A 57,671-nucleotide genomic window follows, 5' to 3' on the forward strand; every position below is an offset into this window, starting at 1 on the left:
TCACCTCATGCGCTTCATGCAGCAGCGCCTCGCTCCCAACGCCCCAGACACCGGCTGACTTACCCCTTCCAACAGTCCGTACCTTCACCACCCGCCACCATGGAATTTGAAATGAGAACTGCTGTTGAATTTCGTCTTTCGTATGGCTATTCTGTGACTTCGCTAACCGACCGACTCCGGGAGAAAACATGGCCGCCCAACGCATCTCCGAAGCCCTTGACATCGCCAATCAGGAGGCAGACCGCGCCGCGGAGTCGGCGCGAAAGACTGACGACGCCGCGCATCAGGCCGAAGCGCATCGACAGGCCGCCGAGCATGACGCGCAAGCGGCGACGCAAGCGGCGCAGCAGAGCGACCAGCACGCCCAGCACGCCGTCGCGGGCCAGGAACGCGCCGAGTCGGAAGCCGCCGCGTCGAGCCAGTCCGCGTCGGAGTCGCACGACCATGCCAGGTCAACTCAGGATTCGGCTGGTCAGGCGCAGGAGCATTCGTCGCACGCCGGCTCCTCGGCCCAGGAGGCGCAGAGCGAGGCGTCGGTTGCCGGCCAATCCGCCGGCGAGGCGCAGCAACACGCAACATCCTCCGGGCAATCGGCAGCGCAGGCTCAGGATGCCTCTGGGCAGGCTGCACAGTCGGCCGCGCATGCTCAGGATGAATCACAGCACGCCACACAGGCCGCTGGCCAGGCCCAGGCGGCCGCGCAGACCGCGGATCAGGCCGGGCACGCGGCGCAGGATCAGGCGCACGCCGCATCCGCGTCGGCCGAGCAGGCGCATCAACAGGCCGAGCAGGCCGCCCACTCGGCGCAGGAATCGCAAAGCCAGGCATCGGCCGCCGCCCAGTCCGCGCAACAGGCCGGCGAGCAGGCCGCGCACGCCGAGCAGGCGGGCCAGGAGGCGCAGACTTCGGCGACCCAGGCGGGGCAATCGGCGCAGACCTCGGACCAGCACGCGCAGGAGGCGCAGCAGGCATCGGCCGAGGCCGGCAACCGCGCCTCACAAGCCGAGGCCTCGGCCGGCGAAGCTTCGGCGCAGGCCAGCGAAGCACAGGCCGCCGCCCAGCACGCTGCGGCAGAGGCGCAAAGCGCCGAGGGCGCCGCCGCGCAGGCCAGCGAGCAGTCCGGGCAGGCGGCGGCGGCCGCTTCCCAGTCTCAGGAAGCGGCGCAGCAGGCCGAAGCGCAGGCCGCGCAGGCCGGCGAATCGGCGAGCAAGGGACAGACCGTCCTCAGCTCGATCGAACAGCTTTCGACGCAGGCCGGCGCGGCGGTCGAAGAGGCGACCCGGCACTCGCAGGAGGCTGGCGAGCACGCCACGCAAGCGCAGCAACACAGCGAACGCGCCGGGCAGACCGCGCAGGAAGTCGAGCAGCGCCTCGGCGAAGCGCAGAACGTCTTCGAGCAGACCCAGGATCTGCACCGTCAGGCCGAGGAAACGCTCGCGCAACTGAAACAGGTGCTCAGCGAGGGCCAGCAAGCCAAGGAAGAAGCCGACCAGGCCAGGGACGAAGCCGGCCGCTTGCGCGACGAGGCTCAGCGCGCGCTCGACCGCGCCGAAGCGGCGAGTCGCCAGGCCGAACAGCATGAGTCATCGGCATCCCGGTCCGCCAGCGACGCCGAATCTTCGGCATCACAAGCGCAAGCGGCGTGGTCACGTGCCATGTCGATGATCTAAGGAGATCTCAATGGCTTCCGGAGCAGCGATTCTGGCGTACCTGAGCGGCAAGAGTTACAAGGAATGGGGCAGCCAGGATGTTCCAGGCTGGAAAGTGCTGGATTATGCCGCCCACTCGTCGGGTTTTCAGGCGGTGGCGTACCAGAACGGCAAGACCGGCGAAATCGTTGTCGCCTACCGAGGGACCGAACCCGGTGAGACTTGGGGTAGAGACCTCAGGGCGGATGGCGGTATCGGGCTCAATCAGATTCCGTTCGTCGGAAAGTATTTTTCCAACGTCGGGGCAACCGACTCGCTCGACACACAAGTACGTCTGGCCAATGACTTCGCCAAACAAATCGCGCTCAACAACCCCGGCCAGCCCATTGCGTACACCGGGCACTCGCTTGGCGGATTCATTGCCGAAGTGCAAGCGTCGCGGGACGGTAGTGAAGCGGTCGTGTTCAATGCCCCTGGTGCAAAGACCTATATTGAAAACCACATCACTGGGGCCGACACCTCGCACCTGGTCAATCATGTGCGTGAGTCCGATGTTGTCAAGGGCCTGGGCGGAGAACACCCCGGACAGGTTGAACACTACCCCGCCAGTGCCTGGGACGCACCGGGTTACGACCCAACGGGAAAGTTGGAGCAGCACAATATTGATTTCTTCTCTTCCGATCTCTTGGGCGGGATGAAATCAAAGGAGCAGTTGTTGCGAGAAGCTGCCCCGTCGCTGCCAGGGATTGATTCCAGCGACGGGGGCGGACCCTCCAGCGGCTCCGTCAGCGAAGCGGCGCGCCGTGCCGAGGCGGCGTCCGGGGACGCGCATGCGGCGGAGGAACGCGCCAGAACTGGCTCGGGAGCGGCGGAAACGTCGCACCGGGAAGCCACCGGCCGTGAACAGGCCGCCGCGCAGTCCGGCCAGCAGTCCACGGCCCACGCCGAGGCGGCGGCTGTCGCTGGCGTCAAGTCAACGGAGTCGGCGCAGGCCGCGTCCAGCGAAGCGGCCACCGCGCAGGCGGGAGACACGCAGGCCGGCAAAGCCGCGCAGACTGCCGAAGCGGCGCATGGTGAGGCTGCACAGCACGCGCAACAAGCCGGGGCGGCGAATCAGTCGTCCGAACATTCCGCTGCCGACGCGCAAGCGCAGTCCGAGCACGCCGAGGGCGCACTCACGCAGGCCGAAGCGGAGGCACAAGCAGCCCAGGCGCATGGTCAGGAGGCAGACAGTGCGCAACATGAGGCCCAGGAGTCGGCGCAGTTGGCCGAACAGGGCGCCGCCGAGGCGACGGCGCAGGCCGAGGCCGCGCACGCCGCCGACGAGCAGGCCGCCGCGCAGGAGCAGGCCGCCGAACAAGCCGGTGGCCAGTCGGCGGAAGCCGCCCAGCAAGCCGATGCGCACCTGGCCGAGGCCAGCCAGTCCGCCGCCCAGGCGGAAGCAGGGCAACAGCAGGCGCAGACCGCCATGGCCGAGTCCGATCAGGCCGCGCAGCAGTCCGGCACCGCCGCCGAGTCGGCTCGCGAACGGAGTGCTCAGGCAGGCGAGGCGGCCACCGCGGCGCAGGCCGGGCTCGAGACCGCCACCCATGCCGCACACGAGGCTTCAGCGCAGGCGCAAACGACGTCCGACGAAAAGGAACAGGCCCTCGCCGCAGCCACTGAGGCCGAGACCGCCGCCCGGGAAGCCCAGGCGCACGCCGACGAATCGGCGACCGGACGCTCGGAATCCGAACAGCAGGCGCAGGCCGCCGCACAAGACGTCGAAACACTGACCGGGATCGACTCGCAGTCGCAGACGCTTGCCGGCGAGATCGACGGCCACGCCAAGGCCTGCGGGCAGGCTTGCGAGCAGACGCAAGCGGCCGAGACGCAGGCCGGTGAGCGCGCCGGATCGGCCGGCGAGGCGCTGGCCAAAGCCGATGCCACCTTGCGCGAGCTTCAGAGCATCCAGGAACGCACCCAGCAAACCACGCAAAACGTGCAGGAACTGCTGCGCGAAGCGGAGCGGGTCAGACAGCAGATCGAGGACCTCAAGGCGCAGACGCTGCAGACCAGGGACGAGACCGAGCGCCTGCTGGACGACGCTTCGCAACTGGCGGAACAGACCGAGCAGGTGCAGGGTGATTCGGAGTCGCACGCGTCGTCGACCGGGAACGAGGCCAGCCGCGCCTATGCCGCCGCTCAGTCGGCCGAGTCATTGATCTGATTATTGCCGGGCACGCTTGCCGGGTATGGCCGCTGCATCTGGCGCGACAAGAGAGGAAGAAGAACGGTCATGACCCATCGAGTGCTATGGGGCGCGGTCTTGCTTGGCGTGCATTGCGCCGCATGGGGCTTCTTGCCGGACGAACCCAAGCCGGTGCCGAAAGCGGTCCCCAAGGCGGTACCTAAGCCGCTGCCGAAAGCCGCGCCGAAGCCGCAGGAGGCGGCGCCCGTCGTAGCGCCTCCGGCGAAAGCGGCTACCGAGCGCCGCCCCGGCGAAGTGTTCAGGGATTGTTCGGACTGCCCGGAGATGATGGTCGTTCCGGCCGGGAGTTTCGACATGGGCGGCAGCGGTAGCGATGAAAGCCCCGTGCATCGCGTCAACCTCCGCAGCTTCGCGATGGGCAAGACCGAAGTCACGCAAGGGCAATGGCGTGCGGTGATGGGCAGTAACCCGAGCAGTTTCAGCAACTGCGGCGCCGATTGCCCGGTGGAACAGGTGAGCTGGAACGATGCGCAAGATTATGTGCGCAAGTTGAGCGCCAACACCGGCAAGACTTACCGCTTGCCGAGTGAAGCGGAATGGGAATACGCCTGCCGAGCGGGGGGAAAGCATGAATACTGTGGTGGTGACAGCATCGAGAGCGTGGCTTGGTACGACAGTAATAGCGGGAACAAGACACATTCACATTCGGTGGCTGGAAAACAGGCCAACGCCTTTGGCCTCTACGACATGAGCGGCAATGTCTGGGAATGGACGGAGGATTGCTGGAATGGCAGTTACAACGGTGCGCCGAGCGATGGCAGCGCCTGGACAAGTGGCGATTGCGGGCGGCGCGTGCTGCGCGGCGGTTCCTGGGACCTCAAGCCGCAGGGCGCGCGCTCGGCCAAGCGCGGCAGGTACGGCACGGCGAACCGGGACGGCTACATCGGTTTTCGTCTGGCCAGGATGCTTCCGTAGCGTCAGCGCAGGAAGCTTGCTCCTTGTTTCTTTACCCCTTTACCGCTTGAAAGATGAGAACACTGGATCGTAGCGACGGGGTTGTAAGCTTTGGGGTGCAGGGGCGAAGCCCCTGCTCGCGAATTTTTTTGCCATGACCGGCACGCGAACGTCAGGTTTTGGAATCTTCCATCAGGCATCACGTTTCAGCGGTCTCCGTTTCGTGCCGTCGTATCGCCAGCCCACGTCAAGGAGGTTGGGGCGATCGTGGAAACCAGCGAACGGCTGGAAATGGAAACTCAGGAGGAACCATGAGTAGCGAAACCCTGATGACCGAAGAACGACTTATCCGTCAAGCGACCGGTGCCTTGATCGAGAGTCTGGGTATCATGGAGGCCACCCGCTTTCTCACCCTCAAGCGCCAAGGCCGTCTGGAGTCTGAGGAACGACACAGAGCATGGCAAGGAGAGCTGGACAAGGAAGCGTTCTTCGCCGAGGTTTTTGGAGCAGAACACGGGTCCAAAGCAGGGGAAGAATAATTGTGGAAAAGGCAGTGAAAAAGCGCCTGTTACCCTGAACCAAGCGTCGGGTCTGGCCATGTCCTTGGGCGCAATCAGCGGAATGGGTTTTTAATGACGAGGCTCCGATTTACCACCAATCCGTGCTGCATATCTTCGGACCAGAGAACCGAACAGCCGGCGAGCAAGGCTGCACTGGCGATCATCGCATCATAGATCGACAGCAGATACTGCTCCGCAATCCCTAATCCCAGTGCGTGCGACTCCTCCGTCAGCGGAGGAATCTCCAGGACTTCGCGGATCGTTTCGAGTATCTCGCGAATTTCGGCGATCGACATCTTCAATTTGCGCGAGGCGACCGAAGCAAATTCGTTGAGTACCTGCACACTGATGGTGCCGCCGGCCTGAATCAGCTGTTCGGCACGATCCGCTTTTCCAGCGTCACCTGAAAGCAGGTACAGGAGCACGTTCGTGTCGATGAAGTGTTCAGATGCGCTCACTGGCTTCAAGCCGGTCGAACTTGAAATCGGCGGGCAAGCGGCCGCGGAACTTCCGCAGCCGCGCCAGAAGTTCCGGAACGTCCGGCTTCCTGGCGATCTCAAAAGCCCGCGTGCCAACCACCTGGATCTCGATCTCGTCGCCCTCCTCCAGACGCATGGCCTGGACAACCGCCGCCGGAATCCGCACCGCAAGACTATTGCCCCATTTGGCCACTTGCATGACACACCCTCCATCCATTGATGATATACGCCGCCCATTGTATATCTACACGGACCACTACACTACCGAACGCTGCAGCTGAACGTTGACCATTTGTAATTGATCGACTACAGTTCGTTCATGTTCTCGATCAGGCTGCTGCCCGAATTCACCAAATGGTTCGACGGCCTGAAAGACGGCACGACCAGGCGTCGCCTGGTGGCTCGGTTGCGCAAGGCGCAGCTTGGCAATCTTGGCGACGTCAAAGCGGTGGGGCACGGCGTGTTCGAGATGCGGGAGCACTTCGGACCGGGCTGGCGAATGTACTACGTGCAGCGTGGCGCGGTGCTGATCGTCATGTTGGGCGGTGGCGACAAGTCCACGCAGCCCGCCGATATTTCCAGGGCCGTACATCTTGCGGCCCACATCGAGGAGTGATCATGGGCGAGAAAATCCGTGTTGCCGACCTTCCTGAGTTCGATGCGGCCGAACATCTCGACAGCGAGTGCGCGATTGCCGAGTACTTGACGGCGATGATCGAGGATGGCGATCCCGCTTTGCTGGCGGCTGCCCTGGGCGACATTGCCCGTGCTCGCGGCATGAGCGAGATTGCCAAGGCATCCGGGATTACCCGCGAGGCGCTGTACAAGGCGCTTCGTCCTGGTGCGCAACCGCGCTTCGACACCATCGCCAGGGTGTGCTCTGCTCTTGGCGTCCGCCTGGTTGCTCAGTCCATACACGAGCCGGCAGTTTGAGGCTGCAGTTCTCCCTGAAAACGGAAAACCAGGAGGTAGTCATTGATGACGCATCGAATTCGAATTCTATGGGGCGCGGTCTTGCTTGGTGTGGCTTGCGCGGCGTGGGGCTTTTTGCCGGATGAACCCAAGCCGGTGCCGAAGGCGGTTCCCAAGGCGGCGCCGAAAGCCGCGCCGAAGCCGCAGGAACCGGCGGCGGTCGCAGCACAGCGTGCGAAACCCGTTGCCGAGCGGCGCCCCGGCGAAGTGTTCAGGGACTGCGCGGATTGCCCGGAAATGGTCGTCATCCCCGCGGGTAGTTTCGACATGGGTTCTCCCGCCTCGGAATCCGACCGCGACAACGACGAAGGCCCGCAGCACCGCGTGAGTGTCAAGCCCTTCGCCGCCGGCAAGTACGAAGTCACGCGCGGCCAGTTTGCCGCGTTTGTCAATGCCACGGGCCACAACGCCGGCAATGAGTGCTCCACCTTTGAAGGTGGCAAGGCTGAGAAGCGTAGCGGGCGCAACTGGCAGAATTCCGGCTATTCGCAAGCCGACAACCACCCGGTGGTCTGTCTGAATTGGGACGACGCCAAGGCCTACGCCGCATGGCTTTCGAGCAAGACGAACAAGAGCTACCGCTTGCTGAGCGAAGCCGAATGGGAGTACGCGGCGCGAGCGGGTAGCAGCACGGCCCGATTCTGGGGCGAAAGCCCGGATCAAGCCTGTGCTTACGCCAACGTGATGGATGCCACGGGCAAGAGTCAGGTGCCGGGGGTCACCTGGGAGGCGCACAACTGCAACGACGGCAGTGCCTACACCGCGAGCGTTGGGAGTTACAAACCCAACGCCTTTGGCCTCTACGACATGAGCGGCAATGTCTGGGAATGGACGGAGGATTGCTGGAATGGCAGTTACAGCGGTGCGCCGAGCGATGGCAGTGCATGGACGAGCGGCGATTGCAGCGGGCGCGTGCTGCGCGGCGGTTCCTGGAACGGCATACCGCAGATCGCGCGTTCGGCCATACGCATCGGGGACGGCGCGTCGATCCGGTACGACATCTACGGTTTTCGTCTGGCCAGGATGCTTCCGTAGCGTCAGCGCAGGAAGCTTGCGCCTTGTTTCTTTACTCCTTTACCCCTTGAAAGATGAGAACATCGGATCGTAGCGACGGGGTTGTGAGCTTCGGGGTGCAGGGGCGAAGCCCCTGCTCGCGAAATTTTTTGCCATGACGGAGGCGGATCGCAGCCGCAAGAGCGGCGTCGCGCTGGAAAAGACCTACCGCTTCCTGCTGTGGCTGATCCCGGCCGTCGAGAAATTCCCCCGCAGCCAGAAGTTCCTGCTCGGCGACCGCATGCAGACGCTGGCGCTCGACGTGCAGGAAAGCCTGATCGAGGCGACGTATTCGAAGAGTCCGACGCCCCACCTGCTGGCCTGCAACCTGCGGCTCGAGAAACTGCGCTTCCTGTTTCGCCTGGCGATGGATCTGCGCTATCTGGACTTGAGCCGCTATGAATTCGCCGCGCGCGCGATCGACGAGATCGGCCGTCTGGTCGGCGGCTGGCTGAAAGCGAATCGTGCGCCGTCGGCATGACGATCTGTTCCCGGCCATCGCCAGCTTCCGCGCGCTGCACGAGGCCGCCGAGCGGGCGATTCGCGGCAAGCGGCAGAAACCCGGCGCGGCGGCGTTCATGGCCAATCGCGAAAAGGAGTTGCTGCAGATCGAGCGGCAGCTCAATGACGGCAGCTGGCGCGGCGGCGGCTATACGGTGATCGAGGTCCGCGAGCCGAAACCGCGCCGCGTCTCGGCGGCACCGTTTCGCGACCGCGTGGTGCACCACGCGCTGTGCGCGGTGGTGGCTCCAATCTTCGAGCGCAGCTTCATCGCCGACAGCTACGCCAATCGCACCGGCTACGGCACGCACCGCGCCGTGGCGCGCTACGAGCACTACCGCGACCGCTACCGGCACGTGCTGCGCGCCGATATCTACCGCTACTTCCCGGCCATCGACCACGACATCCTCAAGGCCGACTTTCGCCGCCGCATTGCCTGCCCGCCCACGCTGGCGCTGCTGGACACCATCGTCGACGGATCGAATCCGCAGGAACCGGTGAACCTCTATTTCCCCGGCGACGATCTGTTTTCACCGCTCGCGCGCCGGCGCGGCCTGCCGATCGGCAACCTGACCAGCCAGTGGTTCGCCAACCTCTATCTCGACGGCTTCGATCACTACGTCAAGGAAGTGCTGCGCGCGCCGTACCTGCGCTACGTCGACGACTTCGCGCTGTTCGCCGACGATCCGGAGGTGCTGGCGAAGTGGCGGCAGGCGATCGCCCGCTATCTGGAGGGCCGCCGCCTCGTTCTGCATCCGGCCAAGACCTTCGTCGCGGCGACCGCCGAAACCGCCACCTTCCTCGGCTATGTGCTCTGCGCCAACGGCGCGCGCCGCCTGCCCGAGGACGACCTGCGCCGGTTCCGCAACCGGCTGCGCGGCCTGCGCGACCGGTGGCGCGCGGGAACGGTGGACGAAGCAGAGATCAAGCAGCGTGTGTCGTCGTGGATCGCCCACGCCGAACACGCCGATACGTGGCGCTTGCGCCACGCCCTCTTTCGCGGCGGGTGGTTCGACCCGTTGCGGGAGCCTGACGGCCCGCCTGTCGGGCGCGTGCTGCGCGGCGGTTCCTGGAACAACAAACCGCAGAACGCGCGCTCGGCCAAACGCAACAGGAACGGCACGACGAACCGGAACAACAACAACGGTTTTCGTCTGGCCAGTACGCTTCGCATCGCCGGAGCCGGCGCCTCCACGGATGCGCCGGGTGTGCATGGAAGCATCCACGGGCCGTCATGATGAGGTGGGGTCCGCTGGCCGCGGACCTTGGGGCCGCGCCCGTCCTGGCCTGCGGGCGACGGGCGCGGCGTCCCGCGTGACATGGACCTCGTCGCCTTCGCAGCGGCAGTCCGCAGGCCGCCGGACGGCCCGGCTGCCGATTGGTGCACTGCAGCTTGCCATCACCGGGCTCACGCTGTAAGGTCGCCGCCTGGAACTTATATCGTATACGATTTCCGGAGCACCCAGCATCGCCCATGTCGACGGTTCTTGAACTGATCTCTGCCCAGAAGATGCCGCGCCTCAGCGCGTCTGATCATGTGGCCCAGACGCTCAAGAAAGCAATTGTCGACGGCCTGCTGCCGGCCGGCGAACTGCTCCGGCAGGACGAGATTGCCAGCCACTTCCACGTCAGCAAGATTCCCGTTCGCGAAGCGCTCAAGCACCTTGAAGCCAAGGGTCTGGTGACCTTCCTGCGCAACCGTGGCGCCGTCGTTGCCTCGCTGTCGGCCGCCGAGATCGACGAGTACATGGAAATCCGGGCGATGCTCGAAGCCAGGGCAGCACGCCTTGCTGCCGCACAGATTGACGACCAGACCATCGAACACGCGCGCCAGCACGTCGACGCCTTTGCGCTGGCCACCGACGCCAGTGGCTGGGGCGAACTGAACTGGCTCTTTCACTCGACCCTTTACAGCGCGGCGGGACGGCCGATCCTGCTCGCCGAGATCCGCACGCTGTACAACAAGGTCGAGCGTTACGTACGCGCGCTCTTGTCCGTCACCACCGAAATGCCCAAGACCCAGCACGAACACGCCGCGATTCTCGACGCGTTCGTCCGCCGGGACCCCGACGCGGCGGCAGAACTCACTCGGGCACATGTGCTCGAAGCGGGTGCGTCACTTGTCAATTACCTTAATGAGCACCGTAGCAAAGGAGGAAACAAATGAGAAAACAGATCCTGATGGCCGGCTTCAGCCTGCTGGCCCTGGCTGGCGGCAACGCCAGCGCCGACATTCTGGTGGCCATCGCCGGACCGATGACCGGTCAGTACGCGTCGGCGGGAGACCAGATCCGCAAAGGCGCCGAGATGGCGATCGCCGACATCAACGCCAAGGGTGGCGTGCTCGGCCAGAAGCTGCAGCTTGAAGTCGGCGACGACGCATGCGACCCGAAGCAGGCCGTTTCAGTTGCCAACACGATGGTCAACAAGAAGATCGTCTTCATGCACGGCCACTGGTGTTCGAGTTCGACGATCCCTGCCTCGGACGTCTACAACGAGGCGCAGATCCCGATGGCCACCGTGTCGACCAACCCGCAGGTGACCGAGCGTGGTCTCAAGAACGTCTTCCGGATCATGGGTCGCGACGACCAGCAGGGCCTGGTCGCCGGCGATTTCCTGGCCGAACATTTCAAGGGCAAGAAGATCGCCGTGGTCGACGACAAGAGCGCCTACGGCAAGGGCCTCGCCGACGAAATTGCCAAGGCGATGGAAGCCAAGGGCGTCAAGCCGACGCTGCGCGAGTCGATCACCGCCGGCGAAAAGGACTATTCCGGACTGGTCAGCAAGCTCAAGTCGGCCGGTGTTGAAGTGATGGCCTTCGGCGGCTACCACACCGAAGTGGCGCTGATCCTGCGGCAGGCGCAGCAGGCCGGCCTGAAACTGACGGTGATGGGCGGCGACACGATGACCAACTCCGAACTGGTCACCGCTGCCGGACCAGCCGCCGACAACGTGCTGTTCACGTTCTCCCCTGACCCGCGCAAGAACCCCGCGGCGGCCAGCATCGTCAAGAAGTTCCGTGACGCCAAGGTCGAGCCAGAGGGCTACGTGATGTACGCCTACGCCGCCATGCAGTTGTTCGCCGAAGCGGCCACCGCGGCCAAGAGCACCAAGTACAAGGACATGGAAAAGGCGCTGCGCGACGGCAGCTTCGAAACGGTGATCGGCAAGCTGACCTTCGACGCCAAGGGCGACAACAAACTGCCCGGCTTCAAGGTCTATCAGTGGAAAGGCGGCAAGTACGACTACGTGACCAAGTAACCTTAGGCACGCCCGGCGGCGACAGCCTGCCGGGAACATTAATCCCGGAGCCGGAACAGCGGCTCCGGCACGTACCGCGAGGCAGCTGGCCGGTTCTTGCCTCGACTGAGAACATCGCTCGGCGGCCGCCAGACGCCGGGCATTTCGGCCAGCCAGAGCGGCACCCGGCGGGCCGGATCGAATCGACTGGAAGGCAGGATGAGCGTGGCCACTACCCAAGCATTGCGCCAGCGTCTGCGTGACTATCACCGGATCGACGAAGACCGCATCGTCGAGGAGTTGATCGCGCAGGCGCGTTTCACCCATTCCGAACAGCAGGGCATCCGCGACCGGGCGACACCGCTGGTCCAGACCGTCCGCGACCGCCGCCTGAAAACCGGCGGCATCGATGCCTTCCTGACCACTTACGACCTCTCCTCGCGCGAGGGCGTGGTACTGATGTGCCTCGCCGAAGCGCTGCTGCGGATTCCCGACGCCGATACCGTCGATCGCCTGATCCGTGACAAGATCGGCAACACCGAGTGGCAGAAGCGCCTGGGCACCTCGCACAGCACCTTCGTGAACGCCGGCACCTGGGCGCTGATGCTCACCGGCCGCATCGTCAATCTCGATACCGCCGACCGCAACCTGAGCGGCACCCTCAAACGTCTGGTGGCGCGTACCGGCGAACCGGTCATCCGCCAGGCGGTAATCACCGCGATGCGCATCCTTGGCAAGCAGTTTGTCATGGGACGCAACATCAACGAGGCGCTGGAGCGCGCGCGCAGCGCCGAGAAGGCCGGCTACCGCCACTCCTACGACATGCTCGGCGAGTCGGCCCGGACCAGCGCCGACGCGCTGCGCTACTTCGACTCCTACAGCAAGGCGATCGCCGCCATCGGCGACGCGGCCGCCGGCCAGCCACCGTTCATCGCGCCGTCGATTTCGATCAAGCTCTCGGCGCTGCACCCGCGCTACGAGGTCGCCAACGAGGATCGCGTGCGCCGCGAACTGCTGCCGGCGATCAAGGCGCTGGCGGTGCGGGCCAAGGCGCGCAACGTCGGCCTGACGATCGACGCCGAGGAAGCCGACCGGCTGGAGATTTCGCTGGACCTGATCGAGGCGCTGGCCATCGACCACGAACTGGTCGGCTGGAACGGCCTCGGACTGGCCGTGCAGGCCTACCAGAAGCGCGCCCTGCCGGTCATCGACTGGCTCGCCGACGTCGCCCATCGCGGCAAGCGGCGGCTGCTGGTGCGCCTGTGCAAGGGCGCCTACTGGGACGCGGAGATCAAGATGGCGCAGGAGCGCGGCCTCGCCGATTACCCGGTATTCACCCGCAAGGTGAGCAGCGACGTCTCGTATCTGGCCTGCGCCAGACGCCTCTTCGCCGACCCGCAGGCCTTCTACCCGGCGTTCGCGACACACAACGCCCACACCCTGGCGGCAGTCGCCGAGCTGGCGATCAGCGCCGGCGGCAGCGACGAATGGGAATACCAGCGGCTGCACGGGATGGGCGAAGAGCTGTACGACCAGATCGTCGGCAAAGACAAGCTGGGGCGCGCCTGCCGGGTCTATGCGCCGGTCGGCAGCCACGAAGACCTGCTCGCCTACCTGGTCCGCCGCCTGCTCGAGAACGGCGCCAATTCGTCGTTCGTCAATCGCATCGCCGACGCCGACCTGCCGATCGACGCCCTGATCGCCGACCCCGTCGAGAGACTGGCCGCGCTGGCGGTCAAACGCCAAACACGCATCCCGCTGCCGCGCGACCTCTTCGGTGCCGAGCGCAGCAATAGTGAAGGACTGGACATGAACGACAAAGCCACGCTCGAAGACCTGCGCAGCGCGATCAAACAGAGCACCCACGTCAGCTACCTGGCGGCGCCGCTGATCGCCGGCAAACAGGGTTCAGGCGCCAGCAGCCGGCCGGTCTGCTCGCCGGCGGACCAGCGCGAGGTCGTCGGCCAGGTCATCGAGGCCAGCACCGCCGACGTCAATGCGGCGCTGGCGGTCGCCCAGGCGGCCTTCCCGGCCTGGGAAGCGACGCCCGCGAGCGTCCGCGCTGCCGCCCTCGACCGCGCCGCCGACGCGATGCAGGGGCGCCTTCCAGAACTGGTCGCGCTGATCGTTCGCGAAGGCGGGCGGACGCAGGCCGACGCCGTCTCGGAAGTTCGTGAAGCGATCGACTTCTGCCGCTACTACGCGGCGCAGGCGAAAGAGAAGTTCTCCGAAGTCATCGAACTGCCGGGTCCGACCGGCGAGCGCAACTGCCTGTCGCTGCACGGCCGCGGCGTTTTCGTCTGCATCAGCCCGTGGAACTTCCCGCTGGCCATTTTCGTCGGCCAGGTCGCCGCCGCGCTGGCGGCCGGCAACACCGTGCTGGCCAAACCGGCCGAACAAACGCCCCTGGTCGCGGCGCTGGCGGTCAGCCTGATGCACGGCGCCGGCATCCCGGTCGGGGCGCTCGCTTTCCTGCCTGGCGATGGCCGGGTCGGCGCGGCGATGGTCGCTGCCCGCGAATGCGCCGGCGTCGCCTTCACCGGTTCCACCGAGGTCGCCCGGATCATCGCCCGGACGCTGGCCGGCAAGGACGGCCCGCTGGTCCCGCTGATCGCCGAAACCGGCGGCCAGAACGCGCTGATCGCCGATTCATCGGCGCTGCCCGAGCAGATCGTCCGCGACGTCGTCGCCTCGGCCTTCAACTCCGCCGGGCAGCGCTGCTCGGCGCTGCGCGTGCTGTTTGTCCAGGCCGACATCGCCGACCGGGTCAGCAGCATGCTCGCCGGCGCGATGCAGGAACTGCGCATCGGCGACCCCGCCGACCTGCGCACCGACGTTGGACCGGTGATCGACGAAGCCGCCCGCAAGGTGCTGGTGGCCCACGCCAGCTGGCTGGACAGTTTCGCGACACCGATCCACGCCTGCCCGCTCGACGAGCAGGTGACCAGCCACGGCACTTTCTTCGCGCCGCGCGCCTACGAGATCGACAGCCTGTCGCGTCTCGAACGCGAAGTCTTCGGCCCGATCCTGCACGTCATCCGCTGGCGCGGCGAGGACCTCGACAAAGTCTGCGAGGCCATCGCCAACACCGGCTACGGCCTGACGCTGGGCATCCACAGCCGCATCGAGGAGACCATCCGTCGGATCACCTCGCGCCTGCACGTCGGCAACACCTACGTCAACCGCAACGTCATTGGCGCGGTCGTCGGCGTCCAGCCATTTGGTGGCGAAGGGCTGTCAGGCACCGGCCCGAAAGCCGGTGGCCCGCATTACCTCTACCGCTTCGCCAGCGAACGCACGCTGTCGGTCGACACCACCGCCGCCGGCGGCAATGCCAGCCTGATGGCGCTCGATGCGGGTGATGATTGACCTCGCCGCGTGGTATGCGGTGGAACCCGGAGCAGCGGAAAACAGGCTAGGGCTGGCGCAGGGTGACCGGACGTTGCTGGCAAACGGTGTTGACTTACCCTTGGCGGCCTGACCCGACCTCCATCGGGCTGGCCCAACGAGCAAGACGAGAAAAAGCTCCGGCAGCGGCGTTGCAAGCTGGCGCCACCAGAAAAATCAGCGCATTTTGCGCAAGCAGCGAAGGAGGAAGGCGATGGCACTTGCACTTCAGCAATTGATCAACGGCCTGACACTGGGCGCCGTCTACGGCCTGATCGCGATCGGCTACACGATGGTCTACGGGATCATCGGGATGATCAACTTCGCGCACGGCGATATCTACATGGTCAGCGCCTTCATCGCCGTCACGGTATTCACCATTCTGGCGACTTTCGCCATCAGTTCGGTGCCGCTGGCGCTGCTGCTGGTATTGATCGTCGCCGTCCTGTTTACCTCGGTCTATGGCTGGGCGGTCGAGCGCATCGCTTACCGGCCGCTGCGCGGGGCGACGCGTCTGGCACCGCTGATCTCGGCGATCGGCATGTCGATCTTCCTGCAGAACATGGTGCAACTGACGCAGGGCGCGCGCGTCAAGCCGATCCCGCCGGTGCTGGTCGGCGGCATCGACCTGATGACCGTCGACGGTTTCACCGTCCGGCTGGCCTACACGCAAATCCTCATCGTTTTCGTCACCGTGACGCTGATGGCCTGCTTCACTTACCTGATTACCAAGACCTCCTTCGGGCGACAGCAACGCTCGTGCGAGCAGGATCGGACGATGACCGCCCTGCTCGGGATCAATGTCGACCGGACGATTTCGCTGACCTTCATGCTTGGCGCGGCGCTCGCCGCGGTCGCCGGGGTGATGGTCACCGTCTATTACGGGGTGGTCGATTTCTTCATCGGCTTCGTGGCCGGTATCAAGGCGTTCACCGCTGCCGTCCTCGGCGGCATTGGCTCGCTGCCGGGGGCAATGCTCGGCGGCCTGTTGATCGGCCTGATCGAAGCGTTCTGGGCTGCCTACCTGTCGGCCGAATACAAGGACGTGGCGACATTCAGCATCCTGATCCTGGTGCTGATGTTCCGCCCTTCCGGCCTGCTCGGTCGCCCTGAAGTGGAGAAGGTCTGATGGCCGCCCTGGTTCTCGCCGCCCACACCATCTCGCCGGCGGCACGCTTCAAGGACGCCACGGCGGTCGCCTTCATCGCCCTGCTGCTGGGCATTCCGATGATCGGCCTGACGACCGTCGATCAGGGCGGCGCCCTGCGTGTCGCTACCCGCTGGCCAACGCTGTTCGCCTTCGTCGCCGTTGCCTTTGCCGGCCGGCTGATCCTGCGCTACGGCATCGACCAGTTCAAGGCGCGCCAGCTGACGCGCGAGCGGGCCGAAGCCGCCGTGGCACCGGTCGGCGGGCGGGCGGGCAGTCCGCTATTGACCTGGGTCGGCTGGGCGGCGCTGGGGATCGCCGTGGCCTTGCCGATCTTTTTCTCCGACAACCGCTACGTGGTCGACACCGCCACTACGGTGCTGATCTACGTGATGCTCGGCTGGGGGCTGAACGTGGTGGTCGGGCTGGCCGGCTTGCTCGATCTCGGTTACGTCGCCTTTTACGCGGTCGGCGCCTACACCTACGCCCTCCTGGCCACCCAGTTCGGCTGGGGATTCTGGCAGGCGCTACCGGTCGCCGGCGGCATGGCGGCGACCTTCGGGGTCATTCTCGGCTGGCCGACGCTGCGCCTGCGCGGCGACTACCTGGCGATCGTGACCCTCGGCTTCGGCGAGATCGTCCGGGTGATCCTGGTGAACTGGACCGAGCTGTCGGGCGGCCCGAACGGGATCGCGTCGATCCCCCGCCCGTCGTTCTTCGGCCTGGAACTGAAGCCGCCGGGGGACGATCCGACATTCGCCTCGTTCTTCGGCATCGAGTATTCGCCCAGCCATCGGATCATCTTTCTCTACTACCTGATTCTGGTGCTGGCGCTGATCACCAACGTCTTCGTGTCGCGGATGCGCAAGCTGCCGATCGGGCGCGCCTGGGAAGCGATGCGCGAAGACGAGATCGCCTGCAAGGCGATGGGCATCAATGCCCGGAATGTGAAGCTCTCGGCCTTCGCCATCGGGGCGATGCTCGGTGGCTTCGCCGGCGTCTTCTTCGCCGCCAGGATGGGTTTCATCTCGCCGGAGTCATTCACTTTCAGCGAGTCGGCGATCATCCTGGCGATCGTCGTACTCGGCGGCATGGGCAGCCAGCTGGGCGTTGTTCTGGCGGCGCTGGTGCTGGTCCTGCTGCCCGAGCTGGGGCGCGACTTTGCCGAATACCGGATGCTGCTCTTCGGCGCGGCGATGGTTCTGATCATGGTCTGGAAACCGGGCGGCATTCTCGCCCACCGCGAACCGACGATGCGCTATGTCGCCGAAGGAGAGGACCGATGAGCACCGCCACCGCTCCCCTGCTCAGTGTCGAGCGGCTGACGATGCGCTTCGGCGGTCTGCTGGCGATCGACGACATGTCGCTCGACGTCGCCGCGAGCCAGATCACCGGCGTGATCGGACCGAACGGCGCCGGCAAGACGACCTTCTTCAACTGTCTGACGGGGTTTTACAAACCTACCGAGGGCAGTGTTCGCCTGAACCACCCGCAACACGGCCTGATGCGCCTCGAAGCGCTGCCAAGCCATCAGGTGGCGCACCACGCGCAGGTCGTGCGCACCTTTCAGAACATCCGCCTGTTCCCCAAGATGACCGTCCTCGAAAACCTGATGGTTGCGCAGCACAACGCCCTGCAACACGCGTCGCGTTTCTCGCTTGCCGGCCTGCTCGGCCTGTCCGGCTATCGCCAGGCTGAACAGAAGGCGGTCGACAAGGCGATCGGCTGGCTCAAGCGCCTGGACCTGATCGACAAGGCCAATACCGCTGCCGGCGACCTCCCCTACGGCATGCAAAGGCGGATCGAGATCGCCCGCGCGCTGTGTGTCGACCCGCTGCTGCTGTGCCTCGACGAACCGGCTGCCGGCCTCAATCCGCGCGAATCGGCCGAACTCAACGAGCTGCTGAAGCATCTGTCGCGTGACGAAGGGATCGCCATCCTGCTGATCGAACACGACATGAGCGTGGTGATGAACGTCTCGGACCATATCTGCGTGCTCAACTACGGCCGCAAGATCGCCGAAGGCACCCCGGCGCACATCCAGCAGGACGCCAACGTCATCAAGGCCTACCTGGGCGAGGAAGACGCCGACGAACAACTGCACGCGGAGGCGACCCCATGATGCTGCAATTGTCGGGCGTCCATGCCCACTACGGAAGCATTCACGCGCTGCACGGCGTCGATGTGGCGGTGCAGGTCGGCGAGGTGGTCACCCTGATCGGCGCCAACGGTGCCGGCAAGTCGACGCTGATGATGTCGATCTTCGGCCAGCCGCGCGCCTCGGCCGGACGCATCGTCTTCGACGGCGAGGACATCACCGCCCTGCCAACGCACGAAATCGCCAGACGCGGGATCGCCCTGGTACCGGAAGGCCGACGCATCTTTCCGCGCATGACGGTAATCGAGAACCTGCAGATGGGCGCCGTTCTCGGCGAGGAAATGAACTTCGCCGTCGACCTGAAGCGGATGTATACGCTGTTCCCGATTCTCGAAGAGCGCTGCACGCAGAGTGCCGGAACGCTGTCGGGTGGCGAGCAGCAGATGCTGGCCATCGCCCGCGCGCTGATGAGCCGGCCGCAACTGCTGCTGCTCGACGAACCGTCGCTGGGGCTCGCGCCGCTGTACATCAAGAAGATCTTCCAGATCGTCCGCGAGTTGAACCGCGAACACGGGATGACCATCCTGCTGGTCGAGCAGAACGCGCACCACGCACTGCGCGTGGCGCATCGAGGCTACGTGCTGCAGCACGGCCAGATCATTCTCTCGGGTACCGGCAGCGAACTGCTGGCCAGTCCCGAGGTGCGCGCCGCCTATCTCGAAGGCGGCCAGAAAGCCGAGACCACCGTCTAGCCAAAGCGCACGGCGAGGCCCATGGAAACCGGCCCGCCGCCGCGCTGGCTGCCGTTCGCGGTGCTCGGCGTTGGACTGCTGGCGGTTTCCTTCGGCGCCATTCTGGCGCGCTTCGCACAGGGCTACGGCCTGCCGTCGCTGACCATCGCCACCTTGCGCCTGGGCCTGGCGGCGCTGGTGATCACCCCGCTCGCGCTCTGGCAGTCGGGTCAGGCGCTGCGCACCCTGAGCCCGCGGCAGCTGCTGCTGACCTGCGGTGCCGGCTTCTTTCTGGCGTTGCATTTCGCCACCTGGATCACTTCGCTCGAATTCACGTCGGTGGCCAGCAGCACCGCGCTGGTGACGACCAACCTGCTGTGGGTCGGAATCGCGTCGTTTTTCCTTTTCGGCGAAAAGCCGGGCCGCCTGATGGCCGTGGGGATCGTCATTTCGCTGTCCGGCAGTCTGCTGATTTTCTGGAGCGACAGCCGCAACAGCGTCCCTGGCAGCAATCCGCTGCTCGGCAACCTGCTGGCCGTCGCCGGCAGCTGGTGCTTCTCCGCCTATCTCTTGATCGGCCGCCGCCTGCGCGCCAGTCTGCCGCTGCCAGCCTACGTCTGGCTGGCCTACGGCAGCGCCTCGCTCTTCCTGCTTCTCGCCTGTCAAGCGAGCGGCACGCCGCTGGGCGGCTATGCCAGCGCTGCCTACCTGGTCGCCCTGGGGATGGCGCTGGGCCCGCAGTTGCTCGGCCACACCGCGTACAACTGGTCGCTCAGGCACGTGTCGACGACCTTCATCGCCGTCGTGACGCTCGGCGAACCAGTCGGCAGCGCAGCACTGGCGTGGCTCTTCTTTGACGAGTCGTTCGCGCTGCTACAGGGCGTCGGCTTTGTCCTGCTGCTGGTCGGCATCTATCTGGCGGCGCGTGGCGAGAGCCGCTGAAGACATCGCGGCCGCCGAGCCTGCCTGGATTGGCGCCGACGGGCAGTCGGACGAGTCAGACTTCCTCCGTTTCAACCAGCTCGCGGAAGAACCGGTAGCAGCCGCGCCCCGCCTTCTTGGCGTGGTACATCGCGGTATCGGCGTTCTTCAAGAGCCGGGTGACCTCTTCGCCGTGTTGGGGATAGACGGCGATGCCGATGCTGGTCGAAATCTCGATGCAGTGCGGACCGATGACGAACGGGCGACCGAGCGCGGCCAGGACCTTTCCGGCGACCACCACGGCATCCGCGGCCTTGTCGATCTGCGCCAGAAGAATCACGAACTCGTCACCACCGAGGCGAGCCGCGGTGTCCGACTCTCTGGGCGCGCACACCCGCAAGCGCAGGGCCACTTCCTTGAGCAGCAAATCGCCGATGTCATGACCGAGGGTATCGTTCACCGGTTTGAAGTTGTCCAGGTCGAGGAACAGCACAGCCAACGTTCCACGCTCCCGTCGCGCCTGCGCCAAGGCCTGGAACAGGCGGTCGGTAAGCAGCATCCGGTTCGGCAGGTCGGTCAGCTGGTCGTGATGGGCAAGGTGCTGGACGCGCTCATCGGTGGCCTTGCGTTCGGAGATGTCCTGCTTGATGGCCACGAAGTGCCGAATTCGCCCATCCGCGTCGGTCACCGGCGAGATGGTCAGCGCCGCATCGAAGAAGCTCCCGTCCCGGCGCCGATTGACCAGTTCGCCGCTCCATACGCGGCCGGCGAGAATGGTCTCCCACATCGCCTCGTAGAAGTGCGCGTCCTGCTTGCCCGAGCTGAGCAGTTCACCCGGACTGCGACCGACGATATCGGCCAGTTCGAAGCCGGTCATCTTGGTGAACGCCGGATTCGCCCATTCGATCGCCGAATTGACGTCGGTGATCACAACGCCGTTGGCCACCGAACTCAGCGCCGCTTCGAAGAGGCGCAGTCGCGATTCGAGCCGCTGACGAACCAGTGCGTGCCTTATTGCCCGCCCAAGCGCGTCGTGCTGAAACAATTGGCCCTTGAGCAGGTAATCCTGCGCACCGGCCTGCAGGGCCGCCTCGGCAAGCTGGTGGTCGTCCTGGCCGGTAAGAACGATGATCGGCACATCGGGCACCACGCCGCGCATTGCCTGTACCGTGCCGATCCCCGCCGAGTCGGGTAGCGACAGGTCGAGCAGCACCACGTCCGGGCGCTTGGCCGCTGCCGCAGCGCTGCCTTCGGCGAGTGTCCGCACCCAGAGCACCGGGTCGGGCTCGCCGACTCGCCTGAGGCCGGCGAGGCGGACGTTGGTCCGGATCAGCCCCGCGTCGCCGCGATCGTCCTCGATCACCAGAATCGAAAACCGTTGTCGGGCCGCCTTGTTCATACCCTATCCTCCGCCTCGCCCCTGGGGGCCGAGCATCGCCGGCGAACGCACCAGGGTTTGCCGCCCCGAGTGCCCGATTCACCTTGCCTGACCGCCGAAGTCATCGGCCATTGTCCAGCAATTTCACCAGTTTGCACCACTACGCGGGCAAAGGACGCAAAGTATCGGGCAAATGCCGTGCATCGCCAACCTGAGCAAGCACTGACGCCGCCTCGGCGCCGACGGCCACGGGCAATGCGCGCCGTTCCGGATGCCTTCCACGGGCCCGCGCTCATTGGCGTTCAGGGAGCTTCACCAGGGACATCCAGTAGTCGGTGAGCAGCCGAATGCCGCTGATGAACTCGTCGACATCGAGCGGCTTCGCAAGGTAGCCGCTGGCGCCTAGACGGTAGATGTCGCGCACGTCGCGGTCGACCTCCGAAGTGCTCACCACCACCACCGGGATGGCACACAGCGCGGGATCCTGTTTGATCGCCACCAGGAACTCCCGGCCGTCCATGCCAGGCATGTTGAGATCGAGCAGGATCAGATCCGGCCGTACCGCCGTGGCAAAACGTTCACCTTCCCGCCGCAGGTACGCCAGCGCCTCGCGGCCGTCGACCAGATGCCGCACGTCGGCTTCGACCCGGTTCTGGTCCAATGCGAAGATGACCAGACGTGCGTCAGCCGGCTCGTCCTCGGCCAGCAAGATCACAAAGGGCTGCAGACGCTTGCGCACGGTCAGCGTTTCGCTCGGACGATAACCATCAACAGCGCATCCTCCGCCCGGCCGAGCGGCGCGCATCCGCGACTGCTATGGGCAGCCAGGCCGCTGGCCCGCGCCGGGTGATTTGCGGTAGCGATCACTCGCCCTCCGGCGCCAGCGGCAAGGACACACAGAAACGGCTTCCCTGCCCCTCGCCAGGCGATTCGGCCCAGACGCGCCCGCCATGGTGTTCGGCAATCTTGCGGCAAAGCGCCAGGCCGATGCCGCTGCCCTCGTACGAGGCCCGGCTCTGCAGTCGCTGGAAGACCTGAAACAGCCGTCCGAGCTGTCCTGGGAGGATGCCGAGACCATTGTCGGCGACGGTCAGCAACCAGTTGCCGTCGGAAACCCTGCTCGACACGCGGATCTCCGGGCGCCGTCCGGCGACGCGGAACTTGGCCGCGTTGGCGATCAGGTTCTGGACCAGGCGCAGCATCTCGTCGGGACAGACCAGCGCCCGTGGCCAGCGGCCGCGCACGCTGATTCTGGCTTGCGCTTCGGCGATTGCCGGTTGCAGGAAGAGTAACGCTTCGTCGACGATGGCCCGGCTGTCGACCCACGCCGGTGGCTCGCCCAGGCGACCGACCCGCGAGTACTCGAGCAGCGCCACGAGCATCCGGTCCAGGCGCTTGGCGCCGTCGATGGCAAACTTGAAATGCTCCCGCTGCTCGTCGTCGAGCTGCTCGCCAAGGCTGATCCCGAGCAGCTGCAGGTAGCTGGAGATCATCCGCAGCGGCTGACGCAGATCGTGCGATATCGCATAGCTGAATTGTTCCAGCTCCGCGTTCGAGCGTTTGAGTTCCTCTTCCGCCTGCTTGCGCTCGGTGATGTCCTGGGTGGTGCCCAGGCTACGCAGAGGCCGGCCGTCGGCGGCATAGGTCAGATCGGCCTGCTGGCGAACGTGGCGAAGCTTCTGGCCGACGATGATCCGGTGCTCGTGTTCGAAGGGCCCGGCCTTGCCGAGCGCGGCATGCCAGGCCTCCTCCAGAGCGCTGCGGTCCTCCGGGCAGACACGGGCCAGATAGCTCTCGTAGCTGCCGATCGTCCCCTCTGGCAGGCCGAAGATCCGACAGGTTTCCGCCGACAGGCGCATCTGGTCGCTCACCAGATCATAGGTCCAGCTGCCGACGTGCGCGACCGACTGCGCCCGGATCAGGTTGGCCTCGCTGTCGCGCAGCACGCGCAGGGTGTCATCCAGTTCCCGCACCTTCTGCTGCAGATCGCGCTGCAGGAGTTCGTGCTCGCGAATCAGCCGGTGCGTGCGGATCGCCGAGCACACCGAGACGTAGATCCGATCGGCGTTCAGCTCGGACTTGAGCCAGTAGCCGTCGATCTGGTAAGCGCTGACTACCTCGCGCTGTGGCGCGTAACCCGGCTGGCCGGTGATCAGAACAATCTGCACGCTTCGATTGGCCAGATCGTCGCGAATGTGGCGCACGAGATCCAGTCCGGCCCGATCGGATTCCATCACCACGTCAAGCAGGATCAGCGCGATGTCGGGATGGGTGGCGAGCACGACACTCGCCTCCTTCGCCGACGACGCCTCGAACAGCTGCAGGCCGCTGCCTTCGATGACCACTCCCTGCAACGCCAGACGGAGGACCGCACGAACGTCCGCTTCGTCGTCAACCAGCAGCACCTTCCAGGCACTGGAACGCGACAACGTGGCCCCCGCCTGGTCTACGTCCGCGGCCGACCAACCGGGCAGCAGACCCGCCAGCAGGTCGGGATCGTCGATCTTGTCGCTCACCGCAAACGCCGGTGGCGACCCGGCTCCGATCGGTGCCGACAACCGTCGCCGCGACGAAACAGCACGCTGTCGTCCTTCGATCGGGCGTACGTCATCGCCACCGTCAGGGCGGCAGCCGGTCTCGTTCCCCACCTTGGTCGTTCGCATTGTCTGCCGCTCCGCATTCTGCCCGGCGCCGCATCACCCCGGGATCGCCCTCGGTGGCCGTCGATCGGACCGGGATCGGTGGTGCCGACGCCCGCCGCCGGGCGAATGGCTCGAAGACGCACCATTGCCACCAGTTGGCTAATACGGCACCAAAGCTCAGGACTTTAGGGGCGTGCAGTGCCTGTGTCGCGTTCGCGAGGCCTGACACGAGCCACCGCGGAAGTGCAAAGTCTACACACTACACATTACATATCAGTCTATTACAGACCTTTGTTCGCGCCAAATATCATTTGTGGTGTGGCCCCGAAAGAATCTGGCTGCGTGCCCATGAGAGCGCCAGCGATAGGCTCGCGGGGAGCAGCAAAGGCGCGGCGAGCCACGCCGCTGAACGATCACCGCCGGCCAGAACAAAAAAAAAAACGGGGACCGCGATGCGGCCCCCACGTTCCAGCCGTTCGCACGACTTACTTGCTGAGCGACTCGCCCGGCGTGATGATCCCCAGGAAGCTGTCGGCCTTGAGCGCCGCACCGCCGATCAGGCCACCGTCGATGTCCTTCTGGGCCAGCAGGCCGGCAGCGTTGTCCGGCTTCATCGAACCGCCGTACTGGATGCTGATCGACTGCGCGACGTCGTCGCCGAAGAGCTTGGCCAGCAGGCCACGGACGAAGGCGTGCGCTTCCTGCGCTTCGGCGTCGCTGGCGGTAACGCCGGTGCCGATCGCCCAGACCGGCTCGTAGGCGACCACGGTACGCAGCGCGTCATCGGCCGAGAGGCCCGCGTAGGCGCCGTTAACCTGCGTCGTCAGCACGCTTTCGAGCTGACCGCCCTGGCGCTCGGCGAGCGTTTCACCGATGCAGACGATCGGCCCCATGTCCAGCGACAGAACTTTCTTGACCTTCTTGTTGACCGTTTCGTCGGTCTCGCCGAAGTAGGTCCGCTGCTCCGAGTGGCCGATGATCACCAGATCAACGCCAATCTCCTTGAGCATGTCGGCGCTGACCTTGCCGGTGAATGCACCCTGGTTTTCCCAGTGCACGTCCTGCGCGGCGAGCTTGACGTTGCTGCCCTTGACCACTTCGGCGACCTTGGCCAGTGCGAGATAGGTCGGGGCGATGGCGACGACGACGTTCTTGATTTCCCTGGCGGCGGCGACCACGTCGGCGGCCAGCTTGACGGACTCGGCGACACTCTTGTTCATTTTCCAGTTGCCGGCGATAACGATTTTACGCATGGTATTCCTCATGGGTGTTTTGGATGGTTGGCCGAACGAGCAGGCCCTGGCACGGCGCCAGGGCCTGCTGTCGCTATTTGTCAGAGAGCGCGGCGACGCCGGGCAGGACCTTGCCTTCGAGATACTCGAGCGATGCACCACCGCCGGTCGAGGTATGCGTCACCTTCTTCTCGGCGCCGTATTTCTTGGCAGCGGTAGCGGTGTCACCGCCACCGATCACCGTGGTCGCACCCCTGGCGGTGGCCTCGACGATGGCGTCGGCCATTGCCCTGGTGCCGGCTTCGAACTTGGCGAATTCGAAGACGCCCGCCGGACCGTTCCAGATGACGGTCCTGGCGTTGACGATGGCGTCGACAAACACCTTCGTCGATTCGGGCCCGCAATCGAGTCCCAGCCAGCCTTCCGGGATACCATCGACATCGTTGGCCGTGCCGGTGCTGGCGTCGGCGGCAAACTTGTCGGCGATGATGAAATCGGTCGGCAGCAGGATCTGTTTGCCGTTCTCCCGGGCCTTGGTCATCAGCTCAGGTACCAGCTTGGCGCCTTCCTCATCGTACAGCGAGCTGCCGATCGGCATCCCGGTGAGGACTTTCTTGAAGGTGAAGGCCATCCCGCCACCGATGATGATCTGGTCTGCCTTGTCGAGCAGGTTGTTGATCAGCTGAATCTTGTCGGCAACCTTGGCGCCACCGAGGATCGCCAGCAGCGGCCTTTTTGGCGATTCGAGAACCGCCGAGAAAGCCGCCAGCTCCTTGTTCATCAGGTAGCCGGCGGCGCGTTCAGGCAACTGCACACCGGTCATCGACGAGTGATCGCGGTGCGCGGTGCCAAAGGCATCGTTGATGTAGACGTCGGCAAGCCTGGTGAGCGACGCGCGGAAGGCCTTGACGTCGTCGGGGTTCGCCTTGACCTTGCTGACGATTCCGTCGGGGCCCTTGACGGTGCCCTTGCCTTCTTCTTCGATGTGGAAACGGAGGTTCTCGAGCAGGATGATTTCGCCCGGCCTGATCTCGGCACAGGCGGCCTCGACATCCGGACCGACGCAGTCGGAAAGGAAGCTGACCGGGCGCCCGAGCAGGTCGGCAAGGGCGGTCGCCACCGGCTGCAGGCTGTATTGCGGCATCACCTTGCCGTCGGGACGGCCAAGATGCGACATGAGAATGACGGCAGCGCCCTTTTCCAGGGCGTATTTGATCGTCGGCAGCGCCGCTTCGATGCGCTTGGTATTGGTGATCGCTCCGGTAACCTTGTCCTGAGGAACGTTGAAATCAACGCGAATCAGGACGCGCTTTCCTTCCAGGGCGAGATCTTCGATGAACAGTTTGGACATGATTTCCTCGTAAGTGAGTTGCGGTTAATTAACGGGAGGGCTAAGGATGGAAAATCTCATGGTGTCTCCGTTTCGGCCACAAAACGACCCCTCAACAGGCCACTTCCAGCCGCTCTGTCGAGACAACCAAATATGGGGGACGGCGTTTCGAGCACGCAGACGAAGTATCCTTGGCGCCGCTGCCGGAGTCAAATGCGCGTTGGCCAGAACGCGATGGCCAGGATCGACTGCCGAGGCCGCTGCCCGCCTAGCGGCCTGACGGCACGGCCTCGGTGTCGCCCCCGGTCTTCACGACCAGCAGCTCCTCCATCACGAGATATTCGAGGTCCGACCCGAAGAACATGTTCAGCGCGTCGGTCGGTGAACAGATCATCGGTTCGCCGCGGCGGTTGAGAGAGGTGTTGAGCACGACGCCGTTGCCGGTCAGCTTCTCGAGTTCGACCATCAGGTCGTAGTAGCGCGGGTTGAATTGTCGTTGCAGCACCTGCGCGCGCGAGCTGCCGTCTTCGTGCACGACTTCCGGAACGCGCTCCTTCCAGCCATCGGCAACCTTGAAGGTAAAGGTCATGAACGGCGCCGGATGATCGCTGCCGAGCATCTGCGGACCGACGCTGTCGAGCATGCTCGGGCAAAATGGGCGCCAGCGCTCGCGGAACTTGATCTGCGCGTTGATCCGGTCGGCAACGCCGGCAACGCTCGGGCAACCGAGGATCGAACGGCCACCGAGCGCGCGCGGACCAAACTCCATCCGCCCCTGGAACCACGCGACAGGGTTCCCCGCCACCAGGATGGCGGCGATTTCCTGCGGCACCTGGCTCAGGCGTCGCCACTGAGGCTGCGCCGGATGGCGGGCACAGGCGGCGATGACGTCTTCATTGCTGTAGGCCGGCCCGAGAAAGACGTGCTCCATCTTCTCCACCGGCACGCCCCGCTGCACCGACACCCAGGCGGCCGCGCCAAGCGCCGTGCCGGCGTCACCCGACGCTGGCTGGACGTAGAGTTCCTGGACATCCGGGCGAGCGATGATCTTCTGGTTGAGCTTGACGTTCAACGCGCCGCCGCCCGAAAAAGCGAGTCGGCCGGTTTCGCGCAGAATGTCGCCAAGGTAGTGCTCGAGCATCTGCAGCGCGAGATCCTCGAAGAGCTTCTGGATGCTCGCAGCGTAGTGAATATAGGGGTCGTCGGCGACGTCTCCCGCGCGCTTCGGACCCAGCCACTCGACCAGTTTCGGCGAGAAGTAGTAGCCCTTGCCTTTTTCCTTGTAGCGGCGGAAGCCGATCACGTTGGCGTAGTCGGTATTGACCGTCAGTTCGCCGTTCTCGAAGTTAGCCAGACGCGAGAAATCGTAGCGCTGCGGATCGCCATAAGGCGCCATGCCCATTACCTTGTACTCGCCGTCGAGCATCTCGAAGCCGAGGTACTCGGTCAATGCGCCGTACAGCCCGCCGAGCGAATCCGGATCGTAGAACTCCTTGATCTTGTGAATCCTGCCGTTCTCACCGTAGCCGAAGAAGGTCGTCGCGTACTCGCCTTTACCGTCGATCCCGAGAATCGCTGTTTTTTCCGCAAATCCCGCACAGAAGTAGGCGCTGGCCGCGTGCGCCAGGTGGTGCTCCACCGGCACGATTTCGGTCTTCCTCAAATCGAAACCGAGCTGCAGCAGGCACCACTCGATGCGCCTGCGATAGCGATGGAAACGCCGGTTACCGGTCAGAATGGCGTCGAGCGCGCGCTCCGGCGCGTACCAGTAACGCTTGGCATAATGCCAGCGCGCCGGCTCCAGAAGGCTGATCGGGGCAAAGGGAATCGCTACTGCATCGACCTCGGACGGCTTGACACCGGCGAACTCCAGACAGAACTTCGCCGCCTCGTACGGCATGCGGTTCCTGGCGTGCTTGTCGCGGACGAAACGTTCTTCCTCCGCCGCGGCAACGAGTTTGCCATTGATGTACAGCGCTGCCGAAGGGTCGTGGGTCAGCGCGCCGGAAAGTCCAAGCAGGATCAGAGCCAAGGTGGGGGTCTCACAGGGTCACACCGACGACCGGGAAGCCGACAGGCGGCTGGCCGACGAAATGCCCGAGTATACCTGCACCGGCGTCGCTTCTGTGCGCTCTGCGCGGTCGCCAGCGAACCCCGGCCGCCTGCTCACCAACGCGCTGGCGGTCCACCTACACCGGTGCGGGAAGCCGTGCCAGATACTCCTGATGAACCGCCAGGCTCAGGGCCTTTGGCCGCAGCGCTTTGACAGCCTCCATCGCCTGCTCCCTGGAGTAGCCGCGTTCGACCAGGATCTGCGCCGCCATCAGGCCGGTGCGGCCGGAACCGCCCTTGCAGTGGACGGCAATCTTCCTGCCTGCGTCGAGGAACTGCTGCACGGCCGCTCGCTGCACCTGCCAGGCGACGGTAAAATCATTGGCTGGCGCGTGGTCGTCGTCGATTGGCAGGTGAAACCAGCGCAGACGGTGTTTGGCGCAAAGCGCGGGCAGGTCGGTCACCGAATTGCCCGCCATTTCGGCGTCCGGCATCAGGGTGATCAGAGCGTCGGCACCCGCTGCCTTGAGTTGCTCGACCGCGGTCTCGGTGTCCACGCCGCTGGTGCCCGGGCAAGGGGTGAGGATCAGGCCGGCGCCGTGTTCGGCCAGCGGCAGCAAGTCAGAGGGATGCGTGTTCATGGCCTAACCTGTGATCAATGGATTATCCTGCCGACTGCCCCGGCAGCGACCAGCCGCCAGGCGACAGCTGCGGATTCTACCTGAGTTGGATGAGCAGATGATGCGCGGGCGCCGGAGGCCGGCGCAGCCCACCTCGCATTCTGCAACCAAGGGATGGACATGCCAAAGTTTGCCGCCAACCTGAGCACGATGTTCAACGAGGTTCCCTTCCCGCAGCGCTTCGCCGCCGCGGCAAGGGCCGGCTTTCGTGCCGTCGAGTTCCTTTTCCCGTATGAGCACGGCGCCGCCGAAGTCGCCGGTTGGCTGCGCGAGAACAGGCTCGAAAACGTGCTCTTCAATTTGCCGCCGGGCGACTGGGCCGGCGGCGAACGCGGGCTGGCGGCGCTGCCAGGTCGCGAGGCAGATTTTCGTGCCAGTGTCGACCGGGCGCTGGACTACGCGCTGGCGCTGGGCACCCGACGCCTGCACGCGATGGCCGGGGTGCTGGTCGTCGAAGCGCAGCGGGACTACCGTGCAGCGTGCCGCGAGACCTACTTCGACAACCTGCGGTACGCCGCGCGAGAACTGGCGAAGCACGATCGAACGCTGCTGATCGAGCCGATCAACGGTCGCGACATGCCCGGCTATTTCCTCAACAGTCAGGCCGACGCGCACACTGTCCGTGACCTGGTGGGCGAGCCCAACCTCAAGGTTCAGATGGACTTCTACCACGCTCAGATCGTCGAAGGAGACCTGGCGACCACCTTCAGGAAGCACTTCGCCGGGATCGGCCACGTGCAGGTCGCCAGCGTCCCGTCCCGCCACGAACCGGACGACGGCGAGGTCAATTATCGCTATCTCTTCAGGCTGCTCGACGAGCTTGGCTACGACGGCTGGGTGGGTTGCGAGTACCGCCCGCGCGGCAGGACCGAGGATGGTCTGGGATGGTTGCAGGCGGCGACCCGGTGACGACCAGACGCACTGTCCAGAGGGTGGTGACGGGCGGCGATGACTGCGGCGCGCATGCAGCGTAGGAAAGGGAGGCGCTTGCCTGCCTCCCGCTCCGAACCCATCTGTCTGCGCGACTAAGCGCGCCGACGACCAAGCAGCCCGACCAGCCCAAGACCCAGAAGCAAGGCCGTACCCGGCTCCGGGACATCGAAGCTGATCGACGGGAAGTGGAGAAAGCCCGGATCGATGCTGTCCGGCCCGTTGCCGTGGATGATCGTGAAGCCGCTGGTATATGCTGCATACGTCACGTCCGCGCTTTCGGAATTGCTTACGCCGTTGGGCGGGAGAAGCTGGTTGCCGGATGCCGTGACCCCACCATTGAGATTTGAAAATGTCGCGCCGGGAGAGAAGGTCAGCAAATCCCAGTACTGGAAGTTGCCCTGCGGCCCGTGGTTGATGTTCAGGATGCTGAAATGGATGTTCTTCACGGCCTGGGAGAAGGTGAATTGGTACTCGTGAAACACATCGTCCGCCTGGCCCGCGTTCCGACCGATGTTCAGTCCGCTCCCCGACGGTCCGTCATTGACGTCATGACTGCCGGCGCCGAGGGTTCAGGTAAGGTCGACGCCGGAGCCGTCGATATTGCTCCAGGTGAACGAGCCGTTGTTTTCAAGGGTGTTAAAGCCGTACCCTTGCGAGTTGAAATTCAGCGTGAACGGAGTGGCATGCGCATTGACCGCCAGACAGCTTAGACTGCTGACGATGGCCACTGCCAAAAAGGACCTGCAGGATTTGCTTCGATGCTCGGACATGATCAGCTCCTCTCCCCGGCGGGGGAATGTGTGATGCGTGCACGGTATTGCACACGACGAGCGGGTGGCAAGCAGATTTCATGGCACTAAAACGAATCATCGAATTATCAGGATCTTGCAGTGACCTGCCGTGGTCTGCTCCTTGGCGAGTTGTAAATTTTCCCGACACTTCCCGCTCACCGAGAACAGTGTCGGGAAGTCCCCCGCGGTCGGGCGAACAGCAAACGGCTCGCCGTATCGCCACCGGAGCGAGGAATCATCCGGCACGGCGATCGCGCCGGGCATCGCCTTCATGCCGCCACGCCGAGCGCACTCAGCAACCAGCCGGCAACGGCGCTGCCGAGTACCACCAGCCATGGCGGCAGCTTCCAGAAGATCAACGCGATCAGGGCGACCAAGGCCAGGCCGAAGTCAGCCGGCTGGCGGATCGCGCTGGTCCATACCGGGTGATACAGCGCTGCCAGCAGCAAACCGACAACCGCGGCATTGACGCCAGCCAGCGCCGCTTGCGTGTGGCGACTGCGCCGCAACTGCTCCCAGAACGGCAAGGCGCCGCAGACCAGCAGGAACGAAGGTATGAAGACCGCGATCAGGCAGATCAGGCCGCCAAGCCAGCCGCTTGGCGGCTCGTTCATCGATGCCCCGAGAAAAGCGGCAAAGGTGAACAGCGGGCCCGGGACCGCTTGCGCCGCGCCGTAGCCGGCGAGGAAGGACTCGTTACTGACCCAGCCGCTGGGCACCACCTCGGCCTGCAGCAGGGGCAGGACCACGTGCCCGCCGCCGAAAACCAGTGATCCGGCCCGGTAGAAGGCGTCGATCATCGCCAGCGTGCGTTCTGGCCATGCCTGCGCCACGACCGGCAGTCCGACCAGCAGTAGCAGAAAAAGCGCCAGCCAGAAACAACCGCCGCGGCGACTGATCGTCATCGGCAGCGGCTCGTGCGCCGCGTCGGGCGCGCCCTTGAACAGCAGCAGCCCCAGGAAGCCAGCGACGACGATCACCCCGACCTGCCCCGACGCGCCTGGCCAGGCCAGCACGGCGCAGGTCGCGACCGCCATGATCGTGATCCGCGTGGTACCGACGCACAGGTTGCGCGCCATTCCCCACACCGCTTGCGCGACAACCGCCACGGCGACGACCTTGAGGCTGTCCAGCACCCCGGCCGGGACGGCATCGCCCCAGCTTGAAATGCCGAGCGCAAAGACGATCAGGGCGACCGCCGACGGCAAGGTAAATCCTGTCCAGGCGGCCAACGCGCCGGCATAGCCGGCCCGCGACAGTCCGATGGAGATTCCCACCTGACTGCTCGCCGGGCCGGGCAGGAACTGGCAAAGGGCGACCAGATCGGCGTAGGCCCGATCGCTGAGCCAGCGGCGGCGGTTGACGAACTCGTCCCGGAAGTAGCCCAGGTGCGCCACCGGGCCACCGAACGAGCTGAGTCCAAGCCGCAGAAAGATCAAGAAGACCGTCCATGGCCTGACCGGCTCGATTGCCGCGTTGTCCGTCGGTGGCGCTGTCATCGCTCGATACCTCCCGCTCGTGGATGGCTCCCCGGAATGTTAATCGAAGGGCGATGGCGGCGTCGAACGATCAGCAAGGGAATCAGCCGCCGGCTCGCTGGCAGACGCCAGCGCGTGCTGTCGCGTGTCGGGGGCGGGCGCCAGGTGGCGGCGCTACCGGTAATCAGCCTGCGGCCCCGTCTATGCCCCCGCCACGCAATGCTATAACATGCTTCGCCAGTGGCAAGATCAAGGCGACAGCTGTCGAGCACACCGCGACACGCGGATCTTCCCGGTGGCCGGTGCCCAATCAGTCAGTGATGGAGCAGGAAACATGAACAAGCTTGCCGATCAAGTTCGCACCGAGACCGAGGCGACGCTGCGTGCAGCCCCCCCGGATGAGTACATGTCGCCCGAACAGCTGGCATTCTTCCGCCGGCGGCTGCTCGATGAAGAAAAGGCGCTGCTTTCGGCGGTGAAAGAGACCGCCGGCCACCTGCAGGAGAGCGAGACCAGTTCCGACTGGAACGATCGCGCCAGCGCCGAGGAAGAGCACACGCTGGAACTGCGCGTTCGCGACCGCGAACGCAAGCTGCTCCAGAAGATCCGTGAAGCGCTGCGCCGCATCGACGACGGCAACTACGGCTGGTGCGAGGAAACCGGCGAGCCGATCGGCATCGCCCGTTTGCTGGCGCGACCCACCGCGGCGCTGTGCCTCGAAGCGCAGGAGCGTCGCGAGCAGGCCAAACGCCGCTTTGGCGGCTGAGCAGGGTCAGCGCACGCTGGCCGCCAGCGCAGACCTGTCGTTGAGCATCTCCCGCGTCAACGCCTCGGCCACCCGGATCCCGTCGACGCCGGCCGAGAGAATGCCGCCGGCGTAACCGGCGCCCTCCCCGGCGGGATACAGGCCCCTGACGTTCAGGCTCTGGAAATCGCTGCCGCGGGTGATGCGCAGCGGCGACGAAGTGCGTGTCTCGACCCCGGTGAGCACCGCATCGGCCATGTCGAAGCCCCTGATCTGTCGTGCAAAGGCCGGCAGCGCTTCGCGAATCGCGGCAATCGCGTATTCCGGCAGGGCGCTGGCGAGATTGGTCAGGCGAACGCCCGGCCGATACGAGGGAATGACCGTCCCCAGACGCGTGGACGGCCGGTCGGCGAGGAAGTCCCCGACCAGTTGTGCCGGTGCCTCGTAGCTGCCGCCGCCGAGTTCGAAGGCACGGCTTTCCAGCTGCCGCTGCAGGGCAATGCCGGCCAGCGGCCCGCCCGGGTAGTCGAGCGGCGTGATGCCGACGACGATGCCGGCGTTGGCGTTGCGTTCGTTGCGCGAATACTGGCTCATGCCGTTGGTCACCACCCGCCGCTCTTCCGAAGTGGCCGCCACCACCGTTCCGCCGGGGCACATGCAGAAGCTGTACACCGAACGCCCGCTGTGGCAGTGATGCACCAGCTTGTAGTCGGCGGCGCCGAGCAGCGGATTGCCGGCGTGCCTGCCGAAACGAGCCTGGTCGATCAAGGCTTGCGGATGTTCGATGCGCAAGCCGATCGAAAACGGTTTGGCTTCCATGAACACGCCCGCACCGTGCAGCATCTCGAAGGTGTCGCGGGCGCTGTGGCCCAGCGCTAGGATCACCTGCTCGCCGACGAGTTGCTCGCCGGAAGCGAGGCTCACGCCGCGCAGCCGCCCTTGTTCGATCGTCAGACCGGTCAGCCGCTGCTGGAAGCGGACCTCGCCGCCGAGGCGCTCGATTTCGCGCCGCATCTTCTCGACCATGGCGACCAGCCGGAAGGTGCCGATGTGCGGTTTGCTGGCGTAGAGGATCTCCTCGGGCGCGCCGGCCTTGACGAATTCCTCTAGCACCTTGCGCCCGTGGTGCTGCGGGTCCTTGATCTGGCTGTACAGCTTGCCGTCGGAAAAGGTTCCGGCGCCGCCTTCGCCGAACTGCACGTTCGACTCGGGATCGAGCACCTTCTTGCGCCACAGCCCCCAGGTGTCCTGCGTTCGCTCGCGCACCGCCTTGCCACGCTCCAGGACGATCGGCCGAAAGCCGCTCTGCGCGAGAATCAGCGCGGCGAAAATGCCGGCCGGGCCGAAGCCGACGACGATCGGCCGCGACGCCAGCTTCGCCGGCGCTTGCCCGACAAAGTGATAGCGCATGTCCGGCGTCGGCTGCAACCGGCGGTCAGCGGCGAACTTGCCGAGCAGCAGTGCTTCGTCGGCGACCGCGACGTCAACGCTGTAGCTGAAGACCAGCGCGCTCGCCTTGCGCGCGTCGTGGCTGCGCCGGAAGACGCTGGTCGCGCCGATCGCCGACCGGGGAATCCCCAGGCGGGCGGCGACCGCGACCGGCAGCGCTTCCGGCGGATGGTCGATCGGCAAGCGGATTTCGCTGATCCGTAACATGCTCGCTGGGTACTCTCCTGGGAAGCGTGCGCTGGCGCTCAGGCCTGCTGGCCGTAGCTGGCGAACTTGCCGAGTACGGTGCGCATCTCCGCGGCATCGAGCAGCACCGGCTCGCCAAGCTGGCAGGCGCGCCAGTACTGTTCGCAGAGCGCTTCGAGTTCGACGCCAAGATCGAGCGCCTGCCCGAGATCGTCGCCGAACGCCAGCATGCCGTGGTTGGCCAGCAGGCAGGCGCGACGATCGGCCATCGCCGACAAGGCCGCGTCGGACAGCGCCTGCGTGCCGAAAGTCGCGTAAGCGGCACAGCGCAGGCTGTCGCCGCCAAAGCGCGCGATCATGTAGTGGAAGGCCGGAACGTCGCGGCGCAGGCACGCCAGGCTGGTGGCGAACGGCGAATGGGCGTGCACGATCGCGCCGGCCTCCGCGCGATGGCGGTAGAGATCGCGATGGAAGCGCCATTCGGACGACGGTTTGCGACGCCCTTCGGCGGTTCCGTCGAGGCGCATGAAAACGATGTCTTCGCTTTCCATGGCTTCATAGGCCATCCCGGTCGGCGTGATCAGGAAGCCCCCGCCCCGCTCCCCGGCGCGCACACTGACATTGCCGGCGGTACCGCGGGTGAGGCCGGCAGCGGCCATTCGGCGCGCGGTATCGATCAGCTGCTGGCGAAGATCAGTCGTCCGGTCATTCATATTCATCTCGTCATTCATCTCGTTTTTCCGGGTACAGTGCCCGCAGCCCTTCGCGGCTGGCCGGACACCAACCGCGCTCGCTGATCAGCGCGGTGATCAGACCAGCGGGCGTGACGTCGAAGCCCGGGTTGGCGACCGCTTCGGCGAGCGGCAGTTGCCGCAGTTGCGAGGCGAAGCCGGCAGCGTCGCAGCCGTGCACCAGGCGCAACTCGTCGGCGGCGCGCTCCTCGATGGGAATCGCCGCGCCGTCCGGACAGCAAAAATCGATCGTCGAACGCGGCGCAGCGACGAAAAACGGCACGCCGGCCGCCCGGGCGGCCAGGGCCTTGAGGTAAGTGCCGATCTTGTTGGCGACGTCGCCATTGGCGGCGATCCGGTCGGCGCCGACAATCACGGCGTCGATCCCGCCGCCCGCCAACAGCGCGCCGGCCGCGTTGTCGGCGATGACGGTATGCGGCACGCCGTGCTGCGCAAGTTCCCAGGCGGTCAGCAATCCCTGGTTGCGCGGACGCGTTTCGGAAACCCAGACATGCGCCGCCAGGCCCTCGTCGAACGCAGCGTAGACCGGCGCCAGCGCCGTCCCGTAATCGACGGTGGCCAGCCAACCGGCGTTGCAGTGGGTCATGATCTCGAGCCGGCCGTTCCCGCCGCTGCACGAACGAAGCAACGGCAGCGCGTGCCGGCCGATCCGGCGACACTGGTCGACGTCCTCGTCGGCAATCCGGGCCGCTTCCCGCCAGGCCACCTCGGCACGCACCGAAACTGGCAGCGGCGTCAGACAGGTCTGTATGCGCGCCAGCGCCCAGCGCAGGTTCACCGCCGTCGGCCGGGTCGCGGCCAGCGTCTCGACGGCGGCCAGCAGCGCCGCGTCGTCGGCCTGCCGCATCATCGCCAGCGCCACGCCGTAGGCGGCGGTGACGCCGATCAGCGGCGCCCCGCGCACCTGCATGCTGCGGATCGCCTGTGCCGCGTCTTCGACGCTGGCCAGCCGCAGCCAGCGATAATGGTACGGCAGCGCGGTCTGGTCGATGACGTCTACGGCAAGACCATCGGCCGCCGGCCGGATCGTTCGCGTGGGCATGCCATTCACTTTCATGACCGGCATTCTACCAGCGGCGTGCCGAGTCGCCAGGCCGCCGACGACAGCTACGGCTTGCCGCCGCCACCGCCGGCGCCAATCCCCCGGCCCGACACACGCTGTCCCGGTCGATTACGGTTTAACATCCAGCAACTAGCCGACGATCCGCCCTTTCATCAACCCGGAGCACGCATGCAACCTGCCGCCAGACCCGCTACCCGTCGCAAGCCTCACACCGCATCACTGCTGCTGCTCGCGCTGGCGGCGAGCAGCCTTGCCGCCAGCGTGCACGCCGCCGAGCTGCCGAAACGCAAGCCTGGCCTGTGGGAGCTGAACACACAGATGGAGGGCATGCCGTCGATCGGCGCGATCCAGCAATGCATAGACGCCAGCACCGACGACCTGATGATGCAGAAGGCCGCCAAGGAAAAACACCAGTGCAGCGTCCTCGACATCAGGATGCAGGGGAACAAGGCGACCGTTCATTCGGTGTGCAAGGTCGAGGGCAGCACGGCGACGACCGACGCAAGCTTCGTCGGCGCCTTCGACTCCGCCTACAAGGGCAGGATGTACACCCGTTTCAGCCCGCCGATGCACGGCATCGGCGAATCCAGGATGACGCTCGATGCGCGCTGGATCGGTCCGTGCAAGCCCGGCCAGAAGCCGGGCGACGTGACCATGCCGAGCATGGGAGAAATGAACATCAACGAGATGCTGAAGGACCCCCGGATTCAGGAAATGATGAAGGACCCGAGGGTGCAGGAGCTGATGAAGCAGCAGTAGTAGTGGTAATCGCGCCGCCTACGGCGGCGGTCAACGATTCTCCAGGCGGTTGTAGTCGAGCAGACCGGCACTGACCGGAGCGAGCTTCAGATGCGCGTCCTGAAGCTCGTCGCTGGCCTGCCAGAAGGCGGGGTCGCTGCGACGAACGACGAAGCGGTCGGCCAGCGCCCGGTAATCCGCCTCCGACGACAAGCCGCCGATGGTGTCGGCCAGGGCCTTGATCTGCGAGCGCTGCAGGCGGTAGATGGCGCTCGGATAGGCGCCGATGAAACCCGGTACGACGGTCAGCGTGTTCTCTGCCGGCAACAGCTCGAGTCCCTCGCGGAGCAGGCTGGAGACGCTCCGGTGGCCGGTATTGCGCAGCAGGGTGAAGTAGCGCGGCGGCCGCGGCGGATCTTCCAGTCGGACGAAAACCACCTCGGGAATCCACGACAGCGCCGCGCCGCGCAGAGCGGCCAGCGCCGCCAGGTCCTTGCGCAAGGCCGCGTCGGCCACTTGCGAGAGATCGTACTGGTGCTCCAGAACCGGTGCCAGGCGGCTCTGGAGCATGCTGTACAACTCCTGCTGCGGGTCGTCGGTGCGATAGCGGATGCCGGTCTGGACGTCGAAGCTGGCCAGCGTGCCGTAGACATGATCCTTGACCTCCTGGCTGGCACCGCGATACCAGAAGTCACGGACGGCTTTACGGTCGTCGCGCGGCAGGTAGGCGATGAAGTTGAACTCGCCCTCCATCCGCAGGAAATCCATGTACAGCCGCGACAGCAACTGGTGACCGACGTTGCCATAGACGTCGTAGCCGGCAACCAGCAGGTAGTGGATACGTTCGAGCAGTCCATAGCCGATCACCCACGCCGTTTTCGGCGGGCCGCCGACCAGGCCCTTGACCACCGAAGCGTTATCGAAGTGGCGGAAGACGGTCAGCGCCGCATTCGGGTTGTTGCCGTCACCGTTCCAGATCCACTGCAGCGTCGGCCCGGTGCTGGTCGCCGCGTAGTGATCGAGGAATTTCGACTTGGCCTGCAGGTATTTGGCTTGCAGTTTGGCGTAGTCACGCCAGGGGCCGATGACCTTGGCGTCACTGCCCTGCGCCGCCGGCAAGGCGAGCAGACTGGATTCGCGGTCCAGGAACTCGCCGGCCTTGCCCTGCAGGTCGGTATCGGCAAGAAAGAACACCCAGAAGCGATCCTCGATGACGTTCAACGCCACCTGGCCGCGACAGACCGGCCCCTTGATGAAGCCCATGATGGTGAACTCCGCCTCGTCGCGCATGAATTGATAGCGCGCGGAGGTCGGTAGCGCCTGGAAGGTCACGAAAGGATTGGACGCCACCTGCAACGCATAGGACGGAAGCTCGTCGACCGCGTAGTCGGGGTCGAGAAAGATCTGCCGCCAGCGTGCCATGCGCTTGGCACCGAGCGCGTACGGCAAATGGGTCTTGTCGACGATCGTCTCCTGTTCGCGCTCCAGGCGGTAGTAGACGCGCTCGACCCCCGGGTCGTCATACGGCCGGCGGCTGGCGATCAGGTCGATCGGCTGCCCCGGCGGCGTTCGCGACCGGACCATCCGGAAGTAGTGGTGTTGGGCGTCACTGTCAAAGTAGAGGTGGGCCAGGAACAGGTGTTCGTAGATGTAGCGACTGACCAGCCGTTGCTTCAGCGAGTCGCCGTTCAGGAACGTCTCCCAGTCGGCGACCTGCTGGCCAAGCTGCGCCGGCAGCGGCGGCAGCCCCTCGAAAGGCGCCCCGAGTTCGAGCCAACGGCTCAGGGTAGCCAACTGGCCATCGCTCAGACCCGGCAGCCCGAAGGGCATCCCCCACAAGGGGTTCTTGCGCTCGAAGGCGTCGTACTCGTCGATCCGCGGGCACTGCTGCGCGCGGTCGAGCGAGAAGTCGAAGGTCTTGGGCAGGATCGCGGTTGGTGGCAAAGGGTGGTCCTGCTTGAGCTTCAGTGCGCGATACAGCACGCTCGCCGCGAGGTTGGCGGTCGGCGTCTGCTCGCGCTCGTTGAGTACCGCCGAGAAGCCCTTGGCGCGCCACTGCGAAGTGCTCTGCGCATCGGTGAACAAACGCGACGGCTGGGCCTCAAGCAGGCGCCCGCTGTCGTAGACCTGCTCCTTGCTGGTGCCGCGGGCGACCCCTTCCCAGGCGGTGAACTTGAGCTGGCACGGACCGTCGTAACACGCGTGGCAGACCACGCAGCGGCGCTCCAGAATCGGTTGCACATCCTTGCGGTAGGAGAATCCGGGCGGTGGCGCAGCCGGCGTATCGAAGCGCGCCGGGTCGGGCGAGCCGTACTCCTCGTTGAGCGTGTGCCGGGTCAGCGCGGCGCAGCCGCTGAGCACGACGAGCAAGACGAGCAGCGATTTCCAGGTGATGGTCATGAGCGGATTCCTCGGCGGTTGCGCAGCGCTGGTGGCCGCTGGCCGGCAGTCCACGCCGGCAACGGTTGGAGCATACCCAATCCGACGGTCGCTGCGCCAGTTCCCGGCCTTGCCGTCCTGGGCTACCATCCCACGGTGATCGCCGGCATTGCCGCGCCACCGCCGGCTTCGCCGCGACGCGCAGCACTCGCCACCCTGCCCACTCGATGCCATCCGCCGCCCGATGAACAACGTCTTCGCCGAACTGCCGCTGTCCCCGATGCCCGCCGAGCAGCTGCTGGAACTGCTCGCCCAGCCGGGCCTCAGGATCGAACGCATCGTCTCGACCGGCCAGTCCAGCCCGCCCGGTTTCTGGTACGAACAAGCGCTGGGTGAATGGGTCCTGCTGCTTCAGGGAGAGGCCCTGCTGCGCTTCGAGGACGAGCCGCAGGCGCGGCACCTAAAGGCCGGCGACTACGTAGACATCGCTCCGCGGCGGCGGCATCGGGTGGACTGGACTCCTCCCGAGCAGGCCAGCATCTGGCTGGCGGTCCACTACAGATCGGCGGCTGATCGTGGCTGATCCCGGCCGAATCAGCGCTTGCGGCCCTGGCTCCTTGCCGGCATGGCGCGTGCGTCGCCTGCCGGCGCACGCGGTGCGGTTTTCACGTCGCGTGCGCCGGTGGCCCGCAGGGTGCCGGTCCCGGGCGGTTGAAAACTCGGGATCAGTTGCCGCCGGCCGTTGCCGATCAGGTCGGCGCGCCCCATCTGCTTCAGCGCTTCGCGCAGCAAGGGCCAGTTGTTGGCATCGTGATAGCGCAGGAAAGCCTTGTGCAGGCGGCGCTGGCGGCCTGCGCGAACGGTGTCGACCACTGCCGAAGTGCGGCTGACCTTCTGCAACGGGTTCTTGTGGCTGTGATACATCGCCGTGGCGATGGCCATCGGCGTCGGCAGGAAGGTCTGCACCTGATCGAGCCGGAAACTGTTGCGCTTGAGCCATAGGGCCAGGTTCAACATGTCCTGGTCGGTCGTCCCCGGATGCGCGGCGATGAAGTAGGGAATCAGGTACTGCTCCTTGCCCGCCTCTTTCGAGAACTTCTCGAACATCGCCCTGAACTGCTCGTAGGAACCCATGCCGGGCTTCATCATGTGTGCCAGCGGCCCGTCCTCGGTGTGCTCGGGGGCGATCTTGAGATAGCCGCCGACGTGGTGGCTGACCAGTTCCCTGACGTACCGCGGATCGCGCACCGCGAGATCGTAGCGCAGACCGGAACTGATCAGCACCTTCTTCACCCCCGGCACCGCCCTCGCCTTGCGGTAGAGATTGACCAGCGGCGTGTGATCGGTGCCGAGGTTCTCGCAGATGCCCGGAAAGACGCACGACAGGCGGCGGCACGAGGATTCGATCTTCGGATCCTTGCACGCCAGGCGATACATGTTGGCGGTCGGGCCGCCAAGGTCGGAAATGACGCCGGTAAAGCCCGGCGTCTTGTCGCGGATCTCCTCGATCTCGTGCACGATCGATTCCTCGGATCGGCTCTGGATGATGCGCCCCTCGTGCTCGGTGATCGAGCAGAAGGTGCAGCCGCCAAAGCAGCCGCGCATGATGTTGATCGAAAAGCGGATCATCTCGAAGGCCGGAATCCTGGCGTCACCGTACGACGGATGCGGCCGGCGCTGGAACGGCGAGGCGAAGACGCCGTCCATTTCCGGCGTCGTCAGCGGCAGCGGCGGCGGGTTGAGCCAGACGTCGCGCTCGCCGTGCGCCTGGATCAGCGCCCGCGCGTTGCCCGGATTCGACTCGATGTGGAAAGTGCGCGAGGCGTGCGCATACAGCACCGGATCGGCCGCCACCTGCTCGTACGACGGCAGGCGGACCGCGGTCCGCGTCCGGTCGAGCTTCGGCATCCGCTGGTGCAATTGAAACTGCATCTGGATCACCTGCGTCCGCGGCTGCCCGGCAAGCCCGGCGGCGCCGGACGATTGCGACGCACACGCCGCTTCCTTGCCGTCCGGGCCACCCGCCGGGGTCATCGCGTAAGGATCCGGGTGGCGGACCAGCGTTCCCGGCGTATCGACCTCGGTCGAATCGATTTCTGCCCAGTCGCTGCCCGGCAACTGGCCGCGTGGGACCATGAACGCGGTGCCGCGCAGATCGCGTATCCCGACGATGCTTTCGCCCGCGGCGAGCCGGTGCGCCAGGTCGACGATCGCCCGCTCGGCGCTGCCGAAGATCAGCAGATCGGCTTTCGAATCCGGCAGCACCGAGCGGCGCACCTTGTCCGACCAGTAGTCGTAATGGGCGATGCGGCGCAAGCTGGCCTCGATCGAGCCGATCACGATATTGGCCCCGGGAAAGGCCTCGCGACAGCGCTGCGCATAGACGACCACCGCGTGATCGGGGCGTCGATGCGGCTCGGCGTTCGGCGTGTAGGCGTCGTCGGAACGTGGCTTGCGGTCGGCGGTGTAGCGATTCACCATCGAATCCATGTTGCCCGCGGTCACGCCGAAAAACAGGTTCGGCTTGCCGAGCACCCTGAAAGCGCTGGCCGACAGCCAGTCCGGCTGGCTGATGATCCCGACGCGAAAGCCCTGTGCCTCGAGCAGCCGGCCAATCAACGCCATGCCGAAGCTCGGATGGTCGATGTAGGCATCGCCGGTAACCAGGATGATGTCGCACGAGTCCCAGCCCAACTCGTCCATTTCGGCTGGCGACATCGGCAGGAAAGGAGCCGTGCCGAAGCGGCTGGCCCAATACTTGCGGTACGAGAAGAGACTGCGGGGGGCGCCACACGGCGCCTCGATGCGGGTAGAGGTCATGGGTAGCGAATTCTACAGGAACACCTGGAAGCGCGCCGCCGAGCGTCGGGTTGCACCGGGCAAGCGCATGCATTTGGTAGCGCGACCACTGGCCGTGACCAGCAAGGGTGTCGCCCCTGTCCGCCGCAAGGGCGGACTCAAGGTTCAGCGCCTGGTCGCCGCCACCTCGGCCACCTTACACGCGCAAGCACTCGGTCCTGCACAAGATTGATGCGATTGCCCTGGGCTGCAAGCTTGACTTGATCTTCCTGCGCCGTATAATGCGCACTTCCTCGAAGGCCAGATGGTCCGGCCTTGACGAAGGCGCGTAGCTCAGATGGTTAGAGCACCACCTTGACATGGTGGGGGTCGTTGGTTCGATTCCAATCGCGCCTACCAGAATTCTCAACGAATCTCAGGTAGATGCAGTGCAAGCCGCCCACGGGCGGCTTTTCTTTTTGGTGCGCGCCGCCGGGCACGCTCACCTGCAGGGGGAAGTCCCCTACTCGCCCGACAAGGGGAGGATAAGAACTTGACCAGAACGCGGGGCGCAGAGTAAAACGATGTCACCGCGCGTCGCGGCGCTCCCGCCGTCCCGATTCGCGAGGAACACACCAGAGCGCACCAGAGCGCACCAGCGCGCACGACAGCACGGCAAGTTCGTGTCGGTCGACGGTGAATTGCCTGATAATTTCCGGCATGTCCACCGTCCCCCGAACACCCCGCCGAGCGGCCGTGGGGTTCGCGGCTTCCATGGGTCAAACCGGTCAGTGAAAAAAGGCAGCCCACGATGATCATCGAGACCAGACTCGCTCGCCGCCTCACGGCGCTTGCGCTCACCGTCCTGAGCCTGACCGCCTGCGGCCAGAAGACCCCCGAACCAGCCGCCAGCGCGGACGCCGCCAAAGCCCCGTCGGCACAGCAGGCGCAACAACAGGCCGAAGCGGCGGCGGCCAGGGAACAGGAAGCGCGTGAAATCGCTGTCGACGCGTACATCTTCGGCTACCCGCTGGTGACCATGGAGATGACGCGGCGGGTAATGACCAACGTCGAGGCCCCCGCAGGCAGCCATGCCCCGATGGGCCAATTCGTGCGCATGCGCGAGTACCCGACGGCCGCCTTCACGGACGTCACCGCCCCCAACGCCGACACCCTCTACACCACCGTATGGCTGGACGTATCCCGGCAACCCTGGATCGTCAGCCAGCCGGACATGCGGGGCCGCTACTTCCTGATGCCGATGCTCGATGGCTGGACGACGGTCTTCGCCGCACCCGGCAAGCGTACCACCGGCACCGCCGCCCGGAAGTACGCGATCACCGGCCCGGGCTGGCAAGGCAAGCTGCCGGTCGGCGTCACCGAGTACAAGTCGCCGACCAGCATCGTCTGGCTGCTCGGACGGATCTATTGTAGCGGCACACCCGAAGACTACCAGGCGGTACATGCCTTGCAGGACAAGTTCACGGCCGTTCCGCTGAGCACTTACGACCAGCCCTACAGCGTCACCGCCGGCCGCGTGGACGCCTCGATAAACGAGCAACTGGCGGTGCGCGAGCAGGTCAACCGGCTCGACGCGGTAGCCTACTTCAAGCTGCTCGCTTCGCTGATGGTGACCAACCCGCCGAGCGCCGACGATGCGCCGATGGTCGCCAGGATGGCCCGGATCGGGCTGATCCCCGGCAACGAGTTCGCGGCGGCGGAACTCGACCCGATGCTCCTCAAGGGTCTTGCCGAGGCCCCGAGGCTGGCGCAGGAGAAAATCGCGGGGTGGATGAAGGCCGGCGTCGAAGCGGGCGAAAACCGTGAGGAGAACGGCTGGGTGTTCAGCACCCGGACCGGTGTCTACGGCACCGATTACCTGCAGCGGGCGTTCATTACCGCCATTGGTCTGGGCGCCAACCGGCCGCAGGACGCCGTCTATCCGACCTCCGAAGCGGACGCCGATGGCCAGCCGTACAGTGGCGCCAACCAGTACGTTCTGCATTTCGACAAGGGGCAGATGCCGCCCGCCGAGGGCTTCTGGTCGCTGACCATGTACAACGCCGACTTCTTCTTCGTCGACAACCGTCTGGGCCGCTACACGCTAGGTAGCCGCAGCAAGTTCTCGACGAACAGGGACGGGTCGGTGGACCTCTACCTGCAGCGCGAGTCGCCGGGCACGGACAAGGAGTCCAACTGGCTGCCGGCGCCGGACGGCAGGTTCATCCTGATGCTCCGCCTGTACTGGCCACGCGAGAAGCCGCCGTCGATCCTCGACGGCAGCTGGAAGATTCCGCCGGTCAAGCGCATCGAGTAGACCCTGATGCGTCCCAAAGCGGCCGCTCGCTGATCTTTCGTCACCCCGCGCGACACGACTTCAGCGGTTTTCCGGGCAGCACGCGTCGACCTGGAACGTAGCGGGCGCCCGACCGACACCAGCGTGCCGACCGCCGCGAGGTCCGCCAGCGACCCGCCGCTAGCTCTTGCGCGTGGCGCGTCGCCTGCCGGGACCGACCGGGCCTGCCGCCGTCGCTTCGTCGGCAGGCTCGCGCAGCGGACGATCAAGACGCTGGCAGGCACCCGGGCGTATCTGTTCGGCGAGCGCGATCAAGCGGTCGGCAGCCCGCTGCCAGCCGGGGTCGCCACTCGCCAGCTGCCGCGCGTCGCAGAACCTGGACAGCAGGCAAACCTGGGCAGCGACCGAATCGAGTTCTCTCGGCTTGATGCTGAGATGCGACAGCCGCTCCCGATAGGCGCGTGCAAGCTCGTCAAACACCGCCGCGCCAGCGTCTCCATCGGCCAGCAAACGACGATCGAGCAGGCGCTCGACGAGCAGCGCCTCGGACTCCATCACCGCGTCCCAGGGGCTGGCACTGCGCTCGAAAGCATCGCTGGCCGCCCGGCCGGCGTGGCGCGCGAGGTCGATCGCCGCTTGCCGTTCGCCCTCCGGCGGCAGCAGCAGGGCCTCCAGGGCGAGGCGGTTGAGGGCGTTATAGGGTCGGAAATCCGGCTCTCCCGGCCTCCCCTCGCCCGTCCCGTAAAAGTCGGCGCTTTCCTGCAAGGCGCGTTTCATCTCTTTCGCCGCCTGGTTGATCTCGGTGCGACTCTTGCCTTTGCGCAGCACTTCGCGCGCAAACAGGCTGGCCTTGCGCTTGGCTGCGCTACCACGCAAGGCGCAGCGTTCGGCATTGACCGTCCGCGCTGCCCCGTGGTCGCCATCGGCCACCGCCGCGACCAGCGTGTCGAGGCCCCTCAATCGCGCCAGGGCGCTGTCGATCAGCGCCCCGCCAGGCTCCGCTTCAGCCATCTCCCCCATCAGCGCCTCGATGTTGGCCAGCTGCTCGATGTCGCGAATCGGCACCTGGCCGCGACCATCCTCGGCCTGAACGGCAGCAACATAGGCGGCATGCGCGCGCGGATAGTCGCCGAGGTCGGCCCAGAGCGCCGCCAGCGCCGACTGCACTGCCGATAAGCGCTGCCATTCCGCCGGGCAGCGCTCCTTCAGCAAGCGTTCGAGGCTCTGCACCTCGGCGTCGATCTCACGCTGCGTTTGCCGTTCTTTGGCGCGCGAGAGGCTGGCGCGCCGGCTGGCCAGTTCGTCAAGCAACTCGTCGGGCGCGGCATAGCCGGCCTGGTCCCTGCGGCCGCCTGGCAGGCGCGGTTCAGCCAGCCAGCCGGGATCGCCATAAGCCTGATACGCACCCCAGGTAATATCTTCCCGATTGGCATTCCAGACCGCGCGCCTGGCCTCGTACACCGCCTGCCCAAAGGCGTGACCTTCGAGCAGGAGGCTCTGGTAGAAAGCCTTGCCGAAAATCATCGCGCCTTGATCGTCTACCGCCCAGCCGGCGACGACCACGCAGCGGACGCCGATATTGATCAGCTCGCGGGCGATACTGGCCGCCAGGCGGTTGCCGTCGCGCACCGTGCGTTCTCCCGAGTCGTCGGCGGCGCCATCCACCTTGCCGAGGTGGCAACAACTCAGGAAAACCAGTTCGGGCACCGTTTCCATGGCTTCGATCTCGGCGGCGGTAATCAGCAAGCCATCGGACAGGACGACGCCGGTGCGCCGCCGTTCATCGGCGTGCAGCTGATCGAAAATGCCGTGCGCCGAAATGTGGAGCACCCGATAGGGCTGCTGATACAAGCGCGTCAGCACATCGCAGGCGCGTCGGTCGCTGCCGATTTCCGCCACCACCTGGTAACCGAGCCCCTGCAGCACGCCAGCCACTTCGTAGGCCTCACGCTCGGCCCACGGCAAGGCGGGCGGGTTGATGGCATTCGGCCGCTGCGGGTCGGGGAAGGCGGCGACGAAGCCTTCGACCGAGGGATTGCCGACCACGAAGGCCTTGCGCTGCAGCCCCTGGCGTACCTGCCGGCGGAACTGACCGGCTGCCAGTTGCCTGACCACCGGCGTGCGCAGGGCCAGCGGCAGGCTTTCGCCGCCAGCGCGCTGGTCATCCGCGAACATCAGCTCCCACGGCAAGTTGGCGGTGTAATCGTCGACCACCAGCACGATCCGTTCGAGCTGTCGCGCGGCGTCCTTGAAGTCGTGCGGAACCAGCAACTGGAACAGCACACGACCGAAATCCTCTTGCCACACGGCACAATGGATCTGCTGCCGGAGCAGCATTTCGACCAGTCCCGGTTGCCGCTGCTGGACCACCGACTCGGCGCGGGCACGCTGGCCGACGTAGAGAAAACGCAAACGCTCAGCAATTGCCGTGCGCGGCCTGGGCGCCACCGGCCGGCCGCCAGCTGTTCTGGCGGCGCTGCTGCCTGACGCCGAGAGGTGATCCGTTGCCGCGTCGGTGACCATCAGACGTGGCCAGTAGCTCGGGTTGCCGCTGTCGAAAAGACGCCGCCGCAGGCCTTGCCCCTCCTCCAGTTGCGGCCGGCAGATCAACGCCACACCGTAACGCCGGGTCAGGTCGGCGAGCCGTTCGGGCATCTGGCGCAGCGCATACGCGGCGGTGATCGCCGTGTCCTGATACAGCTCGACGATCTCGAGCCGGCTGACACGGATGTCCAGTCGCGTGGTCTCGTGGAAGCGCGAATTGGCCTCCATCACCCCGCGCAGCAGCGCCTCCACGGAAGCCGCGACGGTCAGGTTCGCCGACGAGTTGTAGCCGAGCAACAGCGTCGCCAGCGGCAATTCGCGGGTGTCCTTGCCGAGCACATCGACGACCTGCAGCAAGTAGCGCAGGACGCCGGTGCGCACCGCCTCGGTCAGGTCGGCGACACTGAGGTTGCCGTCGTAGGCGCCGAGACCGGTGACGACCGCGCCACTGAGACTGCCGCGCCGCCGCTCCTGCTCGGTGGGAGCGCGCAGGACCACCGTCGCCGCGCCGCGCGGCCCGGCGTAAAGCCCGAGATTGTAACGCTGACCGAGGTCGCCGGCGAGCAATTCGCGGTCGATCAGGGCCTCGGCACCGGCAATCGAGTCCTGCTCGTAATGGCCGAGCAGGACGGGTTTGGTCAGGAAACGCAGGTCCATCGCCTTGACCGACACCTCGAGCCGGCGCTTCGCTCGCGCCGCGACCCGGCTGCGCGGCGAACCGCCGAGCAGGCCGCGGGCCACCGCCTCGCCACCGTCCAGGGTCGGAGGCCCGGCGTCGTACACCACCGGCCGAGCCTGTTCGCCGTCACGCACGCTCGGCGGGCTGCTCAGCAGGGCGCTGGTGGCGCCGCTACGCAGCAGCTCGGCAAGCGCCGGAAAGTACTCCCGGGTGGACGGCAGATCGCCATGCTTGGCCGGCAGGTAGTAGTAGCTGCCGACATTGTCGATGCGCCCGGAGGACCAGGTCACGGTGCCATCGCCCAGCGTCGTGCCGACCATCTTCAGGCGCCCGTTTTCCTCGCGAATGCCGCAGGGCGTATTGCGCGCCACGCCAAAGACGTAGGTCGTCTTCCCCTTGTACTCCTCGGGCAGCGCCGGGGTCGCCTCGCCGTCCTGTCGCCACAGCCAGTTCGCCGCGTCGAGCTGCTGCTGATCCGGCGTCGCCGACTTGCCGTTGCCGAACCAGAAATCGAAGACCTTGGGCTGATACGCCTTCCAGGTCTCGGCGAAGTCGAAACGCTGCCCCGGGTCGCCGCCGCCGGGCTGTCCCTGGAAGGTATCGACGAAACCGGGCTTGGGAAGAAGTTGCAGCGCGCCGCGAAAACCCGAAACGATCTGCAGCACTTCCTGCATGTCGTGAGTGACATCGAGACGAACCAGCGAACGCAGCGTGTCGCCCTTGCCGAGCAGGTTTTCGACCATCGAGTAGGCGCCCTGGTTGGGCGTCCCGAGCATCACCAGGCGCGCTCCGTCACGCGCCATCAGCTGGTCGACCACCGCCCGCCGCTTGTGGATGCAGGCGCGAATGACCAGGCCGCCCATGCTGTGGGCGAGCAGGCGCACCGGCTGGGTGGTTTCGCTCAGCAGACCCTCAAGGAAATCGGCACAGCGCTCGGCCAGCACGTCGAGTGGCTGCCGCCAGTCATAGGCGAAGCGCTCGACCCGGTGGCTGGTCGACAGGTACTTGCAGATGTCGCTGTAGAACATGTCGAACAGCTTCTCGGCTTCGATGCCGGATTTCTCCCAGGCGATCTTGCCGAGGCCGCCGGAGGCGATGTCGAGCGGGTCGAACCAGACCCGATCCTTGCCGCCGACCGCCAGATGCGAACCCATCACACCGGGCAGCACGACGACCACCGGCAGGTTCGCCGTCCTGTCGTCCGCGCCGCGCGAAACGCCGGCCACCTGCTCGTCGCCGGTGGCCGCTTCAAGGTCCTCGAAGCGGCCGGGCAAGGGCTGAAAAGCCGTCAGCGGCAGGACCTCCCTGGCCACCAGCCAGTCGCGCAGAGCGCCACGGGTGTCGATGTTGCTGAAATAGCGGAAATGCGAAACGTCGGCACCACGGTCGAACAGCGTCCGCGCCCCGGCCTGCGACGCAATGCCGCCGAACATCGACGCCGTATCGACGACCAGGTCGTTGTCCACGTTGTCGAACAGCAGAAAATCGGTCAGCAGCACGCCCAGCCGCTTGAGCAGGTTGCCGCCTTCGATGTCGCCAGCGATCACCGCCATTTCAATTCCGGCGCGCACCGGCGCATCGCGCAGCAGGCGGGCCATCGGCGAGTCGGGGAGCATCGCTTCGATGCCCGGCACCAGGTGGGCGTTGGTGCGATTGCGCGCGATTTCCAGCACCACCCGCTTGAAGGCCGAGTAGAACGGACTGCCGAAGAAGAAGGGCACCTGCCCGATCAGTGTCAGCACGCCGGAGAGAAAGAGGTCCAGGTTGCCGCTCGCCAGCCGCGTCCCCTGCGCCGGGCTGGCTACCCGTACGTAACGCCGCACCTGCAGCTTCTTGGCCGCCAGCTCGCCGGCCAGCTGGCGCAACTGCTCGCGCTGCTCGGCGTGGGCGCTTTCGAGTTGCCCCCTGACGCCTTGCGCCTCGGCCGCGTCGGCGTCGCCAGTGCCGGGCAGGTCGGACCTGAACTGTTCGATCAGCCGGTCATTCACCTTGTCGAGGCAGATCAGGTCGGCGACCAGACCACCACGCGAGTGGGAGACCAGGCTGAGCTGCACGCCGGCAGGCAAGGCCGCGAGCAGCTGCAGCGCGTTCTCGATCGGGCTCTCCGAGAGCGTCCGATGCTCGAAGGCGTAGATCCCTCCCGCGTAATGCCGTTCGAGAACCTGCCAGACATCGCGCTGATCGAGCTGCAGGTCGCCAAAGCTGCCGAGGGTACTCGAAGCCGTGCCGTGAACAAAGACCAGCACCGGCAACTGCTGGTCGACCGCCCTCTGCAGTTCTCTCCTTGCCCGATCCAGTGCTTCCTTGTCGGACCCGCCGTCGCTCCTGCTGCGTCCGCTGTCCCAGCAGTAGAGGCCCGGCTGACGGTCGAGCCGCTTCTCGATCGCCCACATCAGCGCCTTGGTTCCCAGCCAGGTGACGCCGAGATCGGACGCCTTGCCAACCCTGCCCCTGCTCAACTCGGCGTGTTTTTCCCTGGCCGCGTCGAGGATTGGATCGCCACTGGCGCCGAGCGTCAGGGCAAAGACCCGGCTGACCAGGCCGCCGATCGCTTCGCCGACCACCCCCCGCGCGGCCGCCCCCTCGCTGCGCAGCCGATCGAACAGGATCTCGCCATGGCTGCCGATCAGCTCGGGCCGACTTCTTTCCAGCGCCGCCTTGAGCTTGCCGGCGCTGGTGATCAGCACGCCACCGTCGGCCAGTTCGATGACCAGTACCTCGTCGCTCGCGGCCTGGTACTCCTGTGCCCTGGCGCCGGTCCCGCGGACGGCAGCGCCAACCTCGAAACTGACGCGGGTCTGCAGGAACCCTGGTGGCAGGAAAGGATCGTCCGGCTCGCCGGCCGTACGCCGGGCCGGCTGCAGCAGCGCCGGCAATTGTCGCGTGTCGCTCTGGCGACCGGTCAGGCTGAGAGTGGTGGTTTCGGGCATCATCGCCTCCATCGGGTTCTATTCGTCAGCGCCAGGAGCTGCGCGCAGTCTCGCCAGACCATCGCCGCGATCAGGGACCGCAGGCCGCCCCCGAGAATGCGGCAGGGCGGCCGTCGGCTGGTGCCTGGCCGCGCCGACCTCGCCACTTCAGGTGAAGATCTGCCGCTTGCGGGCGTCGGCGCTGCCGAAGATCTGCGGGCTCTGCGGATACGACGCCGACGGCAGCGACCCCGGGTTGATCGCCGCGTGCCACTGCGCGTAGGTGGCGGTGGCCGGCAGCGTCTTCAGCGCCTTGAGCGCGTAATAGGTGAACGCGCCGCAAGGACGGCCACCAATCCTGGCGTCGTAGCTGAAGTTGTTCGGCCCTTCCTTGCAGCCCGCCAGCAGCAGATCGCCCATCATCCGCGACAGTGCGCCGGCGAAAGGCGAGACGCCCGAAATGACCGGCACCGTGGTCAGCGGCTGGCCGCTGATTCCCTGCGGCAACTTGTCCGCCGGCAGCCAGTTGCCCATCGGCATGAAGCGCGGGCGCGGCGCGTCGTCGGCGTCGGGATCCGGTGCGGCGGCCCGGGTCACCGTACCCGAGTGGCAACTGTCCGAAATCAGCAGCAGCCGCACCCCGGCCTTGCGCGCGCTGAACAGCGTATTGATCTCGTCGTCGACCAGCGCCCCGCCGCCGGTCTGCAGGTCGTACGGGCAGAGCGCTTCGTCAAGGCCATCGACCTCGTCACCGTTGGTGTCCGGGACGTAGGTGCCGTGCCCCGAGTAGGTGATCACCACCACGTCGCCACTCACCGCGCCGCCGATCAGCGACTGGATGGCGTTGACCATCGCCGCCTTGGTCGCCTGGCTGTCGAGCAGCTTGCTGACCGCAAACCCGCGCGCCGCCAGCTCGGCCGCCCAGTCGTTGGCGTCATTCACGCAACCGCTGAGATCCATGTGCGTGCCCGGATAATTGTTGATACCCATGCAAAGTGCGCGTTTGCTCATGTCTGCCTCCTGTCGATCGATGATTTATTGCGGATTGCCGATTGCGGTCCTAAGTCTAGCAAGCGGGGACTGAATAACAAACCGGTCGCGCAGCCATCCTTCCTCGCGGCGCCTCGCTGCCCCGAACTGCTCGGCGCCTACCCGTCTGCCGCCAAAACTTCGTCGGGCACGCCGCCCACCGGCAGCCAGACACGAAATCGCGTGCCCTGACCGGGGACGCTGGCGAGATCGATTCGCCCGCCGTGCTTGGCGACGATCCCGTAGGACACCGAAAGGCCGAGCCCGGTACCCTTGCCGACCGGCTTGGTAGTAAAGAACGGTTCGAAAACGCGCTTCTTCACCGTTTCGCTCATCCCCTGGCCGTTGTCCTCGATCTCGAACCACACCCAGTCCCCCTCGACGCGGCTGCGCAGGTGGATGACGCCGGCACTGTCGATCGCCTGCGCCGCGTTGACCAGCAGGTTCATGACCACCTGATTGACCTGCGGTGCGTTGCACAGCACCTCGGGCAGCGGGCCGAGGTCACGCTCGACCTTCGCCTTGTACTTGATTTCGTTGTTCACCACGTTGAGCGTGCTCTCGATGCAGGCGTTGAGGTCGACGTGTTTCCACTCGCCCGAATCGACGTGCGAGAAGTCCTTGAGGTCCTGGACGATCCGGCGGACGCGTTTGATCCCGTCGGCCGATTCGTCGAGCAGGTCGATCGTGTCCTGGCGCAGGAAATCGAGATCGACACCGCTGCGAACCGCGTCCAGCTCGGCTTGCGCCGCCGCCGGCAAGGACACCCGCCCGAGAGCGGCCTGGTAGGCATCGACCAGCTGGAACAGGCTGCCGACGTAATCGGCGAGTGTGCGCATGTTCGAACTGACGAAACCAACCGGGTTGTTGATCTCGTGCGCGACGCCCGCCGCCAGTTGCCCGATCGACGCCAGCTTTTCCGATTGCAGGAGCTGGTTCTGCGCCTCCTCGAGGCGGCGGTTGGTCTCTTGCAGGGTCAGCAGGTTGGCGTGCAGGGCTTCCTCGGCCCGCTTGAACGCCGAGCGATCCTCGATCAGCCAGATCGTTCCCTTGGCGGGATCAGCCGGGTCGATGACGTAAGCGATCAGATTGGCCCAGATCGGGCTGCCGTCGGCACGCTGCATATACAACTCGTGCTGGAACGGCTGGCCGGTCGATAGCAGCGGAAACGCCAACCGGCCGACCTCCGCGTACTCCGCGTCGCTGCGGTAGAGCGCTCGCCCGGCAAGGCCGATGGCGGTGTCGCCGGGATAGCCGAACAGCGCGGCGAAGCTCGCGTTGTAACGGATGATCCGGCGGTCGCGGGTGAAAATGATCGCCACCGAAGCGTTGTCCATGATCGACCGCATTTCGGCCATCGTCACCCGATGCGCCTCGGCGCTCAGCCTCACTTCGGTGACATCTTCAAGAACCCAGACGGTGCCGGCTTCGGTACGCCGCGGATCGACCGCCCGCCCATAGACATGACACCAGATCAGCGAGCCGTCCCGGCGCTGGTACTGCCAGTCGGACTGAAACGCCTGGCCGGCGGCCAGCAATGGTCCGGCCAGGCGTCCGAGTTCCGCGTAGTTCTCGGCGGAGGGGTAGGTCGCGATCCCCGGCAGCCCCTCGAGTTCCTCCGGCCGGTAGCCGAGGATCATCGCCGCACGTTCGTTGCAGCGGTAGATCACGCGATCGCGGGTATAGACGATCCCGACCGCGGCGTTGTCGAAGATCGCCCGATACTCGAGCAACTGGGCTGCAACGCCGGCGTCGGCCGCAGCGGTCGTTTGGGCGGTCTGGGTGGTCCGGGTCGATTGGGGCATGTTCATCTCCGATCGGCCGCCAGGCCGACAACATGGGCATCGCGGCTCAATCATGCGCCCCGAGCACGCCCAGAGCAACCGTTTCGCATCGACCCCGCGCGTGCGGCCGATCGGGTCGGTGTCGGAGCAGCCGCCGCCAGACGACACACGCGTTTGACCGCGCTTGCCGGGAGCGCCGATACTCTCTGCATGCGCCACCGGATCTCCTATCCTTCAGTCGGTAGCGGCACGCCGCGGCACCGCCGAGGCAGCCCCGCGAACGCCGCTTCGCCGCCGGTCGACGGATCGCGGACGGCGGCGCGCATCACCGGGGGGACCCCGATGAATCCTGATCCGCACGCGCGCAGTGGTCCGCCGGGCCGTGCATCGAGCTGCCGACCGTGACCGATCGCCAGCATCTCGCCAGCTGGAGTCTGGACCTTGACCGGGCGCGCTTTGCGCAGGCGCTGGCGGCGCTCGGCGCCCTGCTCGCCGCCGGCTGGCGCCCGGCGCCGGGCAGCGGCAGCCGATCGGCTCCCGCGCCCTCGCCCGCGTTCGCGGTCGCGGCAACGATCAGCGCCGCCCTGCTGGCGGCGCGCCGGGAGGACGGGCGCCTCGCCTGGCAGGCGCCCGGCGCGCGCACGCCCGGCGGGCTGCCCGCCGCCTCGGTGCTGGCCGACGCCTGGTCGGCGTTGCTCGGCGAAGCCTCCGGCAACCTGCGCATCGCGGTACGCAGTCGCTCGCGGCGCTGGCGGACGCTGCTGCCCTGGTTGCAGGCCTTGCAGGAACCGGCGGTCGGCGCCAGCAGCGTCTTTGTCGCCGACGCCTTCGCCGGCGACGGGCGAATCGATTGGCAACTGCCGCTGCAACTCGGCGTTCTACCCGATGATCCCCTTGCCGAGGCCTTTTCACGGTTTCAGCCGGCACCGCCGGAATCCTCGGAACCGTCGCGGTATCGCTTCGGCGTCGCCGGCCGCAGCCGTCCGCGCCTGGAAATCCTGGTGTTCAGCGGCTCGCTGCGGCAGACCGCGAGCCGCCTGTTGAGCCGGCGTTCGCCGAGCCACGCCGCGCTGGTGCTGCTGTTGGGCGGTCTGGACGCCGACGGCGACGCGCTCGAACCGCTGCTGCGCATCGTCGCCGACGAGTTGTCGGCCGAGGGCGTGGTTTGCGTCACGCCGGTCAGGAATTCGGGCGGCGATGGCCATCATGGCGACCATTGGAGTATCGCCGCCATGCGCCGCCTGGCCGACGAACTCACGCACCGCCGCCCGCTGGACTGCGCCCTGGCCGAGGTCTTCGGTACCACCGTAACGGCTTTCCTGGGCGGCGACCTGCTGCGCCTGAGCCGCCTGTCGCAAGCGGCCGACGCGCCAGCCAGCAGCAGGCGCTCGCTCCCCGAGCAGGCCGCGCCAGCAGCGCGCCCGTGCCAGCCCGGGGCCAAACCAGGGGCCGCCGAGTCGCGCTTCATCCAGCACGGCTTCTGGCGCCGGCACGACGGGCGACTGGTCGAGGAGCGGCAACGGCTGCTGCTCGGCGTGCCGGTGCTGCTGCGGCTGCGGATCGGCCCGCCGGACGCCCGATGGCAGTCGGCACCGGCGCCGTTTCCGGCGCATGAACTACCGCGCCAGCAGCGGCGGCATCGGCTGCAGGTGGTCTTTCACGAACCGGCGCAACTTGACCGGCCGCTGCTCGGCGAGCTGTTGCTGCCGCGAAGCGGGCCCAGCAGCGTCGCCGAGCTGGTATTCACGCCGCGCGCGGGCGGCGATTTCGCCGGGCGGATCAGCGTCCTGCACCGCGGCCGGGTGCTGCAGACGGTACTGATCCACACCCGCGTCGCCGAACCCGGCGAAACCGTCGATGCGCAACAGACGATCAGCCAAAGCCTCGAAGCGTGCGTTCGCCGGAACTGGGGCGAGCTCGGGTCGCGGCGGCGCTTTGACGCCTCGTTCATCCTCAACCACAGCCATGACCAGCGGCCGCTGCTCACCGGCATCGCCGGCAAGCGCGCCTGGGCCAAGGACCTCAGCGGCATCGACGAGCCGATCGCCAGCATCAATCAGCTGCTCTCCAACGTCGCGCACAGCGTCGCCGACTACAGCGGCGGACTGACCGAAGGCGACAACCTGAAGCTGTTCATCGAGCTCGCGCGCCTCGGCGCCGACCTCTACTCGAGCCTGGTGATCGACAACCTGCAGCCCTTGCAGCGCGAAGGGATGGACGTCGACCAGGAGACCCACATCCAGATCGTCAGCACCCGTGCCGACGCGGTGGTGCCCTTCGAGTTCATCTACCAGTACCAGCCGCCCGACGACGACCCGGGTGTCGGCTTCTGCCCGAAGGCGCTCAAGGCGCTCGAAGACGGCGCCTGCCCGGCCGGCTGCGCCGGCCTGCAGGACGCACGCCGGCACGTCTGTCCGATGGGTTTCTGGGGTCTGCGCAAGGTCATCGAACGGCACGTCTACAACCCGGCGGTCGAAGTCCCCGACCAGGCCGAGGTGATCGTCCAGGCCGAACCGGCCGGCGACCGCGTCCGCCTGCAGCTCGACCAGTCCGCGCTGGTGGCCTACAGCCAGGAAGTGCCGGCGGCCGCAGTCGACCCGCTGCTCGCTTCGCTGCGCAGCCAGCTGCACGGCGAGGTCGAGGTGGCGGCAAACTGGGAGCAGTGGAAACAGGCGGTCACCGGCAGGCAGCCGACGCTGCTGGTCGCTTTCCCGCACAACTCCGGAGAGCGGCAGGAGATCGCTCTGGAGGTCGGCGGCGTGGCCTTCAAGACGCTGCGTCTGCCACCCGAGTACGTCCACGTCGAGGGCGCTCCCTACCCCCTGCTGCTGCTGCTCGGCTGCGACACCGCCAGCACCGCGCAGCAGTACGCCAACCATATCCGCTACTTCAGGCAGGCCGGCGCGGCGGCGATCGTGTCGACCATTGCCACGGTCTTCGGTCCGCACGCGGTCAAGGTCGGCGAGAAACTGCTGCAGACGCTGCTGGCGATCCAGCGGCAATCGACGCTCGACGCGCAGGCCGACGCAGCGCCGTGCCTCGGCGAAGCGCTGCGCGAAGCCAAACGCCAGGCGCTGCGCGCCAGCCTGCCGATGGCCCTGTGCGTCGTCGCTTTCGGTGACGCCGACTGGCGGCTTTGACGGGAGACAGCTGATGACTACCGATCAGTTCCTTCGCGTCGAAATGTTGCCGGCGCTGTACGGAGACTGCCTGCTGGTCGAATACGGCGACAGCGCGCGCAGCCGCCGCCTGCTGATCGACGGCGGCCCGATTGCCACCTACCTCCATCTGGAGGCGCGCCTGAACGCCCTCCCCGCCGGCGACCGGCGCTTCGAACTGGTGGTCATCAGCCACGTGGACTGCGACCACGTCGAAGGGATCGTTCGCCTGCTCGCCAACCAGCCGCTGCCGATCCGCGTCATCGACCTGTGGTTCAACGGCTGGCGTCATCTGGTTGCCGGCGGGCATCTGCTGGGTGGCCAGCAGGGCGAGTTTCTCAGCGCGCTGATTGTCCGCCGTTTCGAGCAGGGCCAGTGGAACGGCGCTTTCGCCGGTCAGGCGGTGGTGGTCCCGGAACAGGGACCGCTACCCGAGCAGACCCTGGCCGGCGGCCTGCGGCTGACGCTGCTGTCGCCGACGCCGACGACCCTCGACACGATGCGCGAGGCGTGGCAGGCGGACCTCGGCGCGGCGATCGTCCCCGGCGACCTCGACGCGGCGTGGCGGCGCCTGGCGCAGCGCAAGGCTTATCTGCCCGGCCAGGGATTGCTCGGGACCACTCCCGAACTCGACACGCTGCTCGAACGCCAGCTGAAGGTCGACCGCGCCGCGGCCAATGGCAGTTCGATCGCCTTCCTCGCCGAGTTCGCCGGCAAGTCGTGTCTGTTTCTGGCCGACGCCCACCACCAGGTGATCGGCGAGTCGATCAAGCGCCTGCTGCG

46 protein-coding genes and 1 tRNA gene (1 of these 47 running past the window's edge) are annotated in these 57,671 nt (G+C 66.1%); 25 read left to right on the forward strand and 22 right to left on the reverse strand.

Translation table 11 applies throughout. The features are described from left to right. A partial coding sequence (locus tag Q1L50_RS15450) for a hypothetical protein (protein WP_300340261.1) occupies window positions 1-190 on the reverse strand: 190 nt, incomplete at its 3' end. Between Q1L50_RS15450 and Q1L50_RS15455 the strand changes: the two genes are divergently transcribed. The 4 genes from Q1L50_RS15455 to Q1L50_RS15470 all read left to right on the forward strand — a co-directional run bounded on the left by Q1L50_RS15455 (window position 189) and on the right by Q1L50_RS15470 (window position 5,333). Next, window positions 189-1,670, forward strand: a complete 1,482-nt coding sequence (locus tag Q1L50_RS15455; RefSeq protein ID WP_300340263.1) for a hypothetical protein — start codon at window positions 189-191, stop codon at window positions 1,668-1,670. The genes Q1L50_RS15450 and Q1L50_RS15455 overlap by 2 nt on opposite strands. 10 nt (window positions 1,671-1,680) lie before the next feature. Further along, complete coding sequence (locus tag Q1L50_RS15460) at window positions 1,681-3,858, forward strand: hypothetical protein (protein ID WP_300340266.1); 2,178 nt, start codon at window positions 1,681-1,683, stop codon at window positions 3,856-3,858. A 69-nt stretch (window positions 3,859-3,927) separates the two neighbouring features. After that, complete coding sequence (locus Q1L50_RS15465; RefSeq protein ID WP_300340269.1) at window positions 3,928-4,815, forward strand: formylglycine-generating enzyme family protein; 888 nt, start codon at window positions 3,928-3,930, stop codon at window positions 4,813-4,815. 290 nt (window positions 4,816-5,105) lie between these two features. Further along, window positions 5,106-5,333 carry a hypothetical protein gene (locus Q1L50_RS15470; protein ID WP_300340272.1) on the forward strand — a complete coding sequence of 76 codons (228 nt, stop codon included), beginning with the start codon at window positions 5,106-5,108 and terminating at the stop codon, window positions 5,331-5,333. Between the two features lie 74 nt (window positions 5,334-5,407). Here Q1L50_RS15470 and Q1L50_RS15475 read toward each other — a convergent pair whose 3' ends face one another. Next, window positions 5,408-5,812, reverse strand: a complete 405-nt coding sequence (locus Q1L50_RS15475; RefSeq protein ID WP_300340275.1) for a PIN domain-containing protein — start codon at window positions 5,810-5,812, stop codon at window positions 5,408-5,410. Continuing rightward, window positions 5,799-6,032: an AbrB/MazE/SpoVT family DNA-binding domain-containing protein gene (locus Q1L50_RS15480; protein ID WP_300340277.1), complete on the reverse strand. Its 234-nt coding sequence runs from the start codon at window positions 6,030-6,032 to the stop codon at window positions 5,799-5,801. Before Q1L50_RS15480 ends, Q1L50_RS15475 begins: the two co-directional genes overlap by 14 nt. A 120-nt stretch (window positions 6,033-6,152) precedes the next feature. Here Q1L50_RS15480 and Q1L50_RS15485 point away from each other — a divergent pair, with 120 nt between their 5' ends. The 13 genes from Q1L50_RS15485 to Q1L50_RS15545 all read left to right on the forward strand — a co-directional run bounded on the left by Q1L50_RS15485 (window position 6,153) and on the right by Q1L50_RS15545 (window position 19,904). Continuing rightward, a complete protein-coding gene (locus Q1L50_RS15485) occupies window positions 6,153-6,449 on the forward strand; it encodes a type II toxin-antitoxin system RelE/ParE family toxin (RefSeq protein WP_300340441.1) in 297 nt (98 codons plus the stop codon). Window positions 6,450-6,451: 2 nt separating this feature from the next. After that, window positions 6,452-6,766, forward strand: a complete 315-nt coding sequence (locus tag Q1L50_RS15490; protein ID WP_300340280.1) for an addiction module antidote protein — start codon at window positions 6,452-6,454, stop codon at window positions 6,764-6,766. A 45-nt stretch (window positions 6,767-6,811) separates the two neighbouring features. After that, a complete protein-coding gene (locus Q1L50_RS15495; protein WP_300340282.1) occupies window positions 6,812-7,840 on the forward strand; it encodes a formylglycine-generating enzyme family protein in 1,029 nt (342 codons plus the stop codon). A 133-nt stretch (window positions 7,841-7,973) separates the two neighbouring features. Beyond that, a complete protein-coding gene (gene avd / locus Q1L50_RS15500; RefSeq protein WP_300340284.1) occupies window positions 7,974-8,339 on the forward strand; it encodes a diversity-generating retroelement protein Avd in 366 nt (121 codons plus the stop codon). A 97-nt stretch (window positions 8,340-8,436) separates the two neighbouring features. Continuing rightward, a complete protein-coding gene (locus Q1L50_RS15505; protein ID WP_300340287.1) occupies window positions 8,437-9,597 on the forward strand; it encodes an RNA-directed DNA polymerase in 1,161 nt (386 codons plus the stop codon). Between the two features lie 236 nt (window positions 9,598-9,833). Further along, window positions 9,834-10,526, forward strand: coding sequence for a GntR family transcriptional regulator (locus tag Q1L50_RS15510; protein WP_300340288.1), 693 nt, complete (start codon window positions 9,834-9,836; stop codon window positions 10,524-10,526). Further along, window positions 10,523-11,620 carry a branched-chain amino acid ABC transporter substrate-binding protein gene (locus Q1L50_RS15515; RefSeq protein ID WP_300340289.1) on the forward strand — a complete coding sequence of 366 codons (1,098 nt, stop codon included), beginning with the start codon at window positions 10,523-10,525 and terminating at the stop codon, window positions 11,618-11,620. Before Q1L50_RS15510 ends, Q1L50_RS15515 begins: the two co-directional genes overlap by 4 nt. A gap of 198 nt (window positions 11,621-11,818) precedes the next feature. Beyond that, window positions 11,819-14,968: a bifunctional proline dehydrogenase/L-glutamate gamma-semialdehyde dehydrogenase PutA gene (gene putA, locus Q1L50_RS15520; RefSeq protein WP_300340292.1), complete on the forward strand. Its 3,150-nt coding sequence runs from the start codon at window positions 11,819-11,821 to the stop codon at window positions 14,966-14,968. Window positions 14,969-15,200: 232 nt separating this feature from the next. Then, window positions 15,201-16,115, forward strand: a complete 915-nt coding sequence (locus tag Q1L50_RS15525; protein WP_300340294.1) for a branched-chain amino acid ABC transporter permease LivH — start codon at window positions 15,201-15,203, stop codon at window positions 16,113-16,115. Continuing rightward, complete coding sequence (gene livM, locus Q1L50_RS15530) at window positions 16,115-17,419, forward strand: high-affinity branched-chain amino acid ABC transporter permease LivM (protein WP_300340297.1); 1,305 nt, start codon at window positions 16,115-16,117, stop codon at window positions 17,417-17,419. The genes Q1L50_RS15525 and livM overlap by 1 nt, the downstream gene beginning before the upstream one ends. Beyond that, window positions 17,416-18,255 carry an ATP-binding cassette domain-containing protein gene (locus tag Q1L50_RS15535; RefSeq protein ID WP_300340299.1) on the forward strand — a complete coding sequence of 280 codons (840 nt, stop codon included), beginning with the start codon at window positions 17,416-17,418 and terminating at the stop codon, window positions 18,253-18,255. The genes livM and Q1L50_RS15535 overlap by 4 nt, the downstream gene beginning before the upstream one ends. Continuing rightward, window positions 18,255-18,983 carry an ABC transporter ATP-binding protein gene (locus Q1L50_RS15540; protein WP_300340444.1) on the forward strand — a complete coding sequence of 243 codons (729 nt, stop codon included), beginning with the start codon at window positions 18,255-18,257 and terminating at the stop codon, window positions 18,981-18,983. The genes Q1L50_RS15535 and Q1L50_RS15540 overlap by 1 nt, the downstream gene beginning before the upstream one ends. Before the next feature lie 21 nt (window positions 18,984-19,004). Next, entirely contained in the window at window positions 19,005-19,904 is a 900-nt protein-coding gene (locus tag Q1L50_RS15545; protein WP_300340303.1) for a DMT family transporter, read from the forward strand. Window positions 19,905-19,959: 55 nt separating this feature from the next. On the opposite strand, the gene Q1L50_RS15550 is transcribed toward Q1L50_RS15545, so the two are convergent. The 7 genes from Q1L50_RS15550 to Q1L50_RS15580 form a co-directional block, all read right to left on the reverse strand. Further along, window positions 19,960-21,282 (reverse strand): diguanylate cyclase, encoded by a 1,323-nt coding sequence (locus Q1L50_RS15550; RefSeq protein WP_300340306.1) that lies wholly within the window; start codon window positions 21,280-21,282, stop codon window positions 19,960-19,962. Between the two features lie 271 nt (window positions 21,283-21,553). After that, window positions 21,554-22,000: a response regulator gene (locus Q1L50_RS15555; RefSeq protein ID WP_300340309.1), complete on the reverse strand. Its 447-nt coding sequence runs from the start codon at window positions 21,998-22,000 to the stop codon at window positions 21,554-21,556. Window positions 22,001-22,124: 124 nt separating this feature from the next. Further along, window positions 22,125-23,777, reverse strand: coding sequence for an ATP-binding protein (locus tag Q1L50_RS15560; RefSeq protein WP_300340312.1), 1,653 nt, complete (start codon window positions 23,775-23,777; stop codon window positions 22,125-22,127). A 611-nt stretch (window positions 23,778-24,388) separates the two neighbouring features. After that, window positions 24,389-25,156, reverse strand: a complete 768-nt coding sequence (gene tpiA, locus Q1L50_RS15565; RefSeq protein ID WP_300340315.1) for a triose-phosphate isomerase — start codon at window positions 25,154-25,156, stop codon at window positions 24,389-24,391. 73 nt (window positions 25,157-25,229) lie between these two features. Continuing rightward, on the reverse strand, window positions 25,230-26,486 hold the full coding sequence (gene pgk / locus Q1L50_RS15570) for a phosphoglycerate kinase (protein WP_300340317.1): 1,257 nt from the start codon (window positions 26,484-26,486) through the stop codon (window positions 25,230-25,232). Window positions 26,487-26,733: 247 nt separating this feature from the next. Next, a complete protein-coding gene (locus Q1L50_RS15575) occupies window positions 26,734-28,497 on the reverse strand; it encodes a carbamoyltransferase (protein ID WP_300340319.1) in 1,764 nt (587 codons plus the stop codon). A gap of 157 nt (window positions 28,498-28,654) precedes the next feature. Further along, on the reverse strand, window positions 28,655-29,158 hold the full coding sequence (locus Q1L50_RS15580) for a dual specificity protein phosphatase family protein (protein WP_300340322.1): 504 nt from the start codon (window positions 29,156-29,158) through the stop codon (window positions 28,655-28,657). A gap of 159 nt (window positions 29,159-29,317) precedes the next feature. Between Q1L50_RS15580 and otnI the strand changes: the two genes are divergently transcribed. Beyond that, window positions 29,318-30,106, forward strand: coding sequence for a 2-oxo-tetronate isomerase (gene otnI / locus Q1L50_RS15585; protein ID WP_300340447.1), 789 nt, complete (start codon window positions 29,318-29,320; stop codon window positions 30,104-30,106). A gap of 116 nt (window positions 30,107-30,222) precedes the next feature. Here otnI and Q1L50_RS15590 read toward each other — a convergent pair whose 3' ends face one another. The 4 genes from Q1L50_RS15590 to chrA all read right to left on the reverse strand — a co-directional run bounded on the left by Q1L50_RS15590 (window position 30,223) and on the right by chrA (window position 32,420). After that, window positions 30,223-30,612 (reverse strand): PEP-CTERM sorting domain-containing protein, encoded by a 390-nt coding sequence (locus tag Q1L50_RS15590; protein WP_300340324.1) that lies wholly within the window; start codon window positions 30,610-30,612, stop codon window positions 30,223-30,225. 87 nt (window positions 30,613-30,699) lie between these two features. Continuing rightward, complete coding sequence (locus Q1L50_RS15595) at window positions 30,700-30,900, reverse strand: hypothetical protein (protein ID WP_300340327.1); 201 nt, start codon at window positions 30,898-30,900, stop codon at window positions 30,700-30,702. Between the two features lie 96 nt (window positions 30,901-30,996). Further along, window positions 30,997-31,194, reverse strand: coding sequence for a hypothetical protein (locus tag Q1L50_RS15600; RefSeq protein WP_300340330.1), 198 nt, complete (start codon window positions 31,192-31,194; stop codon window positions 30,997-30,999). Continuing rightward, complete coding sequence (chrA, locus tag Q1L50_RS15605; RefSeq protein WP_300340332.1) at window positions 31,191-32,420, reverse strand: chromate efflux transporter; 1,230 nt, start codon at window positions 32,418-32,420, stop codon at window positions 31,191-31,193. Before chrA ends, Q1L50_RS15600 begins: the two co-directional genes overlap by 4 nt. Window positions 32,421-32,733: 313 nt before the next feature. Between chrA and dksA the strand changes: the two genes are divergently transcribed. Beyond that, window positions 32,734-33,165 carry an RNA polymerase-binding protein DksA gene (dksA, locus tag Q1L50_RS15610; protein ID WP_300340335.1) on the forward strand — a complete coding sequence of 144 codons (432 nt, stop codon included), beginning with the start codon at window positions 32,734-32,736 and terminating at the stop codon, window positions 33,163-33,165. Window positions 33,166-33,171: 6 nt separating this feature from the next. On the opposite strand, the gene Q1L50_RS15615 is transcribed toward dksA, so the two are convergent. From Q1L50_RS15615 to mtnA, 3 genes are read right to left on the reverse strand one after another with little or no spacing between them, the layout of a single operon-like run. Then, window positions 33,172-34,800 (reverse strand): NAD(P)/FAD-dependent oxidoreductase, encoded by a 1,629-nt coding sequence (locus tag Q1L50_RS15615; RefSeq protein WP_300340336.1) that lies wholly within the window; start codon window positions 34,798-34,800, stop codon window positions 33,172-33,174. 38 nt (window positions 34,801-34,838) lie between these two features. Further along, complete coding sequence (locus Q1L50_RS15620; RefSeq protein ID WP_300340339.1) at window positions 34,839-35,510, reverse strand: class II aldolase/adducin family protein; 672 nt, start codon at window positions 35,508-35,510, stop codon at window positions 34,839-34,841. Beyond that, on the reverse strand, window positions 35,503-36,588 hold the full coding sequence (gene mtnA / locus Q1L50_RS15625) for an S-methyl-5-thioribose-1-phosphate isomerase (RefSeq protein WP_300340341.1): 1,086 nt from the start codon (window positions 36,586-36,588) through the stop codon (window positions 35,503-35,505). Before mtnA ends, Q1L50_RS15620 begins: the two co-directional genes overlap by 8 nt. Before the next feature lie 174 nt (window positions 36,589-36,762). Between mtnA and Q1L50_RS15630 the strand changes: the two genes are divergently transcribed. After that, the gene (locus Q1L50_RS15630; protein WP_300340343.1) at window positions 36,763-37,353 is read left to right on the forward strand and encodes a DUF3617 family protein; all 591 of its coding nucleotides are present in this window, start codon (window positions 36,763-36,765) and stop codon (window positions 37,351-37,353) included. A gap of 30 nt (window positions 37,354-37,383) precedes the next feature. Here Q1L50_RS15630 and Q1L50_RS15635 read toward each other — a convergent pair whose 3' ends face one another. Further along, window positions 37,384-39,732, reverse strand: coding sequence for a fatty acid cis/trans isomerase (locus Q1L50_RS15635; protein ID WP_300340346.1), 2,349 nt, complete (start codon window positions 39,730-39,732; stop codon window positions 37,384-37,386). 223 nt (window positions 39,733-39,955) lie between these two features. Here Q1L50_RS15635 and Q1L50_RS15640 point away from each other — a divergent pair, with 223 nt between their 5' ends. Beyond that, window positions 39,956-40,294: a cupin gene (locus Q1L50_RS15640; protein ID WP_300340349.1), complete on the forward strand. Its 339-nt coding sequence runs from the start codon at window positions 39,956-39,958 to the stop codon at window positions 40,292-40,294. 11 nt (window positions 40,295-40,305) lie between these two features. Here Q1L50_RS15640 and Q1L50_RS15645 read toward each other — a convergent pair whose 3' ends face one another. Further along, window positions 40,306-42,531 carry a YgiQ family radical SAM protein gene (locus Q1L50_RS15645; RefSeq protein WP_300340352.1) on the reverse strand — a complete coding sequence of 742 codons (2,226 nt, stop codon included), beginning with the start codon at window positions 42,529-42,531 and terminating at the stop codon, window positions 40,306-40,308. Window positions 42,532-42,832: 301 nt separating this feature from the next. Here Q1L50_RS15645 and Q1L50_RS15650 point away from each other — a divergent pair. Continuing rightward, window positions 42,833-42,909: transfer RNA gene (locus Q1L50_RS15650), tRNA-Val, on the forward strand. A 391-nt stretch (window positions 42,910-43,300) separates the two neighbouring features. Continuing rightward, window positions 43,301-44,806 carry a DUF1254 domain-containing protein gene (locus Q1L50_RS15655; RefSeq protein ID WP_300340355.1) on the forward strand — a complete coding sequence of 502 codons (1,506 nt, stop codon included), beginning with the start codon at window positions 43,301-43,303 and terminating at the stop codon, window positions 44,804-44,806. Window positions 44,807-44,965: 159 nt separating this feature from the next. Here the strand turns inward: Q1L50_RS15655 and Q1L50_RS15660 are convergent, their stop codons facing one another. The 3 genes from Q1L50_RS15660 to Q1L50_RS15670 form a co-directional block, all read right to left on the reverse strand. Then, a complete protein-coding gene (locus Q1L50_RS15660; protein ID WP_300340357.1) occupies window positions 44,966-50,938 on the reverse strand; it encodes a CHAT domain-containing protein in 5,973 nt (1,990 codons plus the stop codon). Window positions 50,939-51,085: 147 nt separating this feature from the next. Continuing rightward, entirely contained in the window at window positions 51,086-51,928 is an 843-nt protein-coding gene (locus Q1L50_RS15665) for a caspase family protein (protein ID WP_300340359.1), read from the reverse strand. A 137-nt stretch (window positions 51,929-52,065) separates the two neighbouring features. Continuing rightward, window positions 52,066-53,751 carry an ATP-binding protein gene (locus Q1L50_RS15670; protein ID WP_300340362.1) on the reverse strand — a complete coding sequence of 562 codons (1,686 nt, stop codon included), beginning with the start codon at window positions 53,749-53,751 and terminating at the stop codon, window positions 52,066-52,068. Between the two features lie 380 nt (window positions 53,752-54,131). Here Q1L50_RS15670 and Q1L50_RS15675 point away from each other — a divergent pair, with 380 nt between their 5' ends. Beyond that, the gene (locus Q1L50_RS15675) at window positions 54,132-56,870 is read left to right on the forward strand and encodes a hypothetical protein (RefSeq protein WP_300340365.1); all 2,739 of its coding nucleotides are present in this window, start codon (window positions 54,132-54,134) and stop codon (window positions 56,868-56,870) included. Between the two features lie 13 nt (window positions 56,871-56,883). Beyond that, window positions 56,884-57,671: the 5' portion of a hypothetical protein gene (locus tag Q1L50_RS15680; RefSeq protein WP_300340367.1), read on the forward strand. It continues 322 nt past the right edge of the window; the window shows 788 of its 1,110 coding nt (coding positions 1-788); it begins with the start codon at window positions 56,884-56,886; its stop codon lies beyond the right edge, outside the window.

The sequence above is a fragment of the Accumulibacter sp. genome (assembly GCF_029255145.1).
In the GTDB taxonomy this organism is placed as follows: Bacteria; Pseudomonadota; Gammaproteobacteria; order Burkholderiales; family Rhodocyclaceae; genus Accumulibacter.

What these genes read in the sequence shown, in the direction of transcription:
- Q1L50_RS15660 (WP_300340357.1), bottom strand. Translation starts at nt 50,938, where the DNA reads ATGCCCGAAACCACCACTCTCAGCCTGACCGGTCGCCAGAGCGACACG.
- Q1L50_RS15635 (WP_300340346.1), bottom strand. Translation starts at nt 39,732, where the DNA reads ATGACCATCACCTGGAAATCGCTGCTCGTCTTGCTCGTCGTGCTCAGC.
- avd (WP_300340284.1), top strand. Translation starts at nt 7,974, where the DNA reads ATGACGGAGGCGGATCGCAGCCGCAAGAGCGGCGTCGCGCTGGAAAAG.
- dksA (WP_300340335.1), top strand. Translation starts at nt 32,734, where the DNA reads ATGAACAAGCTTGCCGATCAAGTTCGCACCGAGACCGAGGCGACGCTG.
- Q1L50_RS15525 (WP_300340294.1), top strand. Translation starts at nt 15,201, where the DNA reads ATGGCACTTGCACTTCAGCAATTGATCAACGGCCTGACACTGGGCGCC.
- Q1L50_RS15665 (WP_300340359.1), bottom strand. Translation starts at nt 51,928, where the DNA reads ATGAGCAAACGCGCACTTTGCATGGGTATCAACAATTATCCGGGCACG.
- otnI (WP_300340447.1), top strand. Translation starts at nt 29,318, where the DNA reads ATGCCAAAGTTTGCCGCCAACCTGAGCACGATGTTCAACGAGGTTCCC.
- Q1L50_RS15640 (WP_300340349.1), top strand. Translation starts at nt 39,956, where the DNA reads ATGAACAACGTCTTCGCCGAACTGCCGCTGTCCCCGATGCCCGCCGAG.
- Q1L50_RS15480 (WP_300340277.1), bottom strand. Translation starts at nt 6,032, where the DNA reads ATGCAAGTGGCCAAATGGGGCAATAGTCTTGCGGTGCGGATTCCGGCG.
- Q1L50_RS15580 (WP_300340322.1), bottom strand. Translation starts at nt 29,158, where the DNA reads ATGAACACGCATCCCTCTGACTTGCTGCCGCTGGCCGAACACGGCGCC.
- Q1L50_RS15495 (WP_300340282.1), top strand. Translation starts at nt 6,812, where the DNA reads ATGACGCATCGAATTCGAATTCTATGGGGCGCGGTCTTGCTTGGTGTG.
- Q1L50_RS15460 (WP_300340266.1), top strand. Translation starts at nt 1,681, where the DNA reads ATGGCTTCCGGAGCAGCGATTCTGGCGTACCTGAGCGGCAAGAGTTAC.
- Q1L50_RS15550 (WP_300340306.1), bottom strand. Translation starts at nt 21,282, where the DNA reads ATGAACAAGGCGGCCCGACAACGGTTTTCGATTCTGGTGATCGAGGAC.
- Q1L50_RS15465 (WP_300340269.1), top strand. Translation starts at nt 3,928, where the DNA reads ATGACCCATCGAGTGCTATGGGGCGCGGTCTTGCTTGGCGTGCATTGC.
- putA (WP_300340292.1), top strand. Translation starts at nt 11,819, where the DNA reads ATGAGCGTGGCCACTACCCAAGCATTGCGCCAGCGTCTGCGTGACTAT.
- Q1L50_RS15620 (WP_300340339.1), bottom strand. Translation starts at nt 35,510, where the DNA reads ATGAATGACGAGATGAATATGAATGACCGGACGACTGATCTTCGCCAG.
- Q1L50_RS15515 (WP_300340289.1), top strand. Translation starts at nt 10,523, where the DNA reads ATGAGAAAACAGATCCTGATGGCCGGCTTCAGCCTGCTGGCCCTGGCT.
- Q1L50_RS15510 (WP_300340288.1), top strand. Translation starts at nt 9,834, where the DNA reads ATGTCGACGGTTCTTGAACTGATCTCTGCCCAGAAGATGCCGCGCCTC.
- Q1L50_RS15540 (WP_300340444.1), top strand. Translation starts at nt 18,255, where the DNA reads ATGCTGCAATTGTCGGGCGTCCATGCCCACTACGGAAGCATTCACGCG.
- Q1L50_RS15595 (WP_300340327.1), bottom strand. Translation starts at nt 30,900, where the DNA reads ATGTCCGAGCATCGAAGCAAATCCTGCAGGTCCTTTTTGGCAGTGGCC.
- pgk (WP_300340317.1), bottom strand. Translation starts at nt 26,486, where the DNA reads ATGTCCAAACTGTTCATCGAAGATCTCGCCCTGGAAGGAAAGCGCGTC.
- livM (WP_300340297.1), top strand. Translation starts at nt 16,115, where the DNA reads ATGGCCGCCCTGGTTCTCGCCGCCCACACCATCTCGCCGGCGGCACGC.
- Q1L50_RS15490 (WP_300340280.1), top strand. Translation starts at nt 6,452, where the DNA reads ATGGGCGAGAAAATCCGTGTTGCCGACCTTCCTGAGTTCGATGCGGCC.
- mtnA (WP_300340341.1), bottom strand. Translation starts at nt 36,588, where the DNA reads ATGAAAGTGAATGGCATGCCCACGCGAACGATCCGGCCGGCGGCCGAT.
- Q1L50_RS15535 (WP_300340299.1), top strand. Translation starts at nt 17,416, where the DNA reads ATGAGCACCGCCACCGCTCCCCTGCTCAGTGTCGAGCGGCTGACGATG.
- Q1L50_RS15485 (WP_300340441.1), top strand. Translation starts at nt 6,153, where the DNA reads ATGTTCTCGATCAGGCTGCTGCCCGAATTCACCAAATGGTTCGACGGC.
- chrA (WP_300340332.1), bottom strand. Translation starts at nt 32,420, where the DNA reads ATGACAGCGCCACCGACGGACAACGCGGCAATCGAGCCGGTCAGGCCA.
- Q1L50_RS15600 (WP_300340330.1), bottom strand. Translation starts at nt 31,194, where the DNA reads ATGAAGGCGATGCCCGGCGCGATCGCCGTGCCGGATGATTCCTCGCTC.
- Q1L50_RS15505 (WP_300340287.1), top strand. Translation starts at nt 8,437, where the DNA reads ATGGCCAATCGCGAAAAGGAGTTGCTGCAGATCGAGCGGCAGCTCAAT.
- Q1L50_RS15470 (WP_300340272.1), top strand. Translation starts at nt 5,106, where the DNA reads ATGAGTAGCGAAACCCTGATGACCGAAGAACGACTTATCCGTCAAGCG.
- Q1L50_RS15455 (WP_300340263.1), top strand. Translation starts at nt 189, where the DNA reads ATGGCCGCCCAACGCATCTCCGAAGCCCTTGACATCGCCAATCAGGAG.
- Q1L50_RS15655 (WP_300340355.1), top strand. Translation starts at nt 43,301, where the DNA reads ATGATCATCGAGACCAGACTCGCTCGCCGCCTCACGGCGCTTGCGCTC.
- Q1L50_RS15645 (WP_300340352.1), bottom strand. Translation starts at nt 42,531, where the DNA reads ATGACCTCTACCCGCATCGAGGCGCCGTGTGGCGCCCCCCGCAGTCTC.
- Q1L50_RS15670 (WP_300340362.1), bottom strand. Translation starts at nt 53,751, where the DNA reads ATGCCCCAATCGACCCGGACCACCCAGACCGCCCAAACGACCGCTGCG.
- Q1L50_RS15630 (WP_300340343.1), top strand. Translation starts at nt 36,763, where the DNA reads ATGCAACCTGCCGCCAGACCCGCTACCCGTCGCAAGCCTCACACCGCA.
- Q1L50_RS15615 (WP_300340336.1), bottom strand. Translation starts at nt 34,800, where the DNA reads ATGTTACGGATCAGCGAAATCCGCTTGCCGATCGACCATCCGCCGGAA.
- tpiA (WP_300340315.1), bottom strand. Translation starts at nt 25,156, where the DNA reads ATGCGTAAAATCGTTATCGCCGGCAACTGGAAAATGAACAAGAGTGTC.
- Q1L50_RS15545 (WP_300340303.1), top strand. Translation starts at nt 19,005, where the DNA reads ATGGAAACCGGCCCGCCGCCGCGCTGGCTGCCGTTCGCGGTGCTCGGC.